The sequence below is a fragment of the Frankia sp. AgB32 genome (genome assembly GCF_023243045.1).
Lineage (GTDB): Bacteria > Actinomycetota > Actinomycetes > Frankiales > Frankiaceae > Frankia.
Map to the genome: position 1 here is coordinate 1 of NZ_JALKFX010000011.1, position 56,243 is coordinate 56,243.

52 protein-coding genes and 2 pseudogenes (1 of these 54 running past the window's edge) are annotated in these 56,243 nt (G+C 73.1%); 34 read left to right on the forward strand and 20 right to left on the reverse strand.

Features of this window, described 5'->3' with window-relative positions:
- Window positions 1-300, forward strand: a pseudogene (locus MXD60_RS05285) (IS1634 family transposase); the annotation flags it as partial.
- A 51-nt stretch (window positions 301-351) separates the two neighbouring features.
- Here the strand turns inward: MXD60_RS05285 and MXD60_RS05290 are convergent.
- Both MXD60_RS05290 and cobT read right to left on the reverse strand, forming a co-directional pair.
- A complete protein-coding gene (locus MXD60_RS05290) occupies window positions 352-1,182 on the reverse strand; it encodes an adenosylcobinamide-GDP ribazoletransferase (protein WP_248817829.1) in 831 nt (276 codons plus the stop codon).
- A gap of 16 nt (window positions 1,183-1,198) precedes the next feature.
- Window positions 1,199-2,329, reverse strand: a complete 1,131-nt coding sequence (gene cobT, locus MXD60_RS05295; protein WP_248817830.1) for a nicotinate-nucleotide--dimethylbenzimidazole phosphoribosyltransferase — start codon at window positions 2,327-2,329, stop codon at window positions 1,199-1,201.
- Between the two features lie 212 nt (window positions 2,330-2,541).
- Here cobT and MXD60_RS05300 point away from each other — a divergent pair, with 212 nt between their 5' ends.
- The 3 genes from MXD60_RS05300 (at window position 2,542) to MXD60_RS05310 (ending at window position 8,517) form a co-directional block, all read left to right on the forward strand.
- Entirely contained in the window at window positions 2,542-6,492 is a 3,951-nt protein-coding gene (locus tag MXD60_RS05300; RefSeq protein WP_248817831.1) for a DUF4062 domain-containing protein, read from the forward strand.
- A gap of 418 nt (window positions 6,493-6,910) precedes the next feature.
- Window positions 6,911-7,459 (forward strand): RNA polymerase sigma factor, encoded by a 549-nt coding sequence (locus MXD60_RS05305; RefSeq protein WP_248817832.1) that lies wholly within the window; start codon window positions 6,911-6,913, stop codon window positions 7,457-7,459.
- Entirely contained in the window at window positions 7,456-8,517 is a 1,062-nt protein-coding gene (locus MXD60_RS05310; protein ID WP_248817833.1) for a CU044_5270 family protein, read from the forward strand. The genes MXD60_RS05305 and MXD60_RS05310 overlap by 4 nt, the downstream gene beginning before the upstream one ends.
- A 113-nt stretch (window positions 8,518-8,630) precedes the next feature.
- Here MXD60_RS05310 and MXD60_RS29285 read toward each other — a convergent pair whose 3' ends face one another.
- The 3 genes from MXD60_RS29285 to MXD60_RS05325 all read right to left on the reverse strand — a co-directional run bounded on the left by MXD60_RS29285 (window position 8,631) and on the right by MXD60_RS05325 (window position 11,540).
- On the reverse strand, window positions 8,631-9,230 hold the full coding sequence (locus tag MXD60_RS29285) for a peptidase inhibitor family I36 protein (RefSeq protein WP_248817834.1): 600 nt from the start codon (window positions 9,228-9,230) through the stop codon (window positions 8,631-8,633).
- A 503-nt stretch (window positions 9,231-9,733) separates the two neighbouring features.
- Window positions 9,734-11,251 (reverse strand): bifunctional adenosylcobinamide kinase/adenosylcobinamide-phosphate guanylyltransferase, encoded by a 1,518-nt coding sequence (locus tag MXD60_RS05320; protein WP_248817835.1) that lies wholly within the window; start codon window positions 11,249-11,251, stop codon window positions 9,734-9,736.
- Window positions 11,252-11,369: 118 nt separating this feature from the next.
- Window positions 11,370-11,540 (reverse strand): hypothetical protein, encoded by a 171-nt coding sequence (locus MXD60_RS05325; RefSeq protein WP_248817836.1) that lies wholly within the window; start codon window positions 11,538-11,540, stop codon window positions 11,370-11,372.
- Window positions 11,541-11,864: 324 nt separating this feature from the next.
- Here MXD60_RS05325 and MXD60_RS05330 point away from each other — a divergent pair, with 324 nt between their 5' ends.
- The 3 genes from MXD60_RS05330 to MXD60_RS05340 all read left to right on the forward strand — a co-directional run bounded on the left by MXD60_RS05330 (window position 11,865) and on the right by MXD60_RS05340 (window position 13,424).
- Entirely contained in the window at window positions 11,865-12,077 is a 213-nt protein-coding gene (locus MXD60_RS05330; RefSeq protein WP_248817837.1) for a hypothetical protein, read from the forward strand.
- A gap of 115 nt (window positions 12,078-12,192) precedes the next feature.
- Complete coding sequence (locus tag MXD60_RS05335) at window positions 12,193-12,699, forward strand: nitroreductase family deazaflavin-dependent oxidoreductase (RefSeq protein ID WP_248817838.1); 507 nt, start codon at window positions 12,193-12,195, stop codon at window positions 12,697-12,699.
- Window positions 12,696-13,424 carry a TetR/AcrR family transcriptional regulator gene (locus MXD60_RS05340; protein ID WP_308222377.1) on the forward strand — a complete coding sequence of 243 codons (729 nt, stop codon included), beginning with the start codon at window positions 12,696-12,698 and terminating at the stop codon, window positions 13,422-13,424. Before MXD60_RS05335 ends, MXD60_RS05340 begins: the two co-directional genes overlap by 4 nt.
- Here the strand turns inward: MXD60_RS05340 and MXD60_RS05345 are convergent.
- The 4 genes from MXD60_RS05345 to nadA form a co-directional block, all read right to left on the reverse strand.
- Window positions 13,411-14,376 (reverse strand): aldo/keto reductase family protein, encoded by a 966-nt coding sequence (locus tag MXD60_RS05345; protein WP_248817839.1) that lies wholly within the window; start codon window positions 14,374-14,376, stop codon window positions 13,411-13,413. The genes MXD60_RS05340 and MXD60_RS05345 overlap by 14 nt on opposite strands.
- Window positions 14,377-14,494: 118 nt before the next feature.
- Window positions 14,495-14,836 carry a hypothetical protein gene (locus MXD60_RS05350; RefSeq protein ID WP_248817840.1) on the reverse strand — a complete coding sequence of 114 codons (342 nt, stop codon included), beginning with the start codon at window positions 14,834-14,836 and terminating at the stop codon, window positions 14,495-14,497.
- A gap of 142 nt (window positions 14,837-14,978) precedes the next feature.
- A complete protein-coding gene (locus tag MXD60_RS05355) occupies window positions 14,979-15,578 on the reverse strand; it encodes a DUF3043 domain-containing protein (protein WP_248817841.1) in 600 nt (199 codons plus the stop codon).
- Entirely contained in the window at window positions 15,578-16,801 is a 1,224-nt protein-coding gene (gene nadA, locus MXD60_RS05360; RefSeq protein ID WP_248817842.1) for a quinolinate synthase NadA, read from the reverse strand. Before nadA ends, MXD60_RS05355 begins: the two co-directional genes overlap by 1 nt.
- A 506-nt stretch (window positions 16,802-17,307) precedes the next feature.
- Here nadA and erpA point away from each other — a divergent pair.
- The gene (erpA, locus tag MXD60_RS05365; protein WP_248817843.1) at window positions 17,308-17,673 is read left to right on the forward strand and encodes an iron-sulfur cluster insertion protein ErpA; all 366 of its coding nucleotides are present in this window, start codon (window positions 17,308-17,310) and stop codon (window positions 17,671-17,673) included.
- Window positions 17,674-17,903: 230 nt separating this feature from the next.
- Window positions 17,904-18,884, forward strand: a complete 981-nt coding sequence (locus MXD60_RS05370; protein ID WP_248817844.1) for a carbohydrate kinase family protein — start codon at window positions 17,904-17,906, stop codon at window positions 18,882-18,884.
- 34 nt (window positions 18,885-18,918) lie between these two features.
- Here the strand turns inward: MXD60_RS05370 and MXD60_RS05375 are convergent, their stop codons facing one another.
- Together MXD60_RS05375 and MXD60_RS05380 are read right to left on the reverse strand one after the other, a co-directional pair.
- Window positions 18,919-19,155: a sulfurtransferase TusA family protein gene (locus tag MXD60_RS05375; RefSeq protein WP_248817845.1), complete on the reverse strand. Its 237-nt coding sequence runs from the start codon at window positions 19,153-19,155 to the stop codon at window positions 18,919-18,921.
- A complete protein-coding gene (locus MXD60_RS05380; RefSeq protein ID WP_248817846.1) occupies window positions 19,152-20,315 on the reverse strand; it encodes a cysteine desulfurase family protein in 1,164 nt (387 codons plus the stop codon). The genes MXD60_RS05375 and MXD60_RS05380 overlap by 4 nt, the downstream gene beginning before the upstream one ends.
- A 245-nt stretch (window positions 20,316-20,560) precedes the next feature.
- Here MXD60_RS05380 and ctaC point away from each other — a divergent pair, with 245 nt between their 5' ends.
- The 3 genes from ctaC to ctaF are packed head-to-tail and all read left to right on the forward strand — an operon-like array spanning window position 20,561 to window position 23,669.
- Window positions 20,561-21,574, forward strand: a complete 1,014-nt coding sequence (gene ctaC, locus MXD60_RS05385) for an aa3-type cytochrome oxidase subunit II (protein ID WP_248817847.1) — start codon at window positions 20,561-20,563, stop codon at window positions 21,572-21,574.
- Window positions 21,571-23,253, forward strand: a complete 1,683-nt coding sequence (ctaD, locus tag MXD60_RS05390; protein WP_518467391.1) for an aa3-type cytochrome oxidase subunit I — start codon at window positions 21,571-21,573, stop codon at window positions 23,251-23,253. Before ctaC ends, ctaD begins: the two co-directional genes overlap by 4 nt.
- Before the next feature lie 14 nt (window positions 23,254-23,267).
- Complete coding sequence (gene ctaF, locus MXD60_RS05395) at window positions 23,268-23,669, forward strand: aa3-type cytochrome oxidase subunit IV (protein WP_248817848.1); 402 nt, start codon at window positions 23,268-23,270, stop codon at window positions 23,667-23,669.
- 266 nt (window positions 23,670-23,935) lie between these two features.
- Here ctaF and MXD60_RS05400 read toward each other — a convergent pair.
- From MXD60_RS05400 to MXD60_RS05410, 3 genes and pseudogenes are all read right to left on the reverse strand, one after another.
- Window positions 23,936-24,532 (reverse strand): annotated as a pseudogene (locus MXD60_RS05400) (group II truncated hemoglobin); the annotation flags it as partial.
- 374 nt (window positions 24,533-24,906) lie between these two features.
- On the reverse strand, window positions 24,907-26,061 hold the full coding sequence (gene trpD / locus MXD60_RS05405; protein WP_248817906.1) for an anthranilate phosphoribosyltransferase: 1,155 nt from the start codon (window positions 26,059-26,061) through the stop codon (window positions 24,907-24,909).
- Between the two features lie 23 nt (window positions 26,062-26,084).
- A complete protein-coding gene (locus MXD60_RS05410; RefSeq protein WP_248817849.1) occupies window positions 26,085-26,513 on the reverse strand; it encodes a response regulator transcription factor in 429 nt (142 codons plus the stop codon).
- A 437-nt stretch (window positions 26,514-26,950) separates the two neighbouring features.
- Between MXD60_RS05410 and MXD60_RS05415 the strand changes: the two genes are divergently transcribed.
- From MXD60_RS05415 to qcrB, 8 genes are all read left to right on the forward strand, one after another.
- Window positions 26,951-27,430, forward strand: coding sequence for a Fur family transcriptional regulator (locus tag MXD60_RS05415; protein ID WP_248817850.1), 480 nt, complete (start codon window positions 26,951-26,953; stop codon window positions 27,428-27,430).
- Entirely contained in the window at window positions 27,417-27,857 is a 441-nt protein-coding gene (locus MXD60_RS05420) for a rubrerythrin family protein (RefSeq protein ID WP_248817851.1), read from the forward strand. Before MXD60_RS05415 ends, MXD60_RS05420 begins: the two co-directional genes overlap by 14 nt.
- A gap of 227 nt (window positions 27,858-28,084) precedes the next feature.
- A complete protein-coding gene (locus MXD60_RS05425; protein ID WP_248817852.1) occupies window positions 28,085-28,681 on the forward strand; it encodes a DUF3501 family protein in 597 nt (198 codons plus the stop codon).
- 112 nt (window positions 28,682-28,793) lie between these two features.
- Window positions 28,794-29,330, forward strand: a complete 537-nt coding sequence (locus tag MXD60_RS05430; protein ID WP_248817853.1) for an SseB family protein — start codon at window positions 28,794-28,796, stop codon at window positions 29,328-29,330.
- Between the two features lie 365 nt (window positions 29,331-29,695).
- A complete protein-coding gene (gene ctaE / locus MXD60_RS05435; protein ID WP_248817854.1) occupies window positions 29,696-30,334 on the forward strand; it encodes an aa3-type cytochrome oxidase subunit III in 639 nt (212 codons plus the stop codon).
- A 5-nt stretch (window positions 30,335-30,339) separates the two neighbouring features.
- Window positions 30,340-31,362: a cytochrome bc1 complex diheme cytochrome c subunit gene (qcrC, locus tag MXD60_RS05440; RefSeq protein WP_283097842.1), complete on the forward strand. Its 1,023-nt coding sequence runs from the start codon at window positions 30,340-30,342 to the stop codon at window positions 31,360-31,362.
- Window positions 31,359-32,657 (forward strand): cytochrome bc1 complex Rieske iron-sulfur subunit, encoded by a 1,299-nt coding sequence (gene qcrA, locus MXD60_RS05445; RefSeq protein WP_248817856.1) that lies wholly within the window; start codon window positions 31,359-31,361, stop codon window positions 32,655-32,657. Before qcrC ends, qcrA begins: the two co-directional genes overlap by 4 nt.
- On the forward strand, window positions 32,654-34,261 hold the full coding sequence (gene qcrB, locus MXD60_RS05450; protein WP_248817857.1) for a cytochrome bc1 complex cytochrome b subunit: 1,608 nt from the start codon (window positions 32,654-32,656) through the stop codon (window positions 34,259-34,261). Before qcrA ends, qcrB begins: the two co-directional genes overlap by 4 nt.
- A gap of 164 nt (window positions 34,262-34,425) precedes the next feature.
- On the opposite strand, the gene MXD60_RS05455 is transcribed toward qcrB, so the two are convergent.
- Window positions 34,426-36,234, reverse strand: coding sequence for a DEDD exonuclease domain-containing protein (locus MXD60_RS05455; protein ID WP_518467395.1), 1,809 nt, complete (start codon window positions 36,232-36,234; stop codon window positions 34,426-34,428).
- A 267-nt stretch (window positions 36,235-36,501) separates the two neighbouring features.
- Between MXD60_RS05455 and MXD60_RS05460 the strand changes: the two genes are divergently transcribed.
- Both MXD60_RS05460 and MXD60_RS05465 read left to right on the forward strand, forming a co-directional pair.
- Window positions 36,502-36,915 carry a VOC family protein gene (locus MXD60_RS05460; RefSeq protein ID WP_248817858.1) on the forward strand — a complete coding sequence of 138 codons (414 nt, stop codon included), beginning with the start codon at window positions 36,502-36,504 and terminating at the stop codon, window positions 36,913-36,915.
- 44 nt (window positions 36,916-36,959) lie between these two features.
- On the forward strand, window positions 36,960-37,355 hold the full coding sequence (locus tag MXD60_RS05465) for an HIT family protein (RefSeq protein ID WP_248817859.1): 396 nt from the start codon (window positions 36,960-36,962) through the stop codon (window positions 37,353-37,355).
- 90 nt (window positions 37,356-37,445) lie between these two features.
- Here MXD60_RS05465 and MXD60_RS05470 read toward each other — a convergent pair whose 3' ends face one another.
- A complete protein-coding gene (locus MXD60_RS05470; protein WP_248817860.1) occupies window positions 37,446-38,690 on the reverse strand; it encodes a DUF4352 domain-containing protein in 1,245 nt (414 codons plus the stop codon).
- Window positions 38,691-39,162: 472 nt separating this feature from the next.
- On the opposite strand from MXD60_RS05470, the gene MXD60_RS05475 reads away from it, so the two are divergent.
- From MXD60_RS05475 to MXD60_RS05485, 3 genes are all read left to right on the forward strand, one after another.
- A complete protein-coding gene (locus tag MXD60_RS05475) occupies window positions 39,163-40,473 on the forward strand; it encodes an NYN domain-containing protein (RefSeq protein ID WP_248817861.1) in 1,311 nt (436 codons plus the stop codon).
- A gap of 214 nt (window positions 40,474-40,687) precedes the next feature.
- The gene (locus tag MXD60_RS05480; protein ID WP_248817862.1) at window positions 40,688-41,017 is read left to right on the forward strand and encodes a hypothetical protein; all 330 of its coding nucleotides are present in this window, start codon (window positions 40,688-40,690) and stop codon (window positions 41,015-41,017) included.
- A 53-nt stretch (window positions 41,018-41,070) separates the two neighbouring features.
- Window positions 41,071-42,213 carry a glycosyltransferase family 4 protein gene (locus tag MXD60_RS05485; protein ID WP_248817863.1) on the forward strand — a complete coding sequence of 381 codons (1,143 nt, stop codon included), beginning with the start codon at window positions 41,071-41,073 and terminating at the stop codon, window positions 42,211-42,213.
- 19 nt (window positions 42,214-42,232) lie between these two features.
- On the opposite strand, the gene MXD60_RS05490 is transcribed toward MXD60_RS05485, so the two are convergent.
- Window positions 42,233-44,035, reverse strand: coding sequence for an AMP-dependent synthetase/ligase (locus MXD60_RS05490; protein WP_248817864.1), 1,803 nt, complete (start codon window positions 44,033-44,035; stop codon window positions 42,233-42,235).
- A 292-nt stretch (window positions 44,036-44,327) separates the two neighbouring features.
- On the opposite strand from MXD60_RS05490, the gene MXD60_RS05495 reads away from it, so the two are divergent.
- The 5 genes from MXD60_RS05495 to MXD60_RS05515 all read left to right on the forward strand — a co-directional run bounded on the left by MXD60_RS05495 (window position 44,328) and on the right by MXD60_RS05515 (window position 48,623).
- On the forward strand, window positions 44,328-45,095 hold the full coding sequence (locus MXD60_RS05495) for a metallophosphoesterase family protein (RefSeq protein WP_248817865.1): 768 nt from the start codon (window positions 44,328-44,330) through the stop codon (window positions 45,093-45,095).
- Window positions 45,096-45,253: 158 nt separating this feature from the next.
- Window positions 45,254-45,688 (forward strand): SRPBCC family protein, encoded by a 435-nt coding sequence (locus MXD60_RS05500; RefSeq protein WP_248817908.1) that lies wholly within the window; start codon window positions 45,254-45,256, stop codon window positions 45,686-45,688.
- 6 nt (window positions 45,689-45,694) lie between these two features.
- Window positions 45,695-46,912, forward strand: a complete 1,218-nt coding sequence (locus MXD60_RS05505; RefSeq protein ID WP_248817866.1) for an ArsA family ATPase — start codon at window positions 45,695-45,697, stop codon at window positions 46,910-46,912.
- The gene (locus MXD60_RS05510; RefSeq protein ID WP_248817867.1) at window positions 46,909-47,532 is read left to right on the forward strand and encodes a hypothetical protein; all 624 of its coding nucleotides are present in this window, start codon (window positions 46,909-46,911) and stop codon (window positions 47,530-47,532) included. The genes MXD60_RS05505 and MXD60_RS05510 overlap by 4 nt, the downstream gene beginning before the upstream one ends.
- Window positions 47,529-48,623, forward strand: coding sequence for an ROK family glucokinase (locus MXD60_RS05515; protein ID WP_248817868.1), 1,095 nt, complete (start codon window positions 47,529-47,531; stop codon window positions 48,621-48,623). The genes MXD60_RS05510 and MXD60_RS05515 overlap by 4 nt, the downstream gene beginning before the upstream one ends.
- Window positions 48,624-49,021: 398 nt before the next feature.
- Here MXD60_RS05515 and MXD60_RS05520 read toward each other — a convergent pair whose 3' ends face one another.
- The 3 genes from MXD60_RS05520 to MXD60_RS05530 form a co-directional block, all read right to left on the reverse strand.
- Complete coding sequence (locus tag MXD60_RS05520) at window positions 49,022-50,278, reverse strand: ornithine cyclodeaminase family domain (protein ID WP_248817909.1); 1,257 nt, start codon at window positions 50,276-50,278, stop codon at window positions 49,022-49,024.
- A 210-nt stretch (window positions 50,279-50,488) separates the two neighbouring features.
- A complete protein-coding gene (locus MXD60_RS05525; RefSeq protein ID WP_248817869.1) occupies window positions 50,489-51,376 on the reverse strand; it encodes a hypothetical protein in 888 nt (295 codons plus the stop codon).
- On the reverse strand, window positions 51,369-52,166 hold the full coding sequence (locus MXD60_RS05530) for an alpha/beta hydrolase (protein ID WP_248817870.1): 798 nt from the start codon (window positions 52,164-52,166) through the stop codon (window positions 51,369-51,371). The genes MXD60_RS05525 and MXD60_RS05530 overlap by 8 nt, the downstream gene beginning before the upstream one ends.
- 497 nt (window positions 52,167-52,663) lie before the next feature.
- Here MXD60_RS05530 and MXD60_RS05535 point away from each other — a divergent pair, with 497 nt between their 5' ends.
- From MXD60_RS05535 to MXD60_RS05550, 4 genes are all read left to right on the forward strand, one after another.
- Window positions 52,664-53,437: a lysophospholipid acyltransferase family protein gene (locus MXD60_RS05535; RefSeq protein WP_248817871.1), complete on the forward strand. Its 774-nt coding sequence runs from the start codon at window positions 52,664-52,666 to the stop codon at window positions 53,435-53,437.
- Window positions 53,438-53,491: 54 nt separating this feature from the next.
- Entirely contained in the window at window positions 53,492-55,036 is a 1,545-nt protein-coding gene (locus MXD60_RS05540) for a hypothetical protein (protein WP_248817872.1), read from the forward strand.
- A 4-nt stretch (window positions 55,037-55,040) separates the two neighbouring features.
- Window positions 55,041-55,571, forward strand: a complete 531-nt coding sequence (locus MXD60_RS05545; RefSeq protein WP_248817873.1) for a polyadenylate-specific 3'-exoribonuclease AS — start codon at window positions 55,041-55,043, stop codon at window positions 55,569-55,571.
- A 136-nt stretch (window positions 55,572-55,707) separates the two neighbouring features.
- Window positions 55,708-56,243 carry the 5' portion of a 6-phosphofructokinase gene (locus MXD60_RS05550; RefSeq protein ID WP_248817874.1) on the forward strand. The gene runs 490 nt beyond the window's last position, so the window shows 536 of its 1,026 coding nt (coding positions 1-536); it begins with the start codon at window positions 55,708-55,710; its stop codon lies off the right edge, out of view.

Sequence of the window (56,243 nt, forward strand, 5' to 3'; positions counted from 1 at the left end):
CCGATGTTCCTGCACTCCAACCAGCGCATCCACGCCCTCATCCACGTGATCTGCCTGGCCCTGCTCATTTTCAGCCTGATCGAACGCCAAGCCCGGCTCGGCACCGGCCCCGACGGGAAAATCCCCGGCCTCTACGCCGGCCGTCCCGCCCGCCCCACCGCAACACTCATCCTCAGCGCCCTGAACAAGCTGCGCCTCGTCCCCGCACACGGCAACCAACCCGCCTACATCCCCCGCCCACCACACCTACAGCAGCACCTCCTCGACATCCTCGGCGTCGACCCAACCCAGCCACCATGATCGACAACCGGGCCGGTCAACACATCGAAACCCCATGTGCGGAAGACGGGCCTAGCGGCCGAGGATGGTGAGGGCGGGGGTCGGGAACGTCATCGCCATGAACAGCAGCGTCGCGGCGGTGGTCAGCTCGACGAGGGCGCCGAGGACGTCGCCGGTCAGCCCGCCGAGGCGGCGCCCGGCGTAGCGCCGCAGCGCGTACGACACGATCGTCCCGACGCACACGGCCATCACCCCGCGCACGGCGCGGGCGGTGTCGCCGCCGTCGTAGTCGAAGCGCCCGGCCAGCGCCGCCGCCACGCAGACGCCGAGGAACGCGAGCGTCGCGTCGCGGGCGCGGACCGAGCCGGCGACGAGGGCGCCGAGGCCGTCGGGCTGCGCCGCGGGGGTGCCGCCGGTGCAGGCGAGGGTGGCCGCGAGCCGGCCGGTCATCGCCGCGACCAGCAGCGACACGGTGCCGCGGTGCACGGTGATCGCCGCGCTCAGCGCGGTGACCTGAATGATCACGACGAACACGACGGTGATCACGCCGAAGGCGCCGACCGTCGACTCGCGCATGACCTCCAGTGCCCGTTCCCGGCCCCGGGCGTGCCGGGCGCCGAGACCGTCGGCGAGGTCGGCCAGCCCGTCGAGGTGCAGGCCCCGGTTGCCGAGCGCCAGCACGGCGATGCCGACGGCGGCGGGCAGCAGCGTCTGGTTGCGATGCCCGGGGGTGCCCGTGCTGATCCGCAGGCCGAGGACCACGACCGCCGCCACCAGCCCGAGCACCAGCCCGACCAGCGGCGCGAGCGCCAGCGCCCGTCCGACCACGCGGCGCTCGAGGCGGTCCGGCCCGCGCACCGGCAGCACCGAGAGCAGCGTGAACGCGGTCCGCGTCGCCGGCATCACGCGCGCGCCGGCATCAGGTGATGTCATCCGGGCCGGTGTCCGGGTCGTCGTCGATGTCCGTGGACTTCCCGCTGACGCCCGCCTGGTCGAAGGTCGCCATCTCGGCGAGCGTCGCCTGCGCGGCCCGCACGATCGGCACGGCGAGCAGCGCGCCGGTGCCCTCGCCGAGGCGCAGGCCGGCGTCGAGCAGCGGGGTCAGGCCGAGGGAGTCGAGGGCGAGCGCCTGCGCGGGTTCGGGGGAGCGGGTGCCGGCGACCCACCAGTCCCGCGCGCCCGGGGCGATCCGCTCCGCGGCCAGCGCCGCCGCGCAGACGATCACCCCGTCGAGGATCACCGGGGTGCGCCGCGCGGCCGCCTGCACCAGCAGGCCCGCCAGGGCGAACAGGTCCGCGCCGCCGACGACCCGCAGCATCGACGCGGCGTTGCTGGCGAACGGCCGGCCGCGGCGCATCGCGTCGCGGATCGCGGCGGTCTTGACCATCCAACGCTCGTCGTCGATGCCGGTGCCCCGGCCGACGACCTCGATCGGTTCGCGGTCGCACAGCAGCGCGACGATCGTCGCCGCGGGCGTCGTGTTGCCGATCCCCATCTCGCCGGGGACGAGCAGGTCGGCGCCCGCGTCGATCTCCTCGTCGGCGACGAGCTTGCCGACGGTGAAGGCGCGCTCCGCCTCGTCCACGGACAGCGCGTCCTCCCGGTCGATGCGCCCGCTGGAACGGCGCACCCGGTAGCGCTCCGGCGGCGCCTGCCCGTCGACCCCGCCGGGCGCGGTCGGCTCCGGGGCGTCCACGGACACGTCGACGACCCGCACGCTCGCGTCGACCTGGCGGGCGAGCACGTTCACCGCCGCCCCGCCGGCGGCGAAGTTCGCCACCATCTGCGCGGTGACGTCGCTGGGGAAGGCGGACACGCCGATCCTGGCGATGCCGTGGTCGCCGGCGACCACGACCGCGCGGATCCGGGCGAACGGGCGCGGCGGGCAGGCGCCCTGCACCCCGGCGAGCCAGATCGACAGCTCCTCGAGCCGGCCGAGCGCGCCCGGCGGCTTGGTCAGCTGGGCCTGGCGGCGCCGCGCCGCCGCCATCGCGTCGGCGTCCAGCGCCGGAATGGCGAGTACGGCATCGGCCGTGTCATGGGAATCCACGAGGTCCTTACTACCTGATGGCCCGCGCGGCTCCGGCACCCGTCCCGGCAGCCGACCGTGGCACTGCCACCCTCCGGCGGCTCCACGCGACCGCGGGCGTGAACTGCGCATCGCAGAACGAATCGGATACGTTGCCGGATGTGGCCAATCCGGCGGACGCGTCGCGGTCCCTCGGACCACGTCGACCCGCGTCACCGGACGGCGAGCCGCCGGTGTCCGGCGCCCGGAGGATCTTCCTGAGCCACACCGCCGAGCTGCGCCGCTTCCCCCGGGAACGCTCGTTCGTCGCCGCCGCCGAGCGGGCCGTCGCGCTCGCCGGGGACCGGGTCATCGACATGGCGTACTTCGGCGCCCAGGACGCCGACCCGGCCGAGTTCTGCGTCCGCACCGTCGCCGCGTCCGACGTGTACCTGGGGCTCATCGGCTTCCGGTACGGCTCGCCGGTGCCCGGCCAGCCCGACGTGTCCCACACCGAGCTGGAGTTCGAGGCCGCGACGGCGGCCGGGATACCCCGGCTGGTGTTCCTGCTCGACTACAACGCCGAGGTTCCCTTCGGCGAGTTCGTCGACGAGACGTACGCCGCCCGGCAGCGGGCCTTTCGCGACCGGCTGCGCGACTCCGGCCTCATCACCGCGGACTTCCGCGGCGCCGGTGACCTGACGACCGCCGTCCTCGACGCCCTGGTCAAGCTGCGCGAGACCCAGCGCCGCGCCGCCGCACAGCACGACCGCGGCGCCGCTGGCCGGATCGGTGCCGGTCAGGCCGGTGTAGGGCGGGGCGGTGCGGCCGGCGCCGCGGCCTGGCCCGCCGTGCCCTGGATGCTGCCGGCCGACCGGGGCGGTCTCGTGCCCCGTCCGGAGCTTGCCGAAGCCGTGCTCGCGGAGGTGACGGGGACGCCCGCTGGGACCGTCGTGCTGCACGGCACCGGCGGCATCGGCAAGACCACGCTGACGCGGGATGTCTGCCGGCGGCCGGAGATCGCGGAGCGGTTTCCCGATGGCCTGCTGTGGGTCACCGTCGGGGAGTCGCTGGGCGGCGCCCAGCTCGCCGACCGGATCAACGACCTGAGCGAGGCGCTGTCCGGCGCCCGACCGGCGCTGTCCGACCCGGAACAGGCCGGCTTCCACCTCGGCACCCTGCTCGGCGACGAACGCCGGCTGCTCGTCGTCGACGACGTCTGGTACCGCTCCCAGCTCGCGCCGTTCCTCCAGGGTGGCGCCCGCACCCGCCGGCTCGTCACCACCCGGCAGCGGGATCTCGCCCCCCGGGCCCGGGCGATCGAGATCCCGGCGATGCCGACGGCCGAGGCGCTGTCGCTGCTCCTGCTGGACGTGCCGGGACCGACGCCGGCCCAGGCCGACCGCCTGCTGGCCGTGACCGGCGGCTGGCCCGTGCTGCTCAGCCTGGTCAACCGGGCGCTCGTCCGGCACGTCCGGGACGGGATGAGCTCGGCGCGGGCCGTCGAGCGGGTCCTGCGCCGGCTGGAGCGCCGCGGCCCCACCGGGCTCGACGTCAGCCGCGCCGCGCAGCGCACCGAGGCCGTCGAGGCCACGCTCGCGGCGAGCCTCGGCCTGCTCACCGGCGACCGGCTCGACCGCTACCTCGAGCTCGCCGTGTTCCCGGAGGACGTCCCGATCCCCCGGGAGGTGCTCGATGCCTACTGGGCGGCCACCGGGGACCTGGACCGCGACGAGGTGGACGACCTCTGCCAGGAGTTCGCCGACCTCTCCCTGGTCGTCGCCTACCGGCGGGCCCCGCCGACCCTGCTGTTGCAGGACGTGCTGCGGACCTACCTGCGCATCCGGGTCGGCCCGAGCCGGCTGGCAGCGCTGGAGGGGGTGCTGTGCGACGCCCTGCGAGACGCCTGGCTGCCGCCCGCCACCGCGCCGCCGCCCGCCACCGCGCCCTGGTGGCTGCTCGCTGACGCTGCCGGCTACGCGTGGACGTACCTGGTCAGCCATCTCGTCGAAGCCGGCCGGGTCGACGAGGCCGCCGCGCTGCTCGGGGACCTGCGCTGGACGCTGGCGAAACTGGAACGGCCCCAGCTCGGGCCGGTGGCGCTGGAGGCCGATCTCGCGATCGCCGCCGCCGCCCGCCCGGACGACCCGGTCCTCGCCGGCCTGCGCCGGGTGATCCTGCAGAACGCCCACCTGCTCGCGCCCACCGAGCCGCCCGCCGCCCTCGGCGCGGTCCTGCTCAGCCGCCTGGACGGCACCCCGGAGCTGGCCGCCGCCCGCCTCGCCCTCGCCCGGCATGTCCCGACGCCCCGACTGGTGAACGGCTGGTCGAGGCCCGACCAGCCGCACCCCGCGATGCGCCGCACGCTGACCGGGCACCGCGGCTGGGTGCAGGGACTGGCGGTGTCCCCGGACGACGGCCTGCTGGTCTCCGCCGGCCACGACGGCACCGTCCGGTTCTGGGCGCTGCCCCAGGGACGTCAGTTGGCGGTCCTCACCGGCCACACCGGCGAGGTGCACGGGTGTGCTACATCACCCGACGGCCGGGTCGCCGCCTCCGCGGGGGCCGACGGCACGCTGCGGCTGTGGCATGTTCCGTCCACCGAGGACGACGCGCCGGTGCCGGGCCGCGTGCTGCGGGGCGCCGGCGGCGCGGCCCCCGCCGGCGCGGGCGCCCCGGCCGGCGCCCGGGGGGGCGCCGGCGGCGCCGCCGGCGTCCTGCGGGGCTGGGACCTCGGCGACGGCACGCCTGTCCTCGACGTCACCATCGGCGCCGCGGCCCTGCGGTGCTGCCTGGTGACGTCAATGTGGATCGCCGTCGGGGGAGACGATGGCGTGATCAGCCTGCGCGAGCCCGCGACGGGCCGGCCGGTGCTGGAACTGGCCGGGCATGCCGGTGCGGTGCTGTCGCTGTCCAGCCCGCCGGACGCCGCCTGGCTCGGGTCCTCCGGTTCGGACGGCACGTTCCGCCGGTGGTCGACCGCGTCCGGCCGCCAGCTCGGCCTGATCCGCGACCCGGCCGGGCCGATCCGCGGCGCCGCCGTCGCCCGGGACGGCCGGCTGCTGGTCACGACGAGCTGGGAGGGCGCGCTGCGGCTGTGGGACCTGCGGGACGAGTCGCACCGCGCGGACCTCTCCGGTGGCGTGGGCAGCCGCCGGTGCGTCCTGTCGTCGGACGGCAGCTGGGTGGCCGCCGCCGCCCGCTACGGCACGATCCGGCTCTGGGACACCGACGTCGGCCTGCCCAAGCCGCCGGCGGCCGGCCGCGACGCGCAGATGCGCGGCGCCGTCGTCGTCCGCGGCGCTCATCCGGGCCGGCCTGGCCGGCCGTTGGTCGTCGCCTACTCCGACGACGGCACCGCCGCGGCCTGGACGGTCGACGGCGGCGAACCGACCGGGATCACCCACCGCGGCTCGGTCGCCATGGCGCGCGGCGCCGCCGTCGCCCCCGACTCGTCCTGGGCCGTCCTCCCCGGCGAACCCGCCGAGCTGATCCGCTGGGACCCGGAGCGTGGCGAGGTCGGCGCGACGATGACGGCGGACTCGGAGATCAAGGCCTTCGCGGTCGACCCGACGGGCGGCTGGGTCGTCGGCGCCTGCGCGGACGGCACGGTGCGGCGATGGTCGGCGGCGACCGGAATGCCGCTGCCGCCCGCGGTGGGCCCGGCCGGTCCGCGGTCCTGGGGACAGGCCCTGGCGTGCGCGGTCAGCCCGGACGGTCGCTGGGTCGCCACCGGCGGCGAGGACCGCACCATCACGCTGTGGGATCCGCGGCAGTGGGGCGAAACACCGTCGACCGGGACCCGACCGCCCCGGACGCCGGCCGCGGCCCGCGTCCGCGAGCTGGCCGGGCACACCGACAACGTCCTCGGCCTCGTGTTCTCCCCGGACGGCCGCCTGCTGGCCAGCGCGGGAGCGGACCACACCGTACGGATCTGGCGGGTCGAGGACGGCGGTCCCGTCGCCACCCTTGGCGGCCACGGCCACACCGTGCGCGACGCCCAGTTCTCCCCGGACGGCGCGCTGCTGGCGACCATGGGCGGCGACGGAACGATGCGGATCTGGGACGCCGCGAGCTGGCGTCCCCTGACCATGACGCGTTTCGACGGAGCGGCCCGGGCCGGCGTCTGGCTGCCCGCGGACCTCGGCCGGGCCATCATCGTGGCCTGCTCCGCCGGGCTGTTCCGCTACGACCTCGAGATCTGAACCCGCACCCGGCGCGTGTGGATGGGTGCTGAGCGGCACTGCTTCACAGACACCCCAACCGGCGGCCGGAACGGGCCCCGCGAGGGCCGGCGGTCAGGGAATCCGCAACTGACACTTGGGAGCCAGCAAAGGGGCTCAGCCACTACTCGGAGGGGGCTCCGGTGGATGCTGGCGCCGCTCAGGCGGGCTGTAGACCCCTCCGGACGGCTCCTCAACCCACCGGCACGACTCGCCTCTCACACCGGATCGGAGCCCCCAGGGGCCCCGATCCGGTGCACCCGCAGTGCCGACCGAAAATCCACGACACCGGCGCGCTCCGCGTTCCCTGCTGTCGATCGCCCACCACCCTCGTCGAGTGGTGTGTAAGGAACGGGGGGGTGCCGGACATCCTCTGGGCAGGGACCTGAGGGGAGACGTGGTGCGGATCGATGATGATGCACGGGGGGAGTTCACTGCGCTGTACGAGGCCCAATACGCCCCGGTGTTGCGCTATGCGCTGCGGGAGGTTCCTGGGCACGCGGCCGGTGATGTGGTCGCCGAGACGTTCATGACCGCGTGGCGGCGGTTGTCCGAGGTGCCTGATCCGCCGTTGCCCTGGCTGCTGGGGGTCGCTCGCCGGGTGGTGGCGAACCAGCGCCGCGGCGAGACGCGTCTGCGCCGGCTGCAACTCGCCGTAGGCGAGCATGCGGTATTCGTGGAAGGAAGCCCGGCCGAGACGCTGGCCGAACGGGATGCCGTGCGCGCCGCCCTTGGACTGTTGTCCGTCGCCGACCGGGAGCTGCTCACGCTCATCGGCTGGGATGGGCTGAGCGTCCGAGAGGCGGCCCAGGTCCTGGGAATACGGGCGAGCACGGCGTCGGTCCGCCTGCATCGTGCCCGGCGACGTCTGCAGGACCGGCTGACCTCGGGAGCTGCGGCGCCGACGATCCCTGATCATCCGCTCTCTACCGCTGAGGAGGCATCATGATCGGCGACGTTCGGAAGGTACGCGGCATCCTGGACGGCCACGACCCGGCGCAGAGCATGGGCGACGCCGTCATCGCCGATCGGACAGCCGTCCTTGCCCATATCCTTGACACCGCCGGGGACACGGGTCGGGGCGGCCGACGCCATGGAGACGGCGTCCGCCGACGGTCGCGCGCGCTGTGGTTGGTGCCGGTGGGAGTGGCCGCCGTGCTGGTCGCGATCGTCGTGACCCAGCTCGGCCTACCGGGCGGGGGCGCCCCGTCGCTGGCCCAGGCAGCCACGCCCCCACCGCTGACCTACCAGGCGGAGCCCGGCACCGCCCGGGATGCGCTGCTGGCAGTCGCTAGTCGCGTTCGCGTAACCGACACCCCGGCGCGGAGCGCTGGCTATCAGTACGTGCGTACGCAGAGTTGGGACCTGTCCACACGGATCGACGGACGCCAAGTCCGTTCCGCTGTGGTACCCGAGATCCGTGAGGTCTGGCGCGCTTCCGAGGGCTCCGGGCGCATCCGAACCACCTCGGGCACGCCGCAGTTCCCCTCCGAGCAGGCGCGGCAGGACTGGGAGAAAGAGGGACGTCCCACAGCCGATCCCGCTGACGAGACCTTCCCGGCCGGAGCCCTGGATGCCATGTACCCGACGAATTTGCCTACGAGCACGGCCGAGCTGGCAGCCCTTCTGGCCACCGGTCATCCAGCCAGCAACGGCCCTGCCGAAACCTTGGTCGCCATCGCCGACCTCTACCGCGAACAGACCCCGCCCGCCCCAGTGCGAGCCGCCCTCCTCGACATCCTCGCCACCACCCCAGGCCTGCACCTTCAGGGCCACACCGTCGACCGCGCCGGCCGCCCCGCCCTCGCGGTCGCCGTCGACAGCGCCATGTCCGGGCTACCCACCCGCTATGCCCTGCTCATCAACCCGACCGACGGACGTCTTCTCGGCCAGGAACAGACACTTACCACCACCGCCGGCGCCCTCGACGTCTCCATTCCCGCCGTCATCTCCTACACCTCCTACCTGACCGCCGCCCACACCGACGACACCGAACCCCCACGGTGAACAACAGGGCTGGTGGACCGGACGGCATGCCCGCCCACCAGCCCTGTTCACAGGTCTTTCACCACATCAAGCAGTGGCGTACACAGAGTCTCCGTCAGGTCCGACGGATGGACTCAAATTGCCCGAAAGCTGGACGCCCGATCGTTGTTTCCGGCCGCAACGAGAGAAGACTGACTGTGCGGAAACTCGATCCAGATCGACGAGGACGCGTAGGGGTCGTACCCGTCATACACATAGATGTCCGCGCCACCTCCGTTGACCCATGATGACGCCTGATTGTCGAATCCATAATTGGTGAAGTTTATGATCTGCGGATGGTCCTTGAACTGAAGGCGCCGTCCGCCGTAGTTACCGTCCGCGTAGAAGCAGTAGTATTCTGCGCCCAAGTACTGGGTGGGGCATCCATGGATGGCCTGGGTCGACGCCCCTCCATCCACAACGGCGCTACTCGATGCGAGCGCCACGGCCTCACCGTCCAGGGGAAAGACCATTACGACCTTCCCATCATCCCAGGAGATCTCGTTCGGACTGATCTTCACGCCTCCCCGGGCCAGTCGGAGCTGCGCAGCGACGCGGTCCGCGAGCGGGCTCTTGAGTGAACCGGCGACGGCCTGATCGTTCGCCGTCGCGGTCGCCGGGATCTGGCTGGCTGGAGCATTAGCGACCGCGGGGGGAAGCGAGCGCCAGGCCGCCTCCGCAGAGAGCCAGCGCACCCACCATCGCTCCACACATCCGAAGACGCGGACTTCTCATCAAAATCCCCTCTGTAGATACGAACGGTAAGTGGTGTGGATAGTTCCTCGCATTCGGGAGTTTGCCAGAGATGGCGCAGGCTGGAGACCTAACAAACAAGATTATTTACGAAGATCATATTGGACATCCTGGATCGTCGCAGCGAGCTATCTTCCAGTGTGGTACGCCGACCACGGTCTAGTGAAGTTCGGCGAGTTGGATCTACTTCTGAGCAGGACTTTTGTCGTACATCTTGATGAGTAGCAAACCGAAAGAGCCACAAAACCCTGGGACTTTTCTCACATTTACCGGCAGGCCAAATTACTGGCCGTATTCACCTGTTGCCCTCCTCTCTTCATCGGAGGGGCGTCAGCGCACGTTGGCGCACTGAGGCACCGGCGTGGCTGGCCGTGAAGGCGCACCGAAGGCGTGCCTGGGAGACGGCCGACCTGTCTCTTCCGCGGGGTTCGCCGACTGATCGTCCCTACAGAAGAGACATCGAGCCTGTCTCCCCCGCGGCGCCGACATTCCCGGGCCGTCCGTTTCGGGCCGGCTCCGCGCGGCGCAGCGGTATCGGGATGCCGGCGACGAGGTGCCAGACCTCGTCGGCGGTAGCGGCGAGGGCGGCGTTGGCGCGGCCGAGCGCGTCGCGGAACTGGCGTCCGGCCGGGGTCGCCGGGACGACGCCGGAGCCGACCTCGTTGGTCACCGCGACGACCGTGCGGGCGGCGAACCGCCAGGCCTCGACCAGCTCGGCCGTGCGGGCGGCCAGTTCGCCGGGGTCGTCGAGCAGGGCGGCGACCCACAGGCCGATGTCGTCGATGAGCAGCGGCGGCCCTGGCTCGCGCAGCAGCGGCACCAGGTCGCGGGTCTCCAGGGTGATCCAGGACGGCGGGCGCCGGTCGCGGTGTGTCGCAATCCGCGCCGACCACTCCTGGTCACTCGGGTCCGGCGGCATCGAGGTCGCGACGTAGACGACCTCGGGTTCGGCGAGCAGCCGCCGCTCCGCCTCCGCGGACTTCCCCGACCGCGCCCCACCGGTGATCAGCACGCGAAGGGGTGCCGCCGAGACCGGCGCCGGCGTCGCTGTCGGGCTGGGTGTCGCTGTCGGGCTGGGTGTGGCCAGCGGCGTGACGTCGAAGGTGTCGCCGTCGGCCGGGGCCGACGCGCCAGCCTGGGCGAGGCGGTGGGTCAGCACGTCGCCGGGGGGATTGCGGTGGCTCAGGTGCACGGCGAGGACCCGGGTGCCGGGCACGACGGCGCCGCGGCGGCGCAGCTCGGCGACGAGTTCGGCGAAGGTGGCGAGGTCGAGGTGCTCGCCGAAGCCGGGGCGGTCGCCGTTGTTCTCCTCCAGCAGCACCACGTCGTACGCCCGGCCGGCCACCGCGTCGAGGGTGGCCGCGGGCAGCGGCGCGCCGGTGTCGCAGCCGTACAGCAGCCGGCCGCCGTCCGGGGTGGTCACGTCGTAGAGGACCGCCGGGCCGATGTCCGCGTCACCGTGGCGCGCCGCGAGCGGCCGCACGACGTAACGCGCCTCATCCGGGCCGAGATGAAGGAGGCCCGCGCCCGGATTCGACCCGCTCGGCGCGGCCGCGTCCGCCAGCGCGGGTAGGAACCGCAGGGGGGATCCGTCGCGGGTCGGGTCGGTGCCCTCCCAACGGGTCAGGAACGCGCGGCACATCGCGAGGGCAGCCGGCGGGGCGACCACGTCGAGCGGCCGGGCCGCCGCGGACGACCAGGACCGCCACATCAGGCTCTCCGGGCCGAGGTGGTCCGGGTGGGCATGGCTGACCAGCAGGTGGCGCAGCCCGGACAGCCTGACCCCGAGGCGGGCGGCGGTGCGCGGCACGTCCGGGCCGCAGTCGAGCAGCAGCGTGTCATCGACGAGCACGGCGGTCTGCCCGCGGACCTCGTGGTCGCGCGCCCACGCGCAGGACGCGCAGTCACACCACGGGTTGGGCCAGCCGTCGGCCGAACCGGTGCCGAGCAGTGTGACCTTCACCGCGCGGCCGGCCGCACCGCGCGCCCACCCCGCGGGGCGCGGCTACCTCGCGCGCCACGGTCATCCACCCCGGCGCTGCGGCGCTCGGCGCCGGTCGGCCGGGTCCGGGGGACGGGGTTCACCCGTGCGGGTGTCGATTGCGCTCCCAGCGGGTCATCAGCGCGAGCACGCCCGCGAGCAGGAAGATTGCCACGAAGGTGACGATCACCGCGGCCCACCAGGCCAACGGCGGGTCGTGCTCCGCCGACTCGGCGGCGAGGGCGGCGGCGTTGTAGACGGTCGTTCCCACGCGGGTCGATCCTCCGACTGGTCAGGGTTTCTGGGCGGTCATGGCGCTCGGATGTCCGTCGCCCATTCGGGCGCGAGATTACCGGCGTTGGGGACATCCTGGCCTGGTTCTCCCCGCCTGCGCCAGTGGCGTCGGACTTCCGGGGGCCGGTCCGCTCGGCTGGCCCGCGGCGCCGGTTCGGCTCTGGCGCGACACCGCGAACAGGTCGGCTGATCGCCGGATGCGCCGCCGCCGGCAGGCACACGGTTGGATGGTGCCACCGGCCGACCGGCCGGGCAGTCGCGGTGTGCCGCCCGGTGTGCCGCCCGGCGATGGGACGTACGCATGACGTGGACCTGGCGCTACGAGGGCGACGACGGCTCGGCGGCGACGATCGCCGGTGCGGCCGGCTCGGAGTCGTTCACCAGCCAGGGCGACGCCGAGACGTGGATCGGCGAGACCTACCGCGAGCTGCTCGAGGGGGGAGTCGTCCAGGTGACGCTGCTGGAGGCCGGTCGGCGGGTGTACGGCCCGATGAGCCTTCGCCCGGTGACCTGACGCCGCCGCCGCCCCGGCGGCGGTCGGGCTTGACGAGAGTGTGGCTAACGTTGTTAGCTAGCCGTGTGGCTAACGACGTTAGCCGGCTGTGTGTCCGTCAGGGAGGTACCGGATCATGACCGACCAGAACAACATCGCCGACGACCAGGCCAGCGAGCACCCGGCCCGGCCGGTGGGCGCGCACTACCGTGCGCCGGGCTGGTTCACCCGCAACGTGTTCAACCGCCTCGTCGCCGTGCTGACCCGCAGCGGCGTGAGCGTGCTGGGCAGCCGGGTGCTGGAGGTGCGCGGACGCACCAGCGGCGAACCGCGGCGGACCCCGGTCAACCTGCTGAGCTTCGAGGACCGCCAGTACCTCGTCTCCCCCCGTGGGCACGGCCAGTGGGTACGCAACGTGCGCGCCGCCGACGGCGAGCTCTTCCTGCTGCGCGGCCGGTCCCGCACCCACTACCAGGCCAGCGAGGTTCCACCCGCGGACAGCGTCGCCATCCTGCGCGCCTACCTGAAGCGGTGGAAGGCGGAGGTCGGCGTGTTCTTCGACGGCGTCGGGCCCGACTCGTCCGACGAGGAGATCGCGCGGGTCGCCCCCCGCCACCCAGTCTTCGCCCTCAGCGAGCGATGACCGTCCGACACACCGATGGCGGCACCGACGCCGATCACGGCCGTACCGACGCCGATCGCGGCCGCGGCGGCGCTGACGGCTCGGTGGGGCCCGTGCCGGCGCCGGTGGCCGTGCCGGCGGGCGCGCTGCCGCTGGCCCGGGTGGCGCCGCGCCCGGTGCTGGCGGCGCCCTCGCCGCGGGTCGCCGAGATCGTCGCGGTCGCCCGGGAGGTGCTGGAGTCCGAGGGCGCGGCGGCGCTGACGATGCGCCGCGTCGGGGAGGTGCTCGGCATTCGCGCGCCGTCGCTGTACAAGCACCTCGCCGGCAAGACGCAGCTGGAGGTCAGGCTCGTCGACGCGGGCCTCGTCGAGTTCGGCGACGCGCTGCACGGGGTCATCGACCGGGCGGCCCCGCCCGGGGTGGTGGGCGACCTGCTCACCGCCTACCGCCGGTTCGCGACGGGGCGCCCGAACCTCTACCGGCTCGCCACCGCCGCCTCGATGCCACGCGGCGAGCTGACCCCCGGGGTGGAGGCGTGGGCGGGCGAGCCGTTCTACCGGGCTACGGGTGATCCGTACGTCGCCCAGGCGCTGTGGGCCGCCGCGCACGGCGCGGTCATCCTCGAACTGGACGGCCGCTACCTGCCCGGCTCCGACCTGGACCGGACCTGGGCGGCCCTCGCCGCCGCGTTCGGCGCCGAGAACCGCCCGGTCGAGGCCATCCCCGGGTGCGTCAGCCCCGGGTGATCACGTCCGCGAGCACCGTGTCGATCCGGGCCAGCAGCGCCGGGTCGAGGGTGACGCCGGCGGCCTTCACGTTCTCCGTGACCTGCTCGGGGCGGGACGCGCCGATGATCGCCGAGGCGACGTTGTCGTTCTGGAGCACCCAGGCGACGGCGAGCTGGGCCATGGACAGGCCGGCGTCCGCGGCGATCGGGCGCAGCTCCTGTACCGCGGTGAGCACGTCGTCGCGCAGCAGCCTGGAGATGAACCCGGCGCCGGTGCCGCCGGTGGCGCGGCTGCCGCCGGGCGGCGGCTGGCCGGGCAGGTACTTGCCGGTGAGCACGCCCTGCGCGATCGGCGACCAGACGATCTGCGAGATGCCCGCCTTCTCGCTGGTCGGCACGACCTCGGCCTCGATCGTGCGCACCAGCATCGAGTACTGCGGCTGGTTGGAGATGATCCGGTCGAAACCGAGCTCACCGGCGATCCGGACGGCGTCGGCGATCTGCGCGGCGGACCATTCCGACACCCCGACGTAGAGCACCTTCCCGGCGCGGACCAGGTCCTCGAAGGCCCGCAGGGTCTCCTCCAGCGGCACCGTCTCGTCGTAACGGTGCGCCTGGTACAGGTCGAGGTGGTCGGTCTGCAGCCGGCGCAGGGAGGCGTGCGCGGACTCGATGATGTGCTTGCGGCCGAGCCCGCGATCGTTCTCCCCGGGGCCGGTTGGCCAGAAAACCTTGGTGAACAGCTCGTAGGACTCGCGGCGGACACCCCGCAGGGCATCCCCGAGGACACTCTCCGCGCGGGTGCCCGCGTACACGTCCGCGGTGTCGAAGGTCGTGATGCCCTCGTCGAACGCGGTGCGCACGCAGGACGTCGCAACCTCCGCCTCGATCTGGTCACCATGGGTGATCCAGTTGCCGTAGGAGATCTCGCTGACCGACAGGCCGCTGCGGCCCAGGCGTCGATGCTTCACAGCGACAAACCTATGGCCTGCCCGGCCCGACCCGCCACGGGCCGGGCCCTGCCCGGCTGCCCGCCGCCGAGTGATGTCGCGGATCCGGCGCGGCGCGGTACGTCTCGGGGAGGGGCGTTCAGGTCCACCAGGTGACGGCGGACGGGTCTGGAACCAGCCCGTCCGCCCAGTCGACCGCCAGCTGTCGGCCAGGTCCACTCGGATCGGTGATCTCGTCGACGAAGACGATCCGCGCGAGTTCCTCCGTGGCCACGTTCGCATCGAACATCGAAGCAAGCTCGGGGACCAGGTAGTGCCTGCCGATGACCGGACCGTCGGCTCCTTCTCGGTACAGCATCACCACGCTGTCGGTACCGAGGACACGGCCGGCAACCCAGGCCACGTTCTCCCCGAGGATGTTCTCCGGATCCTGGACCTGTTCGCGGACGAGCCTCAGGAAGAGCGCCGGATCGTGGTGCATGGCCGCCTCCTCGGGGGAGAGGTTCAGGACCCGGCGTCGCGCGGAGCGGGCCCTGGGCGCCGCGGGCGGTACCTGCGGCGGAGGCCGCAGGTACCGCGAGGCCGAGGTGTGGGCGTCGAGGGCCGATGCCACCCCGTACGGGCTACGGCCTGGGGTCGGCGCGTGACACGCGCGGGCGGGGCAGGCGCCAGCGCCGTGGGAGCAGCGCCCGCTGGGCCGCATAGGCCCGCACCCGGACCCGGGAGTCCGGGTAGCGCCCGGCGACGCGGCGGCTGACCTGCTGGGACAGCACGATCGAGTCGACCACCACCGCCACGATCCCGAGCAGCATCAGCACCGTCGCGGCGAGGCGCACGGGGCCGATCGGCACCAGCCCGCCGACGAAGTAGAGCACCGCGGCGATCAGGAAGAACGGGCCGATGTTGATCCTGGCGTCGACGAAGTCCCGGGCGAGGACCCGCTCCGGCGCACGCTCGCGCGGCGGCAGCCTGCTGACGTCGCCGGACATCATCGCCGCCCGGTAGTCCTGGCTCTGCCGGCGCCGGGCGGACCGCGCCTCCTGCTTCGTCGTCGCCCTGCCGCTCGTCGCGGTGGTGGCGCGGGCGGCGCGGGCGTCGGCGCGCTTCGGGGTGGGCCGGCCCTTGCCGCCGGCGCGGGGCGCCTGGTCGACGGTCGCCGGCTCGGCGGGCGACTCGGCGACCGGTTCGGCGTCGGCGCCCCCGCGCCGTTTGAGCAGGGCCATCAGGGCAGAGCCAACATCTGATCGAGTGCCTTCCGGGCAAAGGTGGCCACGTCCGGGTCGACCGCGATCTGGTTGACCGTCTCACCGCGGGCGAGCGCCTCCAGCGCCCAGACGAGGTGCGGCATGTCGATCCGGTTCATGGTGGAGCAGAAACACACCGTACGGTCCAGGAACACGATCGTCTTGTCGGGGTGGCGGATGGCCAGCCGACGCACGAGGTTCAGTTCGGTGCCCACCGCGAACGCCGAGCCCGCCGGCGCGGCGTCGACGACCGAGATGATGTACTCCGTCGAGCCGACGAGGTCCGCGGCGGTGACGACCTCGCGCTGGCACTCCGGGTGCACCAGCACAGTGACGCCGGGGACCCGGGCGCGCACCTCGTCGACGCTGGCCCGGGTGAAGCGCCCGTGCACCGAGCAGTGCCCGCGCCAGAGGATCATCTTCGCCTCGCGGAGCTGGCGGTGGGTGAGCCCGCCGCCAGGCCTGCGCGGGTCGTAGACGACGCAGTCCGCCGCCGTCATCCCGAGTTCGTCGATCGCGGTGTTGCGGCCCAGGTGCTGGTCGGGCAGGAACAGCACCCGCGCGCCACCCCGTTCGCCGAAGGCCCATTCCAGCGCGCGCCGCGCGTTCGACGAGGTGCAGATCGTGCCGTCGTGGCGGCCGGTGAACGCCTTGATCGCGGCCGAGGAGTTCATGTAGCTCACCGGCACGGTGTCCGCGGCGACGCCGGCGTCGAGCAGGTCGTCCCAGGCCTGCTCGACCTGCTCGGCGGTGGCCATGTCGGCCATCGAACAGCCGGCGGCCAGGTCTGGCAGGATGACCCGCTGGTGCGGGCCGGTGAGGATGTCGGCGCTCTCGGCCATGAAGTGCACGCCGCAGAAGATGATCGTGTCGGCCTGCGGGCGGGCGGCGGCCTGCTGGGCGAGCTTGAACGAGTCGCCGGTGACGTCGGCGAACGCGATGACGTCGTCGCGCTGGTAGTGGTGGCCGAGGATGAACACCCGGTCGCCGAGGGCCGCCTTCGCGGCGGCGGCACGGGCGGCGAGGTTCGGGTCCGCGGCCGGCGGGAGGTCCCCTGGGCAGTCCACGCCGCGTTCGCTCGCCGGGTCCGAGCCGCGGCCGAGCAGCAGCAGGGCCAGGGGAGAAGGGGCGACGCCCAGCTGGTCGCGGGCCTGGTCGCTCCCGAGAGCCTGGTCGCTCCCGAGGGCCGGGTTGATGGTCATGTGGCTCCTCCGGTCGACCGGCCTGGGGCCTGGCCGCCTGCTCGTCCGCGCTGGCCGGTCGGCCGTCCTGCCGGGGCCGGTCGCGAATGGTCGATGAGACTCTAACTCCCGAATGCCATCGTATGTGCAGCTCCGGCGAGCCGTCGCCGTCTCGGTCGCGTTTCGAGGGGCCGTCCACGGCCGGGCCGGGGCCGAGTTGTGAGATTCGCGACGTCGAGGTGACCGGGGTCTCCCCACCAGCACGATCGCGGCATGGCCGCCCACCGACGCTGTCGCTACGATGGGAAGCGGATCCCGTCCGATGGTGTTGGGCATGTACGTCGGCCATGGACGTTGGGCATGGACGTCGGCGCAGACGTTGTGCCGTGTCCGTGGCGGTCGCCGGCAGAGCCGGTGGTCCCACGGGCAGTCCGACCGGAAGCGACCGACCGGAAGCGCAGTACCGACCGGAACCAGTGATCCTGGCTCGCCAGGCACGTCACAGTAAAAGGGCAGGAGTAGTCCCTATGACCGTTCAGGACACGACGGAGACCGTGACGCAGTCCTCGACCGCTGTCATCCTCACCGACACGGCCGCCGGCAAGGTCAAGAACCTGCTGGAGCAGGAGGGTCGGGATGACCTCAAGCTGCGCATCGCCGTGCAGCCGGGTGGCTGCTCGGGCATGCGCTACCAGCTCTTCTTCGACGAGCGGTCCCTCGACGGTGACACCGTCCTGGACTTCTCCGGCGTCAAGGTCGCCGTCGACCGGATGAGCTTCCCGTACCTCGGTGGCGCGACGATCGACTTCGTCGACACGATCGAGAAGCAGGGTTTCACCATCGACAACCCGAACGCGCAGGGTTCGTGCGCCTGCGGCGACTCGTTCAACTAAGCGGCTGATCGGCCGCCGCCAGGTGGTTCCGCCGGCGTGATCCCTCATCGCCGGAGGTACCGCGAGGCGGTCCGCGACCGCGGCGATGCCCTCGCCCGGTGCGCTTTCTCCGGCGGAGCCCGCCGTGACCGGGAGACCGGTCACGGCGGGCTTTCGCTGTTCGGCGCCGGGTGGATGCGCTTGCGGGTGGTGCCCCGGGGCGCCCGGGGGTGCCGGTAGGCTCCTCGATCGTGCGTATTGCCGTGACGGGTTCCGTTGCCACTGACCATCTCATGCGCTTCCCGGGCCGGTTCGCCGAGCAGCTGCTCGCCGACCAGCTCGCGAAGGTCTCGCTGTCCTTCCTCGTGGACGAGCTCGTGATCCGGCGCGGCGGGGTCGCGGCCAACATCGCGTTCGGCCTCGGGCGGCTCGGTCTGCGCCCGATCCTCGTCGGCGCGGTCGGTGAGGACTTCGGCGACTACCGGGCCTGGCTGGACGGCAGCGGCGTCGACACCTCCTCGGTGCGGGTGAGCGGCACCGCGCACACCGCCCGGTTCATCTGCACCACCGACGAGGACCTCAACCAGATCGCGTCCTTCTACCCGGGCGCGATGAACGATGCCGCCGAGATCGAGCTGGCCCCCATCGCCGAGCGGGTCGGCGGACTGGACCTGGTCGTCGTCAGCCCGAACAACCCCGCCGCGATGCTGCGCCACAGCGCGGAGGCCCGCGAGCGCGGCTACCCGTTCGCCGCCGACCCGTCCCAGCAGCTCGCCCTGCTCGACGGCCCGCAGATCCGTGAGCTCGTCACCGGCGCGGCCTACCTGTTCTGCAACGAGTACGAGAAGGCCCTGCTCGCCAGCAAGACCGGGTGGACGGACGAGGAGATCCGCGCCGTGGTCGGCGTTCGGGTCACCACCCACGGCAAGGACGGCGTGGTCATCGAGGCGCCGGAGGCGGACCCGATCCACATCCCCGTGGTGCCCGCCCGGGACACCCCGGACCCGACCGGCGTCGGCGACGGTTTCCGCGCCGGCTTCCTCGCCGGGCTGTCCTGGGACCTCTCCCTCGAGCGCGCGGCGCAGGTCGGCGCGCTGATCGCCACCCAGGTGCTGGAGACCCTCGGGCCGCAGGAGTACATCGTCGACCCGTCGGACGCGGTCAAGCGCCTGACCGAGGCCTACGGCGCGGACGCCGCCGCCGAGATCGCCGAACACCTGCCCAGGGCCTGACCGGCCCGCCTCGCCGCCGCCGCTGGCCGACAGGTCAGCCGCGGCGGCGGACGACGAACTCCTGGCCGCCGGTCGGCAGCTCCCGCGTCGCGACGAGTTCCTGACCGCGCAGCCGGCACCAGGCCACCACGTCCGGCCCGGCCGCGGGATCGTCCGCCCAGAGGGTGATCGTCTCGCCGGTCGCGACAGAGCCGAACGCGCGGGCGAGATCGATGATCGGCAGCGGGCAGCGCCGGCCGCGCGCGTCGACCACGTCGGGCGTCGGCGTCATCCGCGGGCCGCGCCGAGATCGGTGGCGCCCAGGCGCGCCCGCACCTCCCGCACGACACCCGGCAGGACGTCGAGCAGGGCGTCGAGATCAGCCCGGGTCGACTCCCGGCCGAACGAGACCCGCAGGTTTCCGTGGGTCAGCGCGCCCATCGCGACCAGGACATGACTCGGGGTCAGCACGTCCGAGGTGCAGCTCGATCCGGAGCTGACCGCGATCCCGGCGCGGTCCAATCCCGCCAGCAGTGCCTCCCCCTCCACGTACAGGCAGGAAAAGGCACTGATATGCCCCACCGACCCGGCCGGGTCCGGGTCGCCGAGCAGCTCGACGTCGTCCATCAGCTCGGGTAGCCGGCGGCGCAGCTCGGCCACGTAGCCGGCCAGCCGCGGCCGCTGCGCGGCGAGTTCCGCCGCCCGGGCGGCCAGCGCCGCCGCGGCCGCCACGATCGCCGGGACGTCCGGGTAGCCGGGGACCCGGCCGCTCTCCCGCTCGTCGACGGGCCCCGGACTGCGCCAGCGGGTGCCGGTACGCACCGCGAGGATGCCGACGCCCGCCGGGCCGCCGAACTTGTGCGCGCTGGCGGTGAGCAGGTCGGCGCCGAGTACGCGCAGATCCACGGGCAGGTGGCCGACGGTGACGGCGGCGTCGGTGTGCAGCGGGACACCGGCGGCATGCAGCCGTTCGGCCACCTCGGCGACCGGCTGGATCGTGCCGACCTCGTGGTTGGCGTGCTGAAGACTCGCGACGGCGGTGCCCTCGACCGGTGCGAACCCGGCCGGGTCGACCCGGCCTATCCCGTCGACCGGGACCTCCACGACCCGTCCGCCGGCTCGTTCGTGGTGCGCGGCGGCGTGCAGCACGCTGGAGTGCTCGACCGCGCTCACCATGACGACGTCGCCGGCGCGGTGCCGCGCGGCGGCGGTGCCGAGCAGGGCGAGACCGGCCGCGGCGGTGCCGCTGGCGGTGAAGCTGATCTCGTCCGGGCGGGCGCCGAGCACGCCGGCAACGGTCTCCCGCGCGGCGTCGAGCAGCATCCGCGCCCGCCGGCCCTCCCGGTACAGCCGCGCCGGGTCCGCCCAGCCATCGTCCAGCGCGACCAGGTACGCCGCCCGCGCCGCGGGGTGCAGGGGCGTGGTCGACGCATGGTCGAGATAGGCCGGCACGCCTGCGACGCTACGCCCCGACGCGCCGGCGGGGGGGCGCGCGTCACAGCCCCTGATGGGGCCTGAGGCGAGAAGCTGCCGGGCCGCTGAGATACGCTGCTGCCGCACCATCTACAGCGTGTCGAAGACAGCATGTCGTCCGGAGGGATCGACCGGGGTGACATGGCGTTTGAAGGGGTTTCGCGGATGGCGGCGCAAGGCTTTTGCCCGCCGCGCGAGCCGCTAGTCGTGGGAGGCAGGACCTGGTGAGGAGATCCTTCGGTCGGACCCGGCCGTCGGTCGCGGATGTCGAGGACACGCCGAGCACGCCGGCTGACTCCGGCGGTGCGCTCGAGGCCGTGGACGACATGGTCGAGGCTGGCACGGCCCCGACAGCTGGCATGGCCCCGACGGCTGGCACGGCCCGCGCGGCCGACGCACGCGGCGGGCGCCGCGCGCGCCCGCGCCGCCGATCCCTGCGTCTGGTCGGCCCGCTGGCGCTCGTGGGGCTCGGGGCAACGGCCTGTGAGAAGCCAAATTTCGGATATCCCGATGGGGTTACCAACTACTCGCCGCGCCTGCTGAACATCTGGCAGGGCTCGGCAATCGCCGCCCTCGTGGTCGGCGTGATCGTGTGGGGCATGATCCTCTACGCGGTCGTCGCCTTCCGCAAGCGCAGCGACGTACTACCCCGGCAGGTTCGGTACAACCTGCCGGTCGAGATCCTCTACACCGTTGTCCCGGTTGTCATCGTGGGCTCGATGTTCTTCTTCACCGCTCGCGACGAGTCGAAGGTCACGAGACTGTCGGCGCATCCGGACGTGACGGTCGACGTCATCGGATTCCGGTGGAACTGGCAGTTCAAGTACATCGACCCGGGCGACGGGCTCAAGGGCCCGAACCAGATCGAGGTGACCGGGCGTCCCGGTGAGCCGGCAGTGCTGGTCCTTCCGCAGAACCGCTCGATCCGGTTCGTGGAGACCTCCCCGGACGTCATCCACTCCTTCTGGGTGCCGGAGTTCCTCTTCAAGCGGGACGTCGTCCCCGGCCGGGTGAACCAGTTCGAGCTCACCGTCACCAGGACCGGCACGTTCATCGGTCGCTGCGCGGAACTCTGCGGCACGGATCACGACCGGATGAACTTCTACGTGAAGGTCGTGCCGCAGGCCGAGTACGACAAGTTCATCTCGGACCGGCTGAACGCCCCGGTCTCGTCCTCGTCAGCAGCGGCGACCACCACCACTGCCGCTGCCACCGCCAGCACCGGGAGCGGACAGTGACCCTCGTGCACGAGACGGGCGTCGGCCACGCCGAACCCGAAGAGTCCCACCTACCGCGGCAGACGAACCTGTTGGGATACCTGCGGACGACGTCCCACAAGGACATCGCCGTCATGTACTTCCTGACCTCGTTCGGCTTCTTTCTGTTCGCCGGGATCCTGGCCATCATGATGCGGGCGGAGCTCGCCCGGCCGGGGCTGCAGTACTTCTCCAACGAGCAGTACAACCAGCTGTTCACGATGCACGGCACGCTCATGCTGCTGATGTTCGCGACCCCGCTGGCGTTCGCGTTCGCGAACCTGCTCGTGCCGCTGCAGATCGGCGCGCCGGACGTTGCCTTCCCGCGGCTGAACGCGCTGTCGTACTGGCTGTTCCTGTTCGGCAGCCTCACCGTCGTGGCGGGGTTCCTGACCCCGAACGGCGCGGCGTCGTTCGGGTGGTTCGCCTACTCGCCGCTGAACAACGAGGTCTACTCCCCGGGTGCCGGCTCCGACCTGTGGATCGTCGGACTGACGGTCTCGGGTCTCGGCACCATCCTCGGTGGCGTCAACATGATCACGACGATCCTGTGCATGCGCGCCCCCGGCATGACGATGTTCCGGCTGCCGATCTTCTGCTGGAACTTCCTGGTGACGTCGATCCTCGTGCTGATCGCGTTCCCGGTGCTGGCCGCCGCGCTGCTGGCGCTCGAGGCGGACCGCCGCTTCGGCGCGCACGTGTTCGACGCCGCCAACGGCGGGGCGCTGCTGTGGCAGCACCTGTTCTGGTTCTTCGGGCATCCCGAGGTCTACATCCTCGCTCTGCCGTTCTTCGGGATCATCAGCGAGATCCTGCCGGTGTTCTCCCGCAAGCCGCTGTTCGGCTACAAGGGCCTGGTGTTCGCCACCATCGGCATCGGCGCGCTGTCGGTGGCGGTGTGGGCGCACCACATGTTCGTCACCGGCGCGGTGCTGCTGCCGTTCTTCGCGTTCCTGTCGTTCCTCATCGCCGTGCCGACCGGGATGAAGTTCTTCAACTGGATCGGCACGATGTGGCGCGGGCAGCTCACCTTCGAGACGCCGATGCTGTTCGCCCTCGGCTTCCTCGTGACGTTCCTGTTCGGCGGGCTGACGGGGGTGCTGCTGGCCAGCCCGCCGATCGACTTCCACGTCAGCGACAGCTACTTCGTCGTCGCCCACTTCCACTACGTCGTGTTCGGCACGGTGGTGTTCGCCGCCTACGCCGGCACGTACTTCTGGTTCCCCAAGGTCACCGGCCGGATGATGAACGACCGGCTCGGCAAGGTCCACTTCTGGACCATCTTCCTGGGTTTCCACGCGACGTTCCTGGTGCAGCACTGGCTGGGCCTGCGCGGCATGCCGCGGCGCTACGCCGACTACGGCCCGACCGACGGGTTCACGACGCTGAACACGTTCTCGTCAGCCGGCTCGTTCCTGCTCGCCCTGTCGACGCTGCCGTTCCTGTACAACCTGTGGCACTCGTACCGCAAGGGTGCGCTGGCTGTCGTGGACGACCCGTGGGGTTACGGCAACTCGCTGGAGTGGGCGACCTCCTGCCCGCCCCCGCGGCACAACTTCCGGTCACTGCCCCGGATCCGCTCCGAGCGGCCGGCGTTCGACCTGCACTTCCCGGCCACGGTCGGCCGGGTCGACTATCACGCGACACCTGAGATCGGTTAGGGGGCGGCGATCGTATGAAGGTGGAAGGCATCATCTTCAGCTTCTTCGGCCTCTTCGCCGGGGTGACGGCGCTGGTCTACTGGTTCTGGGCCAAGGACCCGACCGGCACGGCGGCGCTCACGCTCACCACCGGCCTGGGCCTGCTCGTCGGCGGCTACCTCATCTTCACCGGGCGCCGGATCGGCATGCGGCCGCAGGACCTGCCCGACGCCGAGGTTGCCGACGGCGCCGGCGAGCTGGGGCACTTCACCCCGGGCAGCTACTACCCGTTCTTCATCGGCGCGAGCTCGGTGACGGCGGCGATGGGGCTCGTCTTCGGGATCTGGCTGCTGATCCTCGGCATCGTGATGGTCGCGGTGTTCGTGACCTGCCTGGTCTTCGAGAACTTCTGGCACCCGCCGGTGCCCGAGGACTGACAGCGATCTGTGACCCAGAGTGGGCCGGTGGCGAACTGCCACCGGCCCACTGTCGTTTTCCCGGCCGCGGTCAGGTCAGCCGGCGGGGGGGAGACCGGCGCGGGCGGCTGGTACGGCGGGGCGACGCCCCAGCCCCAGCGGGGCACCGGGGCCTGGCGCACCGGGTCGGCGTCCGGCTGCGAGTTGGCGCGGGCCAGGAGCGTGCCCCACTCGACGTAGCCGACGAAGGCGGCCCGGAACTCCGGGTCGCCGGGTAGTCCCACCTCGTCGGCGGCGTCCAGCAGCAGGTTCACCCAGCGCCGGCGCTGCACCTCGTTGATCGCCTTGCCCAGGTGCTGGCTGAGCATGTGCGGATAGCCCCCGCGCTCGGCGCTGTACCCGGCGGGGCCGCCGAAGACCTCCGCGAGCCACAGAGCGACGTAGCGCGGGTGTCCCGGGTCCATGCTCCGGAACAGCGGCCCGACCACGTCGTCGCGCAGCACCTTCACGTAGAAGGCCTCGGTGAGGCGCTCGAAGGCACCCTCACCGCCCGCCCACTCGTACAGCGTGGGCACGGAGCCGCCCGCGCCGGCGACGGCGGTGTGCTCGTAGTGCCGCATCTCCTCGATCGCCTCGACGTACGGCCCGATCTGCGCGAAGAACTCCGCGAAGTCGGCGCTGGCGCGGAACCCCTCAAGGTGATCCTTTCGCGACGTCCAGGTGATCCGCAGGACGTAGCAGGCCGGTTCCTCCTCGCAGCGGGCGAGCTCGTAGTCGACGCAGCACGGCGAGCGCGCGAGCGGCCGGGCAGCGCGGCCGTAGGCATCCTCGAACGCGCCGCGCCGCTCCTCGACGATCCGATAGCGGATGTACTCGACGATCATCCGTGCTCCCTGTTCTCGTCGCCGCGCCCTGATCTCGGCGCGCGAGGCGCACCATTATGCGAAACACTGTAATGGTGTAATCAAGGCTTTGCGGGCCTGGTGCAGGGAAGGCCGCAGCCCGCCCGGCCAGCCGGGCGCGGCTCCGCCGGCGGCTGGACGGGGAGGCTACGGCCCGTCGCCTGGTCGGGGCTGGTCACACCCGCCGGCGGACGGTCGCGGAGCGTGACCGTGGTGAGGGCGTCCGCAGGGGAAAGCGGCGACATGGGTCCCTCTGGTCTGATGCCCGCCCGAAATATCGCCCAGCAGGACCCACACTCGCCCCCTCCCACGCAACCCGGTGACGGTGCGTGGGGATGCCGGCGGCGGCTCGCGGGTCAGGCGGCGTTCGCGGCGGCCTGGCTGGCACTCACCCAGTGCTCCAGGGTGGCCCGGGCGGCGCCGGAGTCCAGGGCCGCCGCGGCGTGCGGGAGGGCCGCGGCGATCTGGTCGGTCATCGGCGCGCTGGTCGGGCCGGTGGCGGCGACGAGAGCGGCCGCCGCGGCGAGCAGCACGGCATCCCGGACCGGGCCCGGCTCGCCCGCGAGGACGGCGCGGGCCACCGCGGCGTTGTACGGGGCGTCGGCCCCGCGCAGGGCCGCGACGTCCGGCACGTGGATGTCGACGTCGCGAGGGTCGAACCGCTCCCGCCGCGGCGGGGCGGCGGCTCTGCTGGTCGGCGGACGCCCCGCCGGGGGCCGCGGGGTGCCGGCGGGGTCGCCGGTGATCACCCAGACGGAGGACGTCGTCACGGGGGAGAGCTCGTCAAGCCCGTCATCGCCACGGAAGACCAGCGCGCGGGTGCCGCGGTCGGCCAGCACCTGGGCCACGACCGGCGCGAGGCGGGGGTCGGCGACCCCGATGGCCTGGGCGCCGGGGTTCGCCGGGTTCGTGAGCGGGCCGAGGATGTTGAAGGCCGTCGGGACCCCGATCTCGCTGCGCGGTGCCGCGAGGTGCCGGTACGCCGGGTGGAACACCCGGGCGAAGCAGAAGGTGATGCCCGCGCGGTCCAGGGTCGCCGCGACCCCGCCGGGCGGGAGGTCGACCACGACTCCGAGCTCGGCGAGCAGATCGGCGGAGCCGCAGGACGATGAGGCGGCCCGGTTCCCGTGTTTGATCACGGGCACGCCGGCGCCGGCGACGACGAGCGCCGCCATCGTGGAGATGTTGACCGTGTTGGAGCGGTCGCCGCCGGTCCCGCAGGTGTCGACGGCGCGGGCCCGCAGCTCGTCGGTGACCAGCAGCGGCGCGGCGTGGACGAGCATCCCGTCGATCAGTCCGCCGATCTCGGCAGCCGTCTCGCCCTTGGCCCGCAGGGCCACCGCGAACCCGGCGATCTGCGCCGGGGTGGCCGCGCCAGCCATGATCTCGTTCATCGCCCACGCCGTGCGGGCCTGATCCAGCGCCTCGCCAGCCAGCAGGGTGCCGATCAGCTCCGGCCAGCTCGGTGCCGCCGCGGTGGACGTCGACGTCTTCGCGGCGGCGGTCGGCATGGTCGCCTCGACGGTCACCGGCGTCAGCCGGCGAGCTGGGCGCCGGTGACCGGACGGCGCGCGACCGCCCCGCCGGCCCGGGCCCGCAGCAGGGTCACGACCGCCTCGGTGAGCCGCGCCGGGTCGATCGGGTGGGTGACGACCGCGTCGGCCTGTGACCAGGTGGCCAGCCAGCGGTCGTCCGCGCGGGCGACGAGCAGGACGGTCGGCGGGCAGTCGGCGACCTCGTTCTTCAGCTGCCGGCACAGGCCCATGCCGCCGGTGGGGGCAGCTTCCGCGTCGAACACGCACACGTCGGCCTCGTGGTGGTCGACGACGCTGATCGCCTCGGCCGCGTTGCCGGCCTCGACGAACTCCAACGGGCCCAGGTCCTCGGCGGGCAGCCGGCCGATGGCGGAGATGACGCGCGCGCGCACGTCCGGACGGTCGGCGTAGACGAGGACGGTCTTCATGGCGTCCACCTTCATGACAGGGTGCCCGGCGCGATCCGTCCCGAAGATTACCCGGTCCGGCCCGCACGCGATCCCCGCGCGCCGGGTTCGACGTGCCCGGCGCCGCGGCGGCGAGGGTGGTCTGCACGGCAGCGGGCGTTCCTGACTCTTCCACAGGGTTCCACGCCCGATTTGTCCCTGCGGAAGCCTGCGGAAGAGGCAGGAAGTCGCTCAGCCACGCACGCGCGGCCGGCGGGCGGGGCCGGCGGCCGGGTGGCCGGGCGGCGGAGGGGCCGGGCGGCCGGGTGGCCGGGCGGCGGAGGGGCCGGGCGGCGGAGGGGCCGGGCGGCGGAGGGGCCGGCCGGTGGCGGGTGGCGGGCGGTCCGCGGCGCCCCGTTTGCGGCCGGCGGGGTGGATCCGTGATACTGAGAGTCGTTCTCAATCGACGGGCGTGATCCATGACCGACCAGATCGATCTCCGACTGACCCCGCAGCGGATGGCCGTGCTCGACGTGCTGCGGGATGCCCACGACCATCCCACGGCGGCGGAGGTGTACGAGCGGGTGCGCCGTGTCTCGCCGCGGATCGGCAGCGCTACGGTGTATCGCACCCTCGCGCTGCTGGTGTCGACCGGTCGTGCGTTGGAACTCAGTCTGGGTGACGGCGCTGCGGCGCGTTACGACGCCAACACCAGCCGCCACGACCACGCGGTCTGCGAGGGCTGCGGACGCGCGGTCGACCTTGATCACCCCGTCCCGGACGGGATGGTGGCGGAGATCGCGCGCCGCTCGGGCTTCGCCATCACCGGCTACGACCTGCAGTTCCGGGGTATCTGCCCGGAGTGTCAGGCGCGCGGCTCCGATCCGGCCCGTGTCGCGGGCGGGACCGGCTCACCAGTGCACATCCATTCCGAAGGAGCGCTTCATGCCGAAGCTTGACGGCACCAAGACCCACGAGAACCTCAAGGAGGCGTTCGCCGGCGAGAGCCAGGCGAACCGGCGGTACCTCTACTTCGCGCGCCGGGCCGACATCGAAGGTCTCACCGACGCCTCGTCGCTGTTCCGCGACACCGCGGAGGGCGAGACCGGCCACGCGTTCGGCCACCTGGACTTCCTCGCCGAGGTCGGCGACCCGGCGACCGGCGAGCCGCTCGGCAGCACCGCGAAGAACCTGGCCAGCGCGGTGGCCGGCGAGACCTACGAGTTCACCGCCATGTACCCCGGCTTCGCGAAGACCGCCCGTGAGGAGGGCTTCGAGGAGATCGCGGACTGGTTCTCCACCCTCGCCCGCGCGGAGAAGACCCACGCGGGTCGGTTCAAGAAGGCCCTCGACGCCCTGAACGCCGAGGAGACCGCCGACGCCTGATCGGCCCGCACCGCACGCACCGCATCCGGCGATCGGCTCCCGGCGCCCCGGCGCCAGGGACCGATCGCCGGTCTGTATCTCCCGCTTCGTTCCCTCGGCCCTTGCGGGCGGTCCGGCACTCGTGCCCGCCCGGCCCTCGACAGTTCCGCCCGGCGTCCGGCATCGCGCCGGCTCGGGCGGCGTCCCCCGTTCCCCGGCCCACCCGCGTCCGGACAGGAGGCAGTGCCATGGCGCTGACCGTCGCCGACATCACCACCGATCATCGGGCGTACGCGGAGCATCGACCCGACCTGCGCCGGCAGATGATCCCGGTCCGCGCCGAGCGCAGGGTCCGGGTCGGTGACCTCGTCGTCGCGGAGTTCGAGAACGAGCAGACCCTGCGCTACCAGGTGCAGGAGATGGTCTACACCGAGCGCCTGACGGCCTCCGCGGACGTCGCGCACGAGATCGAGGCCTACTCGCGCCTGCTGCCCGACAGTCATGTGCTCACCGCGACGATCTTCATCGAGCTCGCGGTCCTGGAGACGGTGCGCGACGAGCTCAGCCGCCTCGCCGGCCTGCAGCACAGCGTGTCCCTGGAGATCGGCGGGCAGCGGTCCGCGGGGGTGGAGATCCCCGGCCTCGACGAGGACCCGGACGTGCCCAGCGAAACGGTGTCGGTTCATATGGTTCGCTTCACGCTCAGTGACGAGCTGCGGGACGCCTTCCGCGACCCGGCGGTGCCGGCCGAGCTCGTGATCGATCATCCCGCGTACGGCGATGGCACCCCGCTGGTCGCGGCGACCCGTCGGGCACTGATCGCGGACCTCGCGCTGCGATCCTGACGCCGGCTGGATTCGTCGGGACCGGTCCGTTCGGGAGTGCCCCGGCCCGGGTAGGCGATGGGCTTACGGCACGACACGTCAGCACGCTCGTCCACGTCAAGGGAGTTCACCCATGACCGATGACCAGCTACGTCCCGACCTCGCGTCCGCCGACGCCGCCGCCGTGCCCAACTCCGGCGCCCCGCAGCCCGGCGGCCCGTCCTTCGGTGGCCCGGGTGTCACCTCGTCCTTCGGCTCGCCGGCGGCGCCGGGTCGGCCCACCGAACAGGGCAACGCCGCCCGCGCCGCGCTGCGCCGGCTGGCCGACGGGGAGGACGAGCGCACCGCGCTCAGCGACCTCGCCCTCGCCGACGTCCTGCTGCCCGACCTCGGCAACGAGTTCGACGAGCTGTCCGCGGCCGACAGCGACGTCCTGCAGCTGCCCGTCGCCGAGCGGCAGGACGGCACCCAGTTCGTCCCGACCTTCACCTCCGAGACCCGTCTCGCGGCGGCCCTGCCGGAGGTGGATCGCTACCGCACCGTCCAGATCGCGACGTTGGGGCGGATCTGGCCGTCCGACGATCTGCTGCTCGCCGTGGATCCCGGCTCCGAGGCCGGCATCGCCCTGCCCGCCGACGGGCTGCGTGCCCTCGCGGCGTTGTCCGGCTGACCTGGCCCCAGCGCCCCCGGTCGGAGCGTCCGCGGCGGCCGGGGGCGCGGTCGGTCGTGGGGTGACGCGCCCGGGTCCGGCCGGGCGGGCCCTGCCAACCGGCCCCGCTTCGCCCTGCCAGCCGACCTGGCTCCTGCGGTGGACATGAACCGGGTGAGGCACGCAACATCCGGCGGGATGCCGCCGATCGGTGGGCTTTCTTTCGCCGCCCGCAGGTCCGCCTCGGGACCTGCGGTTTTCGCTGTGCCGCAGCAGTTTGTGCGGGATGTATCGGGGCCTGTGCGGCCCTTCGGGCGCGTCATCGACGAGTCGTAGTCCTACCGAACGTCGAACCTACGGTGGCGCCTGCCGCGTCGCGTGCCAGAATGACCGACGTGGCCTCAGCCCCCGTCCTCGAGAAGGCTCCACCTCCACACCCGACGGCCAACCGTCCCTCGATGGTCTCGGTCGGCACGGTCGTGTGGTTGTCGTCGGAGCTGATGTTCTTCGCGTCCCTGTTCGCGATGTACTTCACGATCCGTTCGGTCAACAGCGGCAACTGGCCGCCTGTGACCGGCGATCCCGCCGGTTCCGAACACGGCCCCGTGGAGCTGCACGTCGGGTACGCGCTGTTCTTCACCGTGATCCTGGTGCTGTCCAGCGTCACCTGTCAGCTCGGGGTGTTCGCCGCGGAACGCGGCGACGTGTTCGGGTTGCGACGCTGGTACCTGATCTCGTTGATCATGGGTGCGATCTTCGTCGGCGGTCAGGCGAACGAGTACTTCGGCGAAAACAAGTTCACCATGGCGTCGCATGCCTACGGGTCGGTGTACTACCTGACCACCGGCTTCCACGGCCTGCATGTCATCGGTGGGCTCATTGCCTTCGTCATGGTGCTGGGCCGGTCGACGTTCGGGCGCTTCACGCCGGAGAAGGCGACATCGGCGATCGTCGTGTCGTACTACTGGCACTTCGTCGACGTCGTCTGGATCGCCCTGTTCGCGACCATCTACCTCCTCCAGTGAGCGACATGACTGAAACCTCGGGCACATCGCCGGACACTCCGCCGGACCCAGCGCCGCGCGCGGTCAGCACGTCCGCCTCGGCCGACACGCCGGCCGCGGCCGACCTGGCCGCCGCCGGAGCGTCGGCCGACGTGGACGCGCCCGCCGGCGCCACCGCGACCGTGGACCCGCCCGCCGGCACCGGGGAGGCGACGGCTGCGGGACCGGCCGTCCGCACCCGGCTGCTGCGGCGGCCCTCCCGCGGGCGAGCCGCCTCCGCGCGGCGGCGACGCCGGTCGTCCGCCCTCGTGCTGCTCCTCGGCCTGCTGTCCACCGGAGTCCTGTGGTCGGTGCTGGCGCCCAGCGGCAGCGCCGCCCAGACGTCGGACGCCAACGAGGCGGTCCGCCAGGGCCGGGCGCTCTACGCCCAGGGCTGCTCCACCTGCCACGGCCTGGGCGCACAGGGCTCGAACACCGGCCCCAGCCTCATCGGCGTGGGCGCCGCGGCGGTCGACTTCCAGGTCTCCACCGGCCGTATGCCGCTCGCGGCGCCGGCCGCGCAGGCGGACCGCAAGCCGGCGCTGTACTCGCAGACGCAGATCGACCAGCTCGCCGCGTACATCGACAGCCTCGGTGGTGGGCCGGCCGTTCCCAAGGTCACCGACACCGCGCTCGATGACGCCGACCTGTCCCACGGCGGGGAGCTCTACCGTGCCAACTGCGCGCAGTGCCACCAGGCCGTCGCGCAGGGCGCCCCACTGACCTACGGTAAGTTCGCGCCCTCGTTGAGCGAGTCCACCCCGACGCAGATCGTCGAGGCCATGCGTACGGGGCCGGAGTCCATGCCGGTCTTCGGTGACCGGCAGATCGACGAGAAGGACGCCGTCGCGGTGGCGGCCTACGTCCAGCACCTGACCAAGACGAAGAGCCCCGGTGGCTTCAGCCTCGGCAAGTACGGCCCGGTGCCGGAAGGACTGCTGGGCCTGCTGGTAGGCGTGGGCGGCCTGCTGGTCGTGTGCCTGTGGATCGGAGCGAGGCAGAAGGTATGAGTGACCAGACGGACCCGGGCGAGCCGGGCCCGGCCGGGGCGGGCGGGGGAGATCAGCCGGCTGGCTCCGCCTCCGAGCGCATGGACTACTTGGGATATCAGGGCGAGCCCGCCGACAAGGCTGACCAGGATTCGATGAGCAGCATCTTCAAGCGCGCCAAGCACCCGGTCGACACCTCGGGTGCGCCGGCCGGCGGCTCGGGCGTCTCGGCCGGCGGCCCGGACGTCGCGGCCGGTACCTCCGACGGTCCGGAGGCGCTCGGTACGCCCCCGCACCAGACCGACTCCTCCCGCATCCCCGAGACCACGGCGATGCGGCCGGCGGGCGGCCATGGCGGCGGGGTCACCCCCCGCCCGCCGCGCGCCGAGGACGTCGACCGCCGCGCCGAGCGGCGCGCGGAGCGGCTGATCGCCTTCTGGTTCATGATCTCGGTGGTCGGCACGGTCGGCTTCGTCATCACGAACTTCGTCGGCGACAAGCACAAGCAGTACTACACGCCGTGCCTCGGCTCGGCTCTCGGCATGGCCGTGGGTGGTCTCGGTATCGGGATGATCCTGTGGGCCAAGCGGCTGATGCCGCACGAGCAGGCCGTGCAGGAGCGGCACGAGTTCACCTCCAGCAAGGAGGAGATCGCGACCACCGAGGCCGAGCTCACCGCCGGCTTCGCCGACACCGGTCTCGCCCGTCTCCCGCTGCTGCGCCGCACCCTGCTGGGCGCCGGCACGGTGCTCGGGGGCCTGGTCGTGGTGCCGCTGCTGAACCTGACCAACGCCAAGCCCGGCAAGAAGCTCGACCACACCTCCTGGGTGAAGGGCGCGCGCCTGGTCACCGAGGACGGCCGTTTCATCAAGCTCGGTGACGTCTCCATCGGCGGCATCGAGACGGTCTTCCCGGCCCTGCCGGTCACCGGCGCGGACGGCACCGTCTCCTACGAGCCCAGGACGGACGTGCAGACCAAGGCGGACAGCACCACGCTGCTCATCCGGCTGCCCCCGGGGATCGACCGGCCGCGCAAGGGCCGGGAGGACTGGTCGATCGACGGCCACGTCGCCTACTCGAAGATCTGCTCGCACGCCGGCTGTCCGGTGAGCCTCTACGAGCAGCAGACCCACCACCTGCTCTGCCCCTGCCACCAGTCGGTCTTCGACGTGCTGGACGGGTGCCGGGCCATCTTCGGGCCGGCGAGCCGCTCGCTGCCCCAGCTGGCCATCGCCGCGGACGCGAACGGCTTCCTCTACGCCCGCAACGGTGACTACGACGAGCCTGTCGGTGCCGCGTTCTGGGAGCGCTCATGACAACCGCACCCCCACCTGAGTTCGTCAAGCGGCCGACCCCGGTCCGCAAGGCGAACCGGGCCATTGACGAGCGGTTCGGCACGCAGGCCGGGCTGCGGCGCAACCTGAACAAGGTCTTCCCCGACCACTGGTCGTTCATGATCGGGGAGATCGCGCTCTACAGCTTCATCGTCCTGCTGCTCACGGGCATCTACCTCACGCTGTTCTTCGACCCGTCGAACACCGAGGTCATCTACAACGGCTCCTACGTGCCCCTCAAGGGCGTGGAGATGAGCCGGGCGTACGCCTCGACGCTGGACATCAGCTTCGACACCCGGGCCGGGCTGGTGTTCCGCCAGATCCACCACTGGGCGGCGCTGGTCTTCGTCGGCTCGATCGTCGTCCACCTGCTGCGGGTGTTCTTCACCGGCGCGTACCGCAAGCCGCGTGAGGTCAACTGGCTCATCGGCGTCGGCCTGCTGGTCCTGGGCATCCTCGAGGGCTTCGCCGGCTACTCCCTGCCGGACGACCTGCTCTCCGGCACCGGCCTGCGGATCGCGGCGTCGATCGCCCAGTCCATCCCGATCATCGGGACGTGGGCGTCGTTCATGCTGTTCAACGGCGAGTTCCCGGGCGCGAACTTCCTGCCCCGGCTCTACGTGATCCACATCCTGCTGGTGCCCGGCATCCTGCTGGCGCTCATCGGGGCGCACATGGGCATCCTCTGGCACCAGAAGCACACGGACTTCCCCGGGCCGGGCAAGACCGAGCACAACGTCGTCGGCCACCGGGTCTTCCCGATCTTCGCGGTGAAGTCCGGCGGGTTCTTCATGATGGTCTTCGCCATGCTGGCCCTGCTCGGTGGCCTGGCGCAGATCAACCCGATCTGGATGTTCGGCCCGTACGACCCGTCCAAGGTCTCCTCGGCGTCCCAGCCCGACTGGTACATCGGCTTCCTGGACGGCTCGACCCGCCTGATGCCGCCGTGGGAGTTCCGCGGCCTCGGTCACACCGTCCCGGCGGTGTTCTGGCCGACGGCGGTGCTGCCCGGCATCCTGTTCACCCTGCTGGCGCTCTACCCGTTCCTGGAAGCCAGGTTCACCGGCGACACCAAGTCGCACAACCTGCTGCAGCGGCCGCGGGACACGCCGGTCAGGACCGCACTGGGTGCGATGTCGATCAGCTTCTACCTGGTCCTGTGGATCTCCGGTGGCAACGACGTCATCGCGAAGACGTTCAGTATCTCGCTGAACGCGATGACCTGGGCGGGCCGCATCGGCCTGATCATCGTGCCGCCGATCGCCTACGCGGTGACGAAGAAGCTCTGCATCGGCCTCCAGGAGAAGGACGCCGAGATCGCCCATCACGGCATCGAGACCGGCATCATCCGCCAGCTGCCCTCGGGTGAGTTCGTGGAGGACCACCGGCCGAAGCCGGAGCTGGTGCCCGACCACCCGCACGTCCCGACCGACCGGTACGCGCTCCCGTCCGCGAACGGGCACGACGACGGCCACGGCAAGGGGCTCGCGCGGCGCGCGGGCAAGGCGGTCAGCGGCTTCTTCGTCGAGGAGAAGGAGCCGGGAACCCCCGGCCACGACACTCCGGCCGGGAGCGAGAAGCACTGACGGTCCCCGCGCACCCCGGGTGCGCGGGAGGAACGTCGTCGGCCACGGGGCCGGTTCGCCGACATCGGCGGGCCGGCCCCGTGGCCTTGCTGCCGGGCCCCAGCTCTGCGCGGCCCCAGCTCTGCCGGGTGTCTGCTCTGCCGGGTGTCTAGCTCTGCCGGGTCTCAGCGCAGCGGTCGGCGCCCGGCGCCCGGGCGGGCGGTCGGGAGGGGCGGCTCGTCCCGGCCGCGGGACAGTTCCGCGCAGCGGCGGGCGGCCCGCGCCGCGCCGGCGGCCGGCCAGCACCACTCGCCGTCGAGGCGCACCAGCCGGACCCCGTTCCCGCCGAGCCAGCTCGCGATCCGCTCCGTCTCCGCGACCGACGCGCAGGGCGCCGGCCCCGGCTGCGGGCTGACCGTCTCGGCGCTGGCCACGGCCGCGTCGACCCACGGCCGCGGATCGACCCCGCGCTCGACCGTCAGTGCGCTGACCAGGCGCCCGCGGCGCACCACGGCCAGGTCCCAGCCGGCGTTCGCGGTCGGCGCGGCGGCGACGAGCTCGGTGATCCGGGTCAGCGCGGCGAGGCGCTGGCCGCGAGCCGCGGCGCGGACGAACGCCACCATCCGATCGCGCTCGAGGGCGGCCTCCTCGTAGCGGCCCTCGCCGGACAGGCGGTCCATCCGGCGGGTGGTGGCGGCGATGACGGGCTCGGGGTCGCCGGTGATGGCTTCCTGGGCGCGCGCCACGTGCCGGGCGTAGGCGGGGACGTCCTCCCGGCCGTCACACGGCGCGCCGCAGCGGCCCAGGTCGGCCAGGGCGCACGCCGGGCGGGTCCGGCGGGGGGACAGCCGGCCCGAGCACTGCCGCAGCGGCACGGCGGCGAGCAGCGCGTCGGCGGCGTCGTCCGCCTCCCGGACGCTGCCGAAGGGACCGAGGTAGGTGGTGTCCTGGCGGGCGTCACGCACCCGCGACAGCCGGGGGAACGGCTCGTCGGTCAGCCGCAGGTACACCGCCCGCTCGGGAAACCGGGACCGGCGGTTGTACGGCGGCTTGTGCTCGGCGATCAGCCGCAGCTCCCGGACCTCCGCTTCGAGGGCGTGCGCGCAGCCGATGGCGTCGACCCGCTCGGCCAGGGCGACCATCTCGGCCATCCGGGTCCGCGGTTCGCTGGCGGTGAAGTAGGTGCGGACCCGGGAGCGGATCGACCGGGAGGTGCCGACGTAGAGGGCGCGGCCGTCCGCGTCCCGGAAGACGTAGACGCCGGGGCCGGTGGGCAGGCCGTCGGCGAGGTGCCGCTTGCGGCGCTGGGCGGGGGACACCCGCGCGCTGTGGTCGTGCAGCTCCTCGAGGGTGTGCACGCCGAGGTTGCCGAGGCGTTCGAACAGGCCGTGCAGCACGTCCACCGTGGCCCGCGCGTCGGAGAGGGCCCGGTGATCGGGCTCGGTCGCGCTGCGGAACAGCCGCGCCAGTGAGCCGAGCCGGCAGTCCGGCGTCTCGTCGCGGCTGATGATCCGCCGGGCGATGCGCAGGGTGTCGAGATGTTCCCAGGCGGGCGGTGGGTAGCCGCAGCGGGCCGCGGCCGCGCGCAGGAAGCCGAGGTCGAACGGCGCGTTGTGGGCGACGAGCACGGCGCCGCGGGCGAACTCCAGGAAGGTGGGGACGACCTCGGCCTCGGCGGGGGCACTCGCCACCATCGCCTCGGTGATCCCGGTGAGCGCGGAGATCATCGGGGGGATGCCGCGGCTCGGCCGGACCAGCGTCGACATCTCCGCGAGCACCTCGCCGCCGCGGACCCGCACCGCGCCGATCTCCGTGATCTCGCTCGTCTCCGCCGACGTGCCGGTGGTCTCCAGGTCGACCACGACGAAGGTCAGGTCGGCCAGCGGCCGGCCGAGGTCGTCCAGACTGGCCTGGCGCGGGCGGCCCAGTTCGCCGAGCGGGGCGGTATCCCGGGCGACGCCCGGGCGGGCGGTGGTGGCGGGGTCTTGGCGCACGCTGTCACCGTAGGCCCGTCCACCGACAGTTTGCGCCGCCCGGTGGGGTCGGCCGGGCGGCCGGTCGCCGGGCCGGCCCCACCGGCGGGACCTATGCCGGTGCGTCCGCTGATGCCCAGAGATGTGGCTAGTTTCGCTTAGTTCCAGGTATGACCGAAAAGTGAGATTAATCGGTATGCATTGATGTCGCGTCGTTGCGAGCCGGAATTACATGTTTCGCCACGCCGGAGACACGCCGTGGCCACTCGGCGCGCCAAATCGCCGCTAATGCGAAATCATGCGCGGGTGGCGTGGTTCGAGACGAACGGGATCCGGGTGGGACGGGTGACAGTGGACTGTGCGAATGTGGAGGTGATGGTGCGTTTCTGGTCCGCCGCGCTGGGTTACGAGGTCGTGCGGCGCGACAAGGAGGCGGCGATCCTGCGCCATCCCGCCGGCGCCGGCCCGAAGCTGCTGCTGCGACCGGGCGCCCGCCGCGGCGGCGGACCGAGCCGGCTGCACCTCGACCTCTACGCGGTCGACGCGGAGCGGGTCGTCGGCTGGCTGTTCACCCTGGGCGCCCGCCGGGTCGGCCCGTACGACGAGGACGGCGAGCGTGGCTACGTGCTTTCCGACCCCGAGGGCAACGAGTTCCGGGTGGCGACGGCGGGCCCGGCGGGTTTCGCCCGGCCGTTCGCCTGACGCCAGGCGCGCCCGGCCCGGTGCGGTCGGTAGGGTCGGGTGCCATGCCGAGCGTCTTCACCCGGATCATCAACGGCGAGCTTCCCGGCCGGATCGTGCACGCCGACGAGCACACCGTCGCGCTGCTCACCATCGCGCCGATCCGCCCTGGCCACACCCTCGTCGTGCCGCGGGTCGAGATCGACCGGTGGCTGGACCTGCCCGACGACGTCCACGCCGCGCTGTGGGCGAGCTCGGCGCTGGTCGGGCGGGCCATCGACCGTGCCTTCGGGCCCCGGCGGGTGGCCGTGATCGTCGCCGGGCTGGAGGTCCCGCACGCGCACGTCCACCTGATTCCGATCGACAGCGAGAAGCAGCTCTCGTTCGAGAACGCCGACCAGGCCCCCGACCCGGCGGCGCTCGACGACGCGGCGGAGCGGATCCGCGCCGCTCTCGCCTGAGCTCAGGCCGGCCCGACCCGGCTGCGGACAGCACGACGGGGTGATCCCGATGTCAGGATCACCCCGTCGGCCGAGCGGATGCGGGATCGGTCAGAGCTGGAACTTCGCGGGGCTGACCGCGAACAGTGGCTCCCAGTTCAGCGTGCCGTGCCCGGCCGGCGCGTTGATGACGATGTTGCCGCGGACCTTCTGGCCCGCCTTCACGGTCGAGGCGGACAGGCGTGGCTCGACGTTGTCGTAGCTGCCGTCGTACCGCGTCCCGTCCGGGGTCTGGATGTAGAAGTCCGACGGCGAGGCGGAGGTGTCACCGCGGCTCACCTCGACCGTCACGTTCAGGATGTAGTAGGCGCCCTGCGTCGGCGGGTCACCGTAGCTGGTGACGGCGCCCGAGGTGGTGCACACGCTGTTGAGGGTCACCTTGGCCTCGAAGTCGCTGACCGAGGAGTTGGCCTCGCCGACGACCGTCCCGGAGCCGCCCAGGCCGGCGGAGCCCGCGGGCGGCGCCTGCGGGGTGACCGCCACGCAGTTGGACACCCCGGCCGGACTCGTCCGGGTCGGGGCGGGCGCGGCCTGAGTCGGGACCGAACCGCCCGGTGTCGGAACGGCCAGGGTCGGAACGGCCAGGGTCGGCGCGGAGACGGTGCCCGAGTCGTCGTTCCCGCCGACGGCGAGCGCGATCACCACCCCGATGACGATCGCGGCGACCACCACCAGCGGCACGATGATGACCAGCGGATTGCGCCGGCGCTGCGGCGGCCCGCCGGGCGGCTGCTGCCAGCCACCCTGGGGCGGATAACCGCCTCCCGGCGGCGGGTAGCCACCCTGCTGGTTCTGCTGGTAGTAGTCCTGGCCGCCTGGATAGCCGGCCGGCGCCTGCTGCTGGTAGCCGGTCCCACCCTGGTAGGGGCCGGTGCCCTGGTAGCCGCCGCCCTGCTGACCCCAGCCCTGCTGTGCCCAGTTCTGCTGGTCCGCGCCGGGCTGGCCCCAGTTCTGCTGCTCGCCGCCGGGCTGGCCCCAGGCCGGCTGGCCGGCGTTGCCCGCCGGCGGCGGCCACGACTGTTCCGTGCCCTGCTGCGGCCCGGTGCCCCACTGCGGCGGGAGCCCGGGGTTGGGCGGCTGTGGCCCGCTCGGCGCGTTGGCGCCACCGGACCAGGCGAGCTGGGTCTTGTCATCGGACTGGTCCGGGCCGCCCCACCCGCCCGCCGGCTCCGGGCCGGAACCGGGTGCGGCGCCTGGCGCGCCGGCGGGCTGCGGCCAGGAGCCGCCCGGCTGGTTCCATGGCTCGCGGTTCCCGTCACCGCCCGGTGGCTGGTGAGGAGGGTTCTGGTCGGTCACGATCGTCCTCTCCGGCGCAACCAGGCCGCGTTCGAATTAAATCGACCATAGGGTACGCGCCACGCAAGGCTACATAAATCAACTTGCACGTGAGACAATGCCCGCCCAGCACGGATCTGCCAGTCGAGGCCGATCGGGAGCCCTCCCGGCGGCCTGCATATGCCTCTTGCCGTGTCGCTAGGCTGTACCTTCAGCGTTCTTCCCCGTCGGCTCCGGAGTCCCGCGTGCCCTGCTGTCTGGCCGGTCGGACGAGCCGCCGCGGCCCGTCTCGTTTCCACCGCTCCGCGGAGACGGACCGATGTGTCCCGACACGGATCCTGCCAGCGTCGACCCGGGGCCGGACGGGCGGGCCGGTGGCGCCGGCGGGATGCCTGTTCGCGCGCGCGCGCCCGGCGACGGTCCGTGGGCATTCGGTCGGATTGTGGAGCCGGATGATTCCGGCTGCGCCGGCGCACCATGCCGGCGGGCTCCGATGAGTGAACCGCTGCCGGCGTCGGTGCGCCACCACGTCGTCGAGATCGCCGCGCTGACCCTGGCCGACCTGCCCGAGTCGGAGGTTCCGCCGTCGCTGGCCGCCGTGCGGCGGTTCAAGGCGTCGCGGCGGGCCAGGCTCGGCGCCGTCCCGCTGGCCGCCGCCGTCGACAGCGAGGCGTTCCGCGGCCGGGTCGCCGCCTGGATCCGGCTGCACCACCCGGAGCTGGCCGAGGCCGTGGAGTCGCCCGGCGGACCGCCGCCCGCGGCGCCACCGGAGAAGATCGCCGCCGTCGCCTACCTGCTGCGGGCCCCGGCCTGGCCGGACCTGCTGGCCACGGCCGCCGCGTCGAGCGCGGAGGCGGCCGTCCGCAGCCGCGTCGACGAGGCCGAGGGGACGATCCGCCGGCTCACCGACCAGCTCAAGGCCAACCAGCGCGGCGCCGCCGACGAACAGGAGCAGCTGCGGACCCGCCTGAGCGTGACGCGCGCCGAGGCGGACGACGCCCGCCGCCGGCTGCGCTCCTGTACCGAGCGCATCCGACAGGCGGAGGCGTCGGCCCGTGAGTCGGTCGCCGCGGCCGAAGCCGCGCGGGACACCGCCGTCGCGGCCGGGCGGGAGGCCGAGTCGGAGGTGCGCCGGCTACGGGCCCGGATCGCGGAGCTGGAGAAGACGCTGGCCGGCGCCCGCCGCGACACCCGCGGTTCGCGCAGCGTCGACGACGCCCGGATGCGGGTGCTGCTCGACACCCTGATCGCCTCGGCCAACGGGGTGCGCCGTGAGCTGGACCTGCCCACGATGGTGAGCCGGCCGGCCGACCTGCTCGCCCGGGGCGGCGACGGCCCGAGCAGTACCCCGCACGCGTTCGCCGGCGCCCTCGGGCGGCCCAACGATGATCCGACCCTCATCGACGAGGTGCTGGCCGTGCCCGGCGTGCACCTGATCATCGACGGTTACAACGTGACCAAGCGGGGCTACGGGCGGCTCACCCTGCAGGCACAGCGGGAGCGGCTGCTGTCCGGGGTCGGCGCGCTCGCCGGGCGCCATCCCGAGAGCGAGGTCACCGTCGTGTTCGACGCGACCGCCGTGGTCGCCCGGCCGGTCGGCGTGACGATGCCGCGCGGGTTGCGGGTGCTGTTCAGCCGGGCGGGCCGACTGGCGGACGAGGAGATCGTGCGGTTGGTGGGGATGGAACCCGAGGGCCGCCCCGTGTTCGTCGTGACCTCCGACCGGGAGGTGGCGGACAACAGCGCCGCGAAGGGCGCCCGCGCCGTGCCGTCGGAAGCTCTGCTGGCGCGCCTGGAGCGCTGACGCGGCCGGTCCAGCGCCCCCGTAGCCAGCCGGGCGTCGGGCGTCCGCGGGGTCGTGTTGCGTTGCTGTGGGTCGGTGCGCTGGGTGGCCGTGGCGATCCGCCGCGCCGGCCGCGGAAAATTGTCGGACCCGGGTCCTACCGTTCGGTGACGAAGGGATGTCGGTGCGCGGGCGCCGCTGCCGCCGCCGGTCGGATCACGGGAAGGTGGGACCGATGTTGATCGACTGCGATTCCTGCGTCGTCCGCGGTGTCCGGTGCGCCGGTTGTGTCGTCACCGTCATGTTCGCCGATGCCGTCCCGCGTCCCGCGGCCGCGGCGCGCGGTGTGGACGCCTCCGGCGCGCCGGAGGCGGAGCCGCGGTGGGACGCACAGGAACTGTGCGCGCTGGGGGTGTTGGCCGACGCCGGGCTGCTGCCGGCGGTGGGGAACCTGGCCGGCGCCGTGCTCGACCGGGCCGTGCTGGACGGCACCGTGCTGGACGGCACCGTGCTGGGCCCGGTCGAGCCGAGGCGGCGGGCACTCCCGCCGCGTCGCGCCGGGTGACCGCCGGGGTGGGCCCGGTTCCGGCCGCGGGAACCGTGCGGGAACATGAGGCCATGCGGGTCCTGGTGGTCACGAACGACTTCCCCCCGCGGCCGGGCGGCATCCAGGCCTACGTGCACAACTTTGCGGCCCGCCTGCCCGCCGACGAGGTCGTCGTCTACGCCCCGGCCTGGTCGGGGGCGGACGCGTTCGACGCCGCCCAGTCGTTCCCGGTGGTGCGCCACGGGTCGTCGCTGATGCTGCCGACGCCGGACGTGCTGCGCCGCGCCCGCGAGGTCGCCCGGTCGGAGGGCTGCGACACGGTGTGGTTCGGGGCCGCCGCCCCGCTGGCGCTGCTTGGCTCCCGGCTGCGCCGGCTCGGCGCGGTGCGCCGGGTGGTGGCGAGCACGCACGGCCACGAGGTCGGCTGGGCGGCGTTGCCGGCCACCCGGCAGGCGCTGCGTCGTATCGGCGCGACCGTCGACGTTGTCACCTACCTCACCGACTACACCCGGGCCCGGATCGGCCCGGCGCTCGGACCTCATCCGGCGCTGGCCCGCCTGCCCAGTGGCGTGGACGCCGAGCTGTTCCGGCCGGGCGAAGGCCGGGAGGAGATCCGCCGCCGCCATGGGCTCGGCGGCCGCCGGGTGGTGGTGTGCGTGAGCCGTCTCGTGCCCCGCAAGGGGCAGGACATGCTGGTGCGTGCCCTGCCGGCGCTGCGTCGGCGGGTGCCGGAGGCCGCGCTGCTGCTCGTCGGTGGCGGGCCGCACCGGGCCAGGCTGGAGCGCCTGGCCCGCGAGGCCAGGGTGGCGGAACACGTGACGTTCACCGGCTCGGTGCCGTGGGCGGAACTGCCCGCCCACTACGCCGCCGGGGACGTGTTCGCGATGCCGTGCAGGTCCCGACTCGGCGGGCTGGAGGTGGAGGGCCTCGGCATCGTCTACCTGGAGGCGTCGGCGGCCGGCCTGCCCGTGGTGGCCGGGCGCAGCGGCGGCGCCCCCGACGCGGTGGTCGACGGCAGCACCGGCCTGGTCGTGGACGGTGCCGACGTCAGCCAGGTGCAGGCCGCGGTCGGGGATCTGCTCGCCGATCCCGGCCGTGCGGCGACGATGGGCGCCGCCGGTCGGGCCTGGGTCGAGCGACGCTGGCGCTGGGACGTCCTCGCCGGCGAGCTGCGCGGCCTGCTCGACGGCGGCGGCGGCGCCGACGCGGTCTAGGCGCCGGCTCGGGCCACGGTCAGCGGCGGTCGTCGGTGTAGAGGCCCTGGACCGCGGGGGCGAAACGGTCGAGTACCAGCGAGCGACGGACCTTCAGGCTGGGGGTGAGTTCGCCGCCCTCCACCGTGAAGTCCTGCGGGAGGATCACGAACTTGCGGATGCCCTCGGCCCGGGACACGGTGGCGTTCGCCGCGTCCACCGCGCGCTGGATCTCGGCCCGCAGGTCGGGATCGTCGACGAGGTCCGCGACATCGGCCGAGGCGGGCTTGCCGGCGCCGGCGCGCCAGCGCTCGAACGCCTCCGGGTCGATGGTGATCAACGCCGCGATGAACGGCTTCCCGTCGCCGACCAGCATCGCCTGGCTGACCAGCGGGTTCGACTGGATGATGTGTTCCAGCGGCGCCGGGGCGACGTTCTTGCCGCCGGCGGTGACCAGCAGCTCCTTCTTGCGGCCGGTGACCCGCAGGAAGCCGTCGTCGTCGAGGCCGCCGAGGTCGCCGGTGTGCAGGAAGCCCTCGGCGTCGAGCGCTTCCTTCGTCGCGGTCTCGTTGTTGTGGTAGGCGCGGAACAGCAGCGGCCCGCGGATGAGGATCTCGCCGTCGTCGGCGATCCGCACGGTCACGCCGGGCAGCGGCTGGCCGACGGTGCCCATCCGGACCGTCTCCGGCCGGTTCGCCGTCGCCGGCGCGGTGGTCTCGGTCAGGCCGTAGCCCTCCACGACCGTGAAGCCGATGCCGCGGAAGAAATGCCCGAGCCGCACGCCCAGCGGAGCCCCGCCACTGATCGCGTAGCGGGCGTGGCCGCCGAGGGCGGCCCGCAGCTTGCCGTAGACCAGCGCGTCGAACACCCGGTGCCGCAGGCGCAGCACCAGGCCGGGGCCGCCGTCGTCGAGGGCCTCGCTGTACGCGATGGCGGTGGCCTCGGCGGCGTCGAAGATGCGGCCCCGGCCGTCGGCGTGCGCCTTGTTGCGCGCCCCGGCATACACCTTCTCGAACACCCGGGGGACAGCGAGCACGAAGCTTGGCCGGGTCAGCGCCAGGTCGGCCAGCAGGGTGCGGGTGTCCGGCGTGAACGCCAGGTCCTTGCCGCCCAGGACCGCGCCCACCTGGAGCATCCGGGCGAAGACGTGTGCGAGGGGCAGGAACAGCAGGGTGGAGGAGTCCGGGGCGAAGATCCGGGGAAGCATGGCGACGCACACCTCGGCGACGAACAGCAGCGCCCGGTGGGTGATCTCGCAGCCCTTCGGCTGCGCGGTCGTGCCGGACGTGTAGATGATCGTCGCCAGGCTGTCGGCGTTGAGGCCCGCGTGCGCCTCGGTCAGCCGTTCGGGGTCGACGTCCGTGCCCGCGGCGGTCAGCGTCGCGACCGCGCCATCGTCGATCACCAGCACCTCGCGCAGCGCCGGTGCCTGCGCGCGGACCTGCGCCACCCGTTCGGCGAGCTCCGCGTCCTCCACGACGAGCAGCTCGATCGCCGAGTCGCGCAGGATCCACTCGATCTGGGCCGGGCTGGACGTCTCGTAGATCGGCACCGTGACGGCGCCGGCGGCCCAGGTGGCGAAGTCGAGCAGGGTCCACTCGTAGCGGGTCCGGCTGAGGATGCCCACCCGACCACCGGGGCGCACCCCGCGGGCGACGAGCCCGCGGGCGAGAGCGACGACGGCGTCCCGGAACTCGACGACGGACATTCCGACGTACGCGTCGCCGACCTTGTACCGAAGGAGTGTCTTGTCGGGGGTGAGGTCCGCGTTGCGGAACACCGCGTCGGTCAGCGTCGCACTGTCGGCGATGGTGACCAGAGGGGCGGAGGTGAACTCACGCACTGCTGCTCCTACCAGTTCGCGGGCGTGCACCGGACGCCTCGTACACCCGCCGGACGGTGACGCGGGGGGCCAGCGGCTGGACTGTCCCGGGGCCCCAGAGGTTAGCGGCCCCGGCGGACGTTGGCGACCGTACGGTGAGATCCGGCGGCGATCGTGCCCGCGGGCCGGTTCCGCCGGCGGCGCCGGGCACCGCGGGCGCCGCCGGGCCGTCCGTCCCTGCCGGCGGAGCGGGCGGGCACTGGCACCTCCGGATCGGGCCGGACGACCCCTTCCCGGCCTTAGGCTGCTTGCCATGCGGGTCCATGTGGTGAGCGACGTGCACGGCCGCGCGGACGCCCTGCCCGCCGCCGCCGTGGGCGCCGACGCCTTCATCTGCCTCGGTGACCTGGTTCTCTTCATCGACTACCACGATCACAGCCGTGGGATCATGGGCGATCTGTTCGGCGCCGAGGCGGTCGGCCGCATGGTGGAGCTGCGCACCGCGCAGCGTTTCGACGAGGCGCGGGAGTGGTCCCGCTCGCTGTGGGCGCGCCTCGGCGGCGACCGCGCGCGGATCGTCGAGGACGCTGTCCGCCGCCAGTACGAGCAGCTGTTCGCCGCCTTCCCGACGCCGACCTACCTGACCTTCGGCAACGTCGACCTGCCCCACCTGTACCCGGAGTACCTGCGGGACGGCATCACCCTGCTCGACGGCCAGGCCGTCGACATCGGCGGCTGGCGGTTCGGCTTCGTCGGCGGCGGGCTGCGCACGCCGATGCGCACCCCGTACGAGATCGACGACGAGGTCTTCGCCGCCAAGGTGGCCGCCCTCGGTGAGGTCGACGTGTTGTGCTGCCATATTCCGCCGCACCTGCCGGAGCTCGTCTACGACGTGACGGCCCGCCGCTTCGAACGGGGCAGTGCCGCGATCCTGGCGGCCATTCACGACAGCCGGCCGCGCTACGTGCTGTTCGGCCACGTGCACCAGCCTCTCACCGCCAGCCTTGAGGTCGGCGGAACGCGATGCGTGAACGTCGGCCATTTCAACGCCCGGGGAACTCCCTTCGTCCTGGAGTGGTAGCCAGCCGCTCGCCGGTATGCGGCCCATGTTCCGGTAGCCTCAGGCGATCGGTCGGGGATGATCCGGCACCCGGGGGAGCCGGGGATCCGGGATACCGGTGAGCCGGCGACGCCGCGCTCCTTCAGACGTGCTTGACGAATGTGGAGGTGCATCTCTCCATGGCGGACCACGCCCGATCGACGATCGTCATCAACGCCCGGCCAGCCGCGGTGATGGGCGCGATCGCTGACATCCCCGCCTACCCGACCTGGGTCGGCCAGATCGAGGAGGCCGAGGTGCTCGAGGTCGGCCCCGACGGCCGCCCGCGGCGCGCCCGTTTCCGGATCAACGCCGTCGTGGTCAAGGACGAGTTCGTCAACGAGTACACCTGGACCGGCGACCAGCAGGTCACCTGGTCCATGGTGGAGGGCCAGGCCATGTCGTCCCAGGACGGCAGCTACACCCTGCGCGATCTCGGTGACGGCACGACGGAGGTCACCTACGACCTCACCGCCGAGACCAGGATCAAGATTCCCGGCCTGCTGCGGCGCAAGGTGCAGAGCGGCATCGTCGACGCCGCCGTGAAGGACCTCAAGAAGCACGTCGAGAGCTGAACGCGCGTGCGCTGTGTGCTCGTCACGGGTAAGGGCGGCGCCGGTACCACGACGGTGGCAGCGGCGTCCGCGGTGCTCGCCGCCCAGCGAGGGCACCGCACCCTGCTGCTGTCCGTCGACCCGGCTGCCGGCCTCGCCGGCGTGCTCGACCATCCCCTCGGGCCTGATCCGACGGAACTCGAGCCCGGCCTCGTCGCGCAGCAGATCGACCTGCGCCGCGTCGTCGCCGCCCGCTGGCCGGCAGTGCGCGCCGTGCTGGCCGATGCCTGGCCGGCGATCGACGTCGACCCGGTCGAACTGGAGGAACTGGCCTTCCTGCCAGGCGCCATCGAGACGCTGATGCTGCTGGAGCTGCGGGACCGGCTGACCAGCGGCGAGCACGACATCGTGATCGTCGACGGTGGGCCGGTCGCCGGCCTGCTGCGGCTGCTGGCCTTCCCTGAGACGCTGTCCTGGTACTGCCGCCGACTGCTGCCGCCGGACGGCGCGTTCGCCCGCTGGCTGCGGCCCGGCTTCGGCTGGGCCGCGGCGCTCGGCGGCCGCTGGGGCAGCCTGGCCGCGCCCGCGTACGACACCGTTTCCCGGGTCCACCGGGCCGCCATCGATCTGCGGGCGATCCTCACCGACCACGCGTCGACCAGTATTCGGCTGGTCCTCACGCCGGAGAGCGGCTCGCTGAGCGCGGCCCGGGGCAGCCTCACCGCGCTCGCGCTGCACGGCTACACCCTCGACAGCGTCGTCGTGAACCGCATCCTCTCCCCGGTCGGCGGGGACGCCTGGCGGGCCGGGTGGGCCGCGGCGCACCGGGAGATGCTCGCCGACATCAGCGGTGCCTTCGCGCCGACGCCGGTGCTCCCGGTGGGTTACCGCCCCGGCGAGCCGGTCGGCCTGGAGGAGCTCGCGGCCTTCGGCGCGGCCGCCTACGGCGAGCTTGACCCGGCCGGCGTGCTCGGCGCGCCGCTGGCGACCACCGCCGGCGAGCAGCCCCGGGTCGAGCGCACGGACGAGGGCTTCGCGCTGTCGTTCGGGCTGCCGTTCGTCGACGGTGCGGCCGTCGATCTCGCCCGGCTGGGCGACGATCTCGTGGTGACGGTCGGCGCGTTCCGCCGCGCGGTTCCGCTGCCGGCCGCGCTGCGCCGCTGCGAGGTGAGTACCGCCCGGCTGCGCGGCGATCAACTGATCATCTCGTTCGTCCCCGACCCGGACCTGTGGGTCCGAGCATGACCTCCACGGCCGACGGTACCGCCGCCGGGGACGGCCAGGGCCGGCCGCCGGCGCCCGGCCCGCTCGCGGTCGAGGCCGCCCTGCTGGCCGACGCGCTGCGCGGTCTCGGGGGTCGCCCGGCGCCGGGCAGGCGGGTCTGGGAGACGCTCGCGGGCGTCGCCGCCGCCGCGACGGCCGCCGGTGCCAGCGCGTCGCCGGCCCCGTCGGCGCGGTCCGGCAAACCGTCCGCCGCCTCGGCGGAGCCGGCGCGCCGCGCCGGCTCGCCCGGCGAGGACGGCTCGCCCGGCGATCCGGCGCAGGCCTGTTCGTGCCACGACCGGCCGTGCACGGCGTGCCCGGTATGCCGGTTGGTCGCGGCGTTCGCCGACGAGCGGGCCGAGGTCGCCAGACATCTGACGGCGGCCGGTGGGTCGCTTGCCGCGGCATTGCGCGTCCTCGTGGACGCGGTCGCCGGTGCCGTCGCCGATGCCGGCGTCGGATCAGCCGACCGACCTCCGCCGACGGCCTCCCCACCGGGCGCGGGCCGGGAGGCCCGTCAGGGCCCCCGGTCGGGGGAGCCCACCGGCCCTCGCACCGCCACAGCGCCCAGACCACGCGTCCAGAGGATCGATATCACATGAGTATCAGCACTTCCGGCTCCTCGGGTCTGACCGAGCCCCACGCCGGCGGTACCGCCCCGACCTCGGCCCGTCCCGCGGGCTCGGACGCCCCGACCAGCCCCCTGCCGCCCACCACCATCGCCGCGCCCGTCGAGGACGACCGCCGCACCGCCGGCCTGACGATCGGCGTCGACGTCGGTGGCACGAAGGTCGCCGCCGGCGTCGTCGACGGCGCCGGCACCGTCCTCGCGACCGTCCGCAGACCGACGCCCGGGCACTCCGCCGCCGAGGTCGCCGACACGATCGCCGCCGTCGTCGCCGAGCTCGGTGCCGGCCACGAGGTGCGGGCGGTCGGCATCGGAGCGGCCGGCTGGATCGACGCGGACCGGTCCCGGGTGGTGTTCGCGCCGAACCTGGCCTGGCGGGACGAGCCGCTGCGCGACGAGGTCGCCAGCCGGGTCGGCCTACCCGTCGTCGTCGAGAACGACGCCAACGCGATGGCCTGGGCGGAGTACCGCTTCGGCGCCGGTCGCGGTCGGCGTGACCTCGTCTGCCTCACCGTGGGCACCGGCATCGGCGGCGGCATCGTGCTGGGCGGTGAGCTGTACCGCGGCGCGTTCGGCATCGGTGCCGAGATGGGGCACATGCGGATGGTGCCCGACGGCCACGTGTGTGGCTGTGGCAACAACGGCTGCTGGGAGCAGTACGCCAGCGGTCGGGCCCTGGTCCGGATCGCGCGGCACATCGCCGCCAGCGACCCGGCCGCCGCCGCGGCGATGCTGGAGGCCTGCGGCGGCGACGTCGACGCGCTGACCGGCCCGGACGTCACCGAGGCCGCGCGCAAGGGCGACCCGGCCGCGGTCCGCTGCCTCGGCGAGGTCGGCCACTGGCTCGGTGACGGCATGGCCAGCCTTGTCGCCCTGCTCGACCCGGACCGTTTCGTGATCGGCGGCGGGGTCTCCGACGCGGGCGAGCTCCTGCTGGGCCCGGCTCGCGAGCGGCTGTTGGAGGTCATGCCCGGCCGTGGCCACCGGCCCGAGGCGGAAGTGGTGATCGCCGAGCTGGGCGCCCAGGCCGGCCTTGTCGGCGCCGCCGACCTGGCCCGCATCTAGGCACGCCGTCCCCCGGACGCGCGCGGATGCGCGGACGACCGCCCGGCGGTGGGATGACCGTGCGTGGTCGACGTGGACCTAGGCGATCAGGCGAGGTTGTCCTCGTGGTCGTTCTGTACGGGTTCCGTACGGGCAAAACGGACAGGAGACCGTACAGAGGAACCACGGTGGCCCCGCTGGTGCACGGAAACCGGACGAGACGGACAGGCGTCTGTTGCGCTCGGTGACCGCGCTTCCCGGGAAGGGGCGCGGGCGACGTACCGGCTAACCGGGCCGGCCCGCCGTCGGGTTGGCCCACCGTCAGGGTCGGCCCACCGTCAGGGTCGGCCCACCGTCAGGGTCGGCCCACCGTCAGGGCCGGTCCGCTGCCAGGCCGTGGCTGAGCCGCGGCCGTGGGCTCAGCCGCCGGGGCCAGGTCGGGCGGGCCGGTAGTCCGCGACGAGCTCGGCCGCGAGCTCCTCCAGGAACAGGCCGGTGTCGGCGACGACGCCGACGGCGTGTGCGCTGGTCCGCTCGGTGAGCGCGTGCACCGTCGCCGGGTTGACGTCGACGCAGGCCACCGGGATCGACGCCGGCAGAATGTTCCCGGTCGCCACCGAGTGCTGCGCGGACGCGATCATGATGGCGTACCCGACTCCGCGCAGCGCGGCGCGCATCGCCCGCTGGCCCGCGACGACGTCGGTGTGCACGTCGGGCAGCGGCCCGTCGTCGCGCACCGAGCCGACGAGCACGAACGTCTTGTTCGCCTTGACCATCGCGTGCAGGATGCCCTCGGTCAGCACGCCGGACTCCACGGCGCCGCGGATCGAACCCTCCCGGCGGATCGCGTTGATGGCGCGGATGTGCTGCTCGCTGCCGCGCTGCACCCGCCCGCTGCGCAGCGGCCCGACGCCGAGCGGCGAGCCGTAGAGAGCGGCCTCGACGTCGAGAGTGGCCAGCGCGTTGCCGGTGAACAGCACGTCGACGTAGCCGGCCTCGACCAGGGCGACGAGCGCCGGGGTGGCGCCGGTGCTGACGACGGCCTGGCCGGCCACCCACAGCACCTGCACGCCCTCCGCCTTCGCCTCCCGGATCTGGCGCGCGATCGCCCGCACCAGTACCGCCTGCGGCTGGGCGGAACTCGGTAGTGGAGCGCCGAGCGCCTTGAACTCCGCGTAGATCCGGCTGGAGTGGTCGGTAACCGGCAGGACGACCTTCACCCCGTCGATCCCGCAGACGATCATGTCGCCGGCGCGGACGTCGGTCACCGGGACCGTGCGCACCCGGCCGTGGGAGACGACCAGGCCGCAGTCCATCTCGGGGTGTTCCACCGGGACCCACTGGCCGTCCAGGTGGACGACGGTCTCCAGGTTGGTGGTCGAGTAGAAGTCCGGCGGGAAGACGCCGTCGCGGTCGGCGGGCTCGACCTGGGCGGTGCCACCGTCCAGCTTGTTGACTCCGTGCACCTGGATGCGCATGAGGATGCGCATGAGCCGCCGCGGCGTCTCGGCGCCGACGGTGATGACAGCGTGGGATTCGTCGTCGTGGGAACGGCCCAGATCGATATGATCGACGCGGTAGTCTCCGCCGTAGTCCAGCACGTCGTCCAGCACTCTGGCCAGGACACCTGTGTCCATGAGGTGTCCGTGCACCTCGACCTTCTCGTGGTAGCGCACGCCCAACGCCCTTCCCCTCGGTGTCGGTACGCCGGCTCCTGCCACGCCGACGTTGTCCTCGAAGGGCCGACACGGTGCCGCGTCGGTCCCGTACTGCCAGGTCACGTGTCCGCCGGCGGTGGGTGGCCGGCGCCGCGGTCCGGCGCAGGGCCACTCCGGCCGGTGCGCCGCAGGATCATCGCGGCGGGTCACCAGCCCCGGCGGGTGCGGTCAGATCACCGCGCCGTCGTCAGGCCCCTCGGAGTCGGTGGGCGGCCGGTCACCCATGCGGGCGACGAGGGTGCCGACACCACCGAGGATGAGCAGCACGCCCGTGACGTCCTGTGAACGTGACTGGTTGAGCCCGATCAGGCTCGGCACGACGAGGAAGACCATCCCGAGCGCGAGCGAGCCGAGCGCCCAGCGGGTCACCGGGCGCATCCGCGGCAGCGGGGGCGGCGGCGGGGGGACGTAGTGATCGTCGTCGCCCGGGTCTTCCTGTCCCGAGGCGGCGCCCAGGTCGATGACGACAACGCCGTCGGGGTCGTCACGGCGGTAGCCGAGCGGCCCGACCGGGGGCAGCGCCCGTTCGTCGAGTTCGGCGTTGCCCTGGTCGCCCTCGGCCGGCGCGCCGGGCTCGGCCGCGGGACCCGGATCGATCGGGGGCCGCAGGATGATGACCGTGGGGCGCCGGGGATTGTCGACGTCCTCCGCCGCCGGCCAGTGCCGCGACTCCGGTTCGTCGTCGAAGCGGGCGACGAGTTCGAGGAAGGCCGCGTCGTCGTCGTCCTGCGAGCGCGGGGCGGGGCGCGTGGCCGGGTCCCTGCCCGCGATCTGCGTGGGCTGGGTGGGCTGGTCTCCGGGGTCACCGACGGGGGCCTCGAGACCGCCGGCACCCGCGGCGGCGGCCGGTCGATCGCCCGCGGCCGGTGGTGGTGCCGCGGCCGGTGGTGGTGCCGCCGCTGGCGGCGCGCCAGCCGGGTCCGTCGCTGGGTCGGGCTGGTCGCTCGATCCGGCGTGCTGCGCGCCGGCCGGCTCGGCGCGGCCGCCCGGGTCCGGGCAGCCGCTGGCCGGTGGTGTCGGCTCACCCGGGCCCGACGCTGGCGGTCGCTCAGCCATCACTGACCAGCCTGTCGGACACGAGCGCGCCAGCGGTGTGCTGGCGGACGAAGTCGAGGCTGTCCGCGAAGATCGTTTCTTTGTCGTTGTCGAGGGTGGCCACGTGATAGCTGTTCATCAGCAGCCGTTCCTCGATGGGTGACCGCACCCCGGCCAGCAGCAGCGCCCCCGAGCCAGGTTCGACCACGTGGTCGACGACGCTGCGGAACGCCAGCACGGGGGAGACGATCCGGCCGAGATCGGCCCTGGTGACAGCCCACAGCTGGCGCAGGGACGCGAACGGGCGCAGCGGCACCCGGCTATAGCCGACCTCGGGTACGCCGGCCGCCTTCACATCGCCCGCGACGCCAGGGAGGGCCGGAACGAACTTCGCGAGCAGGGGCGCGAGCGGCGCGGTCCGCCGCTCGGTGGCCAGGCTGGCATTGACGGTGACCAGGCCGGCGACGTCGGCGCCGTGCTCCTCGGCCAACCGCAGCGTCAGGGTCCCGCCCATCGACAGGCCCATCACGAACACCTGCTCGCACTCGTCGCGCAGACGCAGGAACTCGCCGCGCGCCGTGGTGTACCAGTCCTGCCAGGTGGTGGGCACCATGTCCTGCCAGCGGGTGCCGTGCCCGGGCAGCAGTGGACAGGCTACGGTGAGTCCGGCGGCCGCGAGGGCATCACCCCAGGGCCGCATGCTCCCCGGCGAGCCGGTGAAGCCGTGGACCAGCAGGACCCCGACCGCGCCGCCGGCATACGAGAACGGCTCCGCACCTGGCAGTAGCGCCGTACCGGTGGAACCCGCCATCGTTGTCCGCCCTTCGCTGCCCCGTGCCTGCCCGCGTGCCACGTCGCGGGCCAGGCGCGGAAGGAAAACGCCGGTAAACGCATGCTCGCACGGTCTGGGAGCCAAGGCCACGGTCGTCCGCGTCTCATCGATGCGTCGAGAGGCCGGCCGAGGCAGGGGCGCTCTCCGCTGAGATGATATGGGTCCCACTCCTCCCGCGCTGCCGATCGGCCGGACCCGGTCCACATGGTGGTGTTCCGGTGGACGTGATGATGAGCCGCTCCCTACGCTCATGGTGACCCTCGGACCATCCCCGGCAACTGCGATACCACGCCTGGCGCGGCCTGCCGGACGCGCCGTGGGCGCAGGATTCCTTCCTCGCCGCGGCGCGGTGCCCCGCGCGCGGTGGGATGCTGGGGTCTGGTGTGATCGGCGCCGGCGGGTGCAGGCGGGCGGCCGGCCCCGGGCGCCCCGAGGGAAGTCGTCTCACAACGGTGTGACGCAGGTGGGAGCGGTTCTTGTTCTACTGGGTGCTCAAGGCGGTGCTGACCCCGATGCTGCGGGTGGTGTGGCGCCCGTGGGTCGAGGGTGCCGAGCACATCCCCCTCGACGGCCCGGCGATCCTCGCCGGCAACCATCTCTCCTTCCTGGACAGCTTCTTCCTGCCACTGGTCATCCCGCGGCGGGTGACGTTCCTGGCCAAGAGCGACTACTTCACCCAGGGCGGCGTGAAGGGCTGGTTCAAGCGGGTCTTCTTCAGCGGGGCCGGCCAGATCCCGATCGATCGCAGCGGCGGCAAGGCGAGCGAGGGCGCCCTGGGCTCGGGCGTGCGGGTGCTGCGCCAGGGCCGGCTGCTCGGGATCTACCCGGAGGGCACCCGGTCCCCGGACGGCCGCCTCTACCGGGGCAAGATCGGCGTTGCCCGGATGGCGCTGGAGGCCGGCGCGCCGGTGATCCCGGTCGCGATGATCGGTACCTTCGAGGTGCAGCCGCCGGGCAAGGTGGTCCCGAAGATCCGCCGGATCGGGATGCGGGTGGGCAAGCCGCTGGACTTCTCCCGCTACGCGGACATGGCTGACGACCGCGTCGTGCTGCGGTCCATCACCGACCAGATCATGTACGAGCTGATGGCACTTTCCGGCCAGGAGTACGTCGACATGTACGCCAAGCGCGCCAAGGAGGACCTGGCCGCCGCCCGCGCGTCGCTGCCGTCGGGCGCCGCCGCGGGCGGTCCGGTCGATCCCGCGCAGACCAGGCCGCCCGCGAACGACGATCACGTCGAGGCGGTCTGACCCGCTGTCCGGCGGCACGGCAGGATTACCGCTGTGCGTGGCGATTGCGCTTCTGTGTCGGATTCGGCTGATCGAGCGGATGGCGGTTCCTCCCGCCTCCGCTGGATCCCCGACCCGCGGGACCCCGACCCGCGAAGCCCGCTCCCGCGAACCCTCGCCCCGGGCCGCCGCGGCTTCGGCCTCGCCGTGCGCGGCGGGCGGCGGGGTACCGGTCGACGCCGCGGCGGCGCGCTGCTGGCCGCGGCAGGCGCGCTCGCCAGCCTGCTGGCCGCGACCGCTCCGCCGGCGCTCGCCGCCCCGGCCAACCCCTCGACGCCGGCCGCCGGCGCCGGCGGGACGCCGGCCGGCACCGTCGGCCGGGTCGGTTCGTACCTGACCGACGACCAGCACCGCACCGTGATCATCCGGGGCGTCGCGGTGCCGGCCGGGGTGACCCCGACCGGTCAGGACCTCGATGCCTGGGTCGCCGCCGGGCTCACCGGCGTGCGGGTGGCGGTGCCGGTCGCCAGTGGTGGTCGGTTCCCGGCGGTCGCCGGCTGGCCGCTGCCCGCCGCGGGCGGCGCGGACATCGACCCGGGGCTCGCCCAGGCAGCCGCGCTCACCCACACGTTCACCGGGCGCGGCCTGCGGGTCGTGGTGCGGCTGGTGCCCGCCGCGGGCCGGACCGCGTCGGTCAGCACGCTCACCGCCGGCCTCGCCCGGCTGGCTGACAGGTTTCGCGACGAGCCGGGCCTGCTCGGCTACGAGGTGTCCACGGGCGCCGCCGCCAGGGCCGGCGACGCCGTGCTGAGCGACGCCGTCGCCGCGCATGATCCACACCACCTGCTGTGGCGGCAGCGCGCGGCGCCGTTCGACGCCGCGGCCACCGTCGCCGTCAACGACCCCACCGGCTACCTGACCGGCTGGAAGGACGGTTCCGCCGCCGCGCTGGACGGCCTCGCGGGCGCGGCGGACGCCTTCGGACTGAGCTGGTTCTACGATCCGCCGAGCAGCACGGGCGGCACCGTGGGCACCGATCCGCCGGGGGCTACCGGCGGCGGATCGGTGCCGTCCGTCCCGGCCCAGCTCGTCCGGCCCTATCCCGAGGCGGTCGCCGGCACTCCCGAGGCGGCGCGGCTCGATGCCGCCCGGGTGCTCACCGTCGACTACCGGCCGGTGGCGCCCGACGGCGCCGCCGTGCCGGCCGGCGCGGCCACGGCGATCAGCGTGCCGGGCGCGGCCTATCCCGGCGGGTACCAGGCCCGGGTCAGCGGCGGCCGGGTGATCTCGGCGGCCGGCGCGGGCCTGGTGTGCGTGGTGGCCCTGCCCGGGGCGAGCCGGGTCGAGGTGCAGATCTCCCCGGTGACCGGCGGGCTGGTGAGCCCGCCGGTCACCGCCGGTCCCGCCGGCTGCGCGCCCGCGGCCCCGGCCGGTGGGGTGCACACCACCGGCGCGGGCGCCGCCGTGGCCGACGCGGCGCGTGGCGACGCGGCGGACCGGTCGTACTCAGGTCCGTTGCTCTGGGTGCTGCCGCTCGCCGGCGCCGCCGTCACGGCGGGTGCCCTTGCCGCCGTGCTGCGCCCGTGGCGGCGCCGACAGGCCCGGTCTGGGGGAGACTGAGCGGGTGGGCACGCGTTTCTTCTACGACACAGAGTTCATCGAGCGTCGGGAGGCCGGGCATCTCTGGCTGGACCTGGTCAGCATCGGCATCGTCAGCGAGGACGGGACGCAGCGCTACTACGCCGTGTCGACGGAGTTCGACCCCTCGTGGGCGGTGCCCTGGGTGCGGCGCAACGTCCTCGACCAGCTCCCGCCGCCGGCCGACCCGGCCTGGCGGTCCCGCGCCCGGATCCGGTCCGAGATCGCCGAGCTGCTGACCGCGGACGGCGCACCGGAGCTGTGGGCCTGGTTCGGCGCCTACGACCATGTCGTGCTCTGCCAGCTGTTCGGGACGATGACGGACCTGCCCGCCAGGCTGCCGCGGTTCACCCGCGACCTGCGCCAGCTCTGGGAGGAGCTCGGCCGCCCGCCGTTGCCCTCGCCGCCGGCCAACGCCCACGACGCGCTCGCGGACGCCCAGCACAACCTCGCCCGCTGGGAGGTCCTCGCGCCGCTGCGGGTCCAGCCCGCGGCCCGGCCGCCGGCCCGCCGCTGACCGGTTCGGGTTCGCGGTCTCGCGAGATTCTGTAATCGTCTCGCCACGCCTGGTGGCCGGTTAGGCCGCTGTGTGCGTCGAGCTGCCGTTACGCTGCCGCCGCGGGGGCGGCGTGGACGCGACAGGAGGAGCCGCGATGAGGATCGGCGTACTGACCGGAGGGGGCGACTGCCCCGGGCTCAACGCAGTGATCCGGGCCGTCGTCCGCAAGGGCGACGGTGTCTACGGGCACAGCTTCGTGGGCTACCGGGACGGCTGGCGCGGGCCGCTGACCGGTGACACCGTGCCCCTGGACGTCCAGGCGGTCCGTGGCATCCTGCCGCGCGGCGGGACGATCCTCGGCTCGAGCCGGACGAACCCCTACGCGGCCGTGGACGGCCCGGCGCTGATCCGGGAGAACCTCGCCGCGGCCGAGGTCGACGCGCTCATCGCCATCGGCGGCGAGGACACCCTCGGCGTCGCCGTCCGGCTGCACGCCGAGGGCGTGCCGGTCGTCGGCGTGCCGAAGACCATCGACAACGACCTGTCCGCGACGGACTACACCTTCGGTTTCGACACCGCGGTCAACATCGCCACCGAGGCGATCGACCGGCTGCACACGACGGCCGAGAGCCACCACCGGGTGCTCATCGTCGAGGTGATGGGCCGCCACGCCGGCTGGATCGCGCTGCA

Bases quoted from the DNA above. Each gene is read 5' to 3' on its own strand.
- MXD60_RS05290 (WP_248817829.1), bottom strand. From the start codon at position 1,182: ATGCCGGCGACGCGGACCGCGTTCACGCTGCTCTCGGTGCTGCCGGTG.
- MXD60_RS05310 (WP_248817833.1), top strand. From the start codon at position 7,456: ATGATCGGCGACGTTCGGAAGGTACGCGGCATCCTGGACGGCCACGAC.
- MXD60_RS05330 (WP_248817837.1), top strand. From the start codon at position 11,865: ATGACGTGGACCTGGCGCTACGAGGGCGACGACGGCTCGGCGGCGACG.
- MXD60_RS05335 (WP_248817838.1), top strand. From the start codon at position 12,193: ATGACCGACCAGAACAACATCGCCGACGACCAGGCCAGCGAGCACCCG.
- MXD60_RS05340 (WP_308222377.1), top strand. From the start codon at position 12,696: ATGACCGTCCGACACACCGATGGCGGCACCGACGCCGATCACGGCCGT.
- MXD60_RS05350 (WP_248817840.1), bottom strand. From the start codon at position 14,836: ATGCACCACGATCCGGCGCTCTTCCTGAGGCTCGTCCGCGAACAGGTC.
- MXD60_RS05355 (WP_248817841.1), bottom strand. From the start codon at position 15,578: ATGGCCCTGCTCAAACGGCGCGGGGGCGCCGACGCCGAACCGGTCGCC.
- nadA (WP_248817842.1), bottom strand. From the start codon at position 16,801: ATGACCATCAACCCGGCCCTCGGGAGCGACCAGGCTCTCGGGAGCGAC.
- erpA (WP_248817843.1), top strand. From the start codon at position 17,308: ATGACCGTTCAGGACACGACGGAGACCGTGACGCAGTCCTCGACCGCT.
- MXD60_RS05375 (WP_248817845.1), bottom strand. From the start codon at position 19,155: ATGACGCCGACGCCCGACGTGGTCGACGCGCGCGGCCGGCGCTGCCCG.
- ctaF (WP_248817848.1), top strand. From the start codon at position 23,268: ATGAAGGTGGAAGGCATCATCTTCAGCTTCTTCGGCCTCTTCGCCGGG.
- trpD (WP_248817906.1), bottom strand. From the start codon at position 26,061: ATGCCGACCGCCGCCGCGAAGACGTCGACGTCCACCGCGGCGGCACCG.
- MXD60_RS05410 (WP_248817849.1), bottom strand. From the start codon at position 26,513: ATGAAGACCGTCCTCGTCTACGCCGACCGTCCGGACGTGCGCGCGCGC.
- MXD60_RS05415 (WP_248817850.1), top strand. From the start codon at position 26,951: ATGACCGACCAGATCGATCTCCGACTGACCCCGCAGCGGATGGCCGTG.
- MXD60_RS05420 (WP_248817851.1), top strand. From the start codon at position 27,417: ATGCCGAAGCTTGACGGCACCAAGACCCACGAGAACCTCAAGGAGGCG.
- MXD60_RS05425 (WP_248817852.1), top strand. From the start codon at position 28,085: ATGGCGCTGACCGTCGCCGACATCACCACCGATCATCGGGCGTACGCG.
- MXD60_RS05430 (WP_248817853.1), top strand. From the start codon at position 28,794: ATGACCGATGACCAGCTACGTCCCGACCTCGCGTCCGCCGACGCCGCC.
- ctaE (WP_248817854.1), top strand. From the start codon at position 29,696: ATGACCGACGTGGCCTCAGCCCCCGTCCTCGAGAAGGCTCCACCTCCA.
- qcrC (WP_283097842.1), top strand. From the start codon at position 30,340: ATGACTGAAACCTCGGGCACATCGCCGGACACTCCGCCGGACCCAGCG.
- qcrA (WP_248817856.1), top strand. From the start codon at position 31,359: ATGAGTGACCAGACGGACCCGGGCGAGCCGGGCCCGGCCGGGGCGGGC.
- qcrB (WP_248817857.1), top strand. From the start codon at position 32,654: ATGACAACCGCACCCCCACCTGAGTTCGTCAAGCGGCCGACCCCGGTC.
- MXD60_RS05460 (WP_248817858.1), top strand. From the start codon at position 36,502: ATGCGAAATCATGCGCGGGTGGCGTGGTTCGAGACGAACGGGATCCGG.
- MXD60_RS05465 (WP_248817859.1), top strand. From the start codon at position 36,960: ATGCCGAGCGTCTTCACCCGGATCATCAACGGCGAGCTTCCCGGCCGG.
- MXD60_RS05475 (WP_248817861.1), top strand. From the start codon at position 39,163: ATGAGTGAACCGCTGCCGGCGTCGGTGCGCCACCACGTCGTCGAGATC.
- MXD60_RS05480 (WP_248817862.1), top strand. From the start codon at position 40,688: ATGTTGATCGACTGCGATTCCTGCGTCGTCCGCGGTGTCCGGTGCGCC.
- MXD60_RS05485 (WP_248817863.1), top strand. From the start codon at position 41,071: ATGCGGGTCCTGGTGGTCACGAACGACTTCCCCCCGCGGCCGGGCGGC.
- MXD60_RS05495 (WP_248817865.1), top strand. From the start codon at position 44,328: ATGCGGGTCCATGTGGTGAGCGACGTGCACGGCCGCGCGGACGCCCTG.
- MXD60_RS05500 (WP_248817908.1), top strand. From the start codon at position 45,254: ATGGCGGACCACGCCCGATCGACGATCGTCATCAACGCCCGGCCAGCC.
- MXD60_RS05510 (WP_248817867.1), top strand. From the start codon at position 46,909: ATGACCTCCACGGCCGACGGTACCGCCGCCGGGGACGGCCAGGGCCGG.
- MXD60_RS05515 (WP_248817868.1), top strand. From the start codon at position 47,529: ATGAGTATCAGCACTTCCGGCTCCTCGGGTCTGACCGAGCCCCACGCC.
- MXD60_RS05525 (WP_248817869.1), bottom strand. From the start codon at position 51,376: ATGGCTGAGCGACCGCCAGCGTCGGGCCCGGGTGAGCCGACACCACCG.
- MXD60_RS05530 (WP_248817870.1), bottom strand. From the start codon at position 52,166: ATGGCGGGTTCCACCGGTACGGCGCTACTGCCAGGTGCGGAGCCGTTC.